We start from the raw sequence: 57,671 nt of genomic DNA, 5'->3' as shown, positions 1-57,671 counted from the left end.
GACCGCCTCCGGTGCCGGCGCACCGGGCACGGTGCGCGCAGACGTCACCATCAAGCTCGAGCCCACCGAGGGCGGCGGCACGATGCTCAGCTACGACGCCGACGCCGTGGTAGGCGGAATGGTCGGCGGGGTCGGTCAGCGCATGATCACCGGCGTCGCCAAGAAGATGGCCGGAGTGTTCTTCAACGGCCTCGACGGCGTCATCGCCAACGGGGTGCCGGAGGCCACTGCTGCTCCGGCGGAGGTAGCCGCTACCGACACCGGTGCCGGCCCCACCGCCCTTCCTGTCGCCGCCGCCGGACGCGCTGTCAATGCCGGTGCACCCGTTGCCGCGCAGTCCGTCCGCAGCACACTGCTGGCGGCCGCGGCCGGTGCCGGCTTTGCACTGGCCGGAGTCGTGTTGGGCGGACTGCTTACTCGCTCGTCCTGTAACCGGTAGCTCTGCACCGTCTCGGCTCACGACAAAGGCCGCTCATCCCCGTAAATCGGGGGGTGAGCGGCCTTTGTCGTTGCAATTACTGCCAATTCGGAGCTGCTGCACGGCGCGCGCAGCTCAAATGCCCGGCCGGAGTTTGGCACCTTGTGACAAAGATTGTGACGCGCATAACGGGTCGAATATGAGTACACGTCAGGTACCCGCCGATCCGATCAACGGACGCGTGGCCTACGAACCATATCGAGGAGGAAGCGTGGAACCACGAAAGATTCGGGTCGGCATCGACACCGGTGGCACATTCACCGACGTCGTGGCAGTGGACGAGGAGTCGGGAGCCATGGTGACCACCAAGACTCCGTCGACACCGAGTGATCCGGCCGAGGGATTCCTGACCGGCATCGACAAGGTACTGCGCCAGCTCGGCGTATCCGGCGATTCGCTCAGCGCTGTCAGCCACGGCACCACCGTCGCCACCAACAAGCTACTCGAGGGCAAGGTGGAGAACCTGGGGTTCATCACCACTGAGGGTTACGAGCACGTTCTCGAGATCGCGCGCCAGTCGGTACCCGACGGCTATGGCAACTCGTACTTCTGGGTCAAGCCCGATCGCATCGTCCCCGCGCATCGCGTCCGCACCATCCGTGGCCGGCTCTCGTTCGACGGCAAAGAGATTCGCCCGCTCAACGACGAGGACGTGCGCGCCGCTGCCGCATTCTTCAAGGCAGAGGGCGTCAAAACGCTGGGTGTGTGCCTGGTGCACTCCTACGCTAATCCCGATCACGAGCAGCGCGTTCGCGACATCCTGCTCGAGGAATACCCCGAGGCGACGGTCTCCATCTCCACCGAGGTATTGCGCGAGTACCGCGAATTCGAGCGCGCCATCACCACATTGGTCGACGCGGCCGTCAAGCCGAACATTCGCAGCTACGTCAACAACATCGCCAACCGGCTGCGGGAGTTCGCCACCGAATCCGGCGACGCGCGCGATGTGCCGTTCTACGTCATGAAGTCGAATGGCGGCGTCCTGTCCGCCAAAGAGGTTGTGCATCAGCCCATCACCACCGTGCTCTCCGGCCCAGCTGCGGGCGCTCTGGGTGCGGCCCTGGTGGCCAGCGCGGCCGGCGTCGAGCAGGTGTTGACGTGCGACGGCGGCGGCACCTCCACCGATGTGACCGTCGTGGTCCGCGGCGAGCCGGCACTGACCACCGAGGGGCGCGTCGGCAACTACCCGTCGAAGATCCCGATGATCGACGTCGTCACCGTGGGTGCAGGCGGCGGGTCGATCGCCTGGATGACGCCCGAGGGCACGCTGCGCGTCGGGCCGCATTCTGCCGGAGCCGATCCCGGCCCCATGTGTTACGGCAACGGTGGGTCCGCTCCCACCATCACCGATGCCCACGTTCTGCTCGGCCGCATTCCTCCGCACCTGCTCGGCGGCGAGATCCCGCTCGATACCGACCTGGCGCGCAAGGGCATCGAAGACCTCGCGCATCAGCTCTCGCTCGAAGTCGAGGCCTGTGGCACCGGCATCCTCGAGGTGTCGGCCTGGAACCAGGCCAATGCGCTGCGGCAGATCTCGGTCAAGCGTGGTCTCGACGTTCGCGACTTCACGCTCGTCACGTTCGGCGGCTCCGGCTCGCTGCTGGCCTGCCGCCTGGTGGACATCCTGGGTCTGAAAGATGTTCTGGTACCCCTCAACCCGGGCAACGTGTCGGCGTTCGGTTTGCTGACCGTCGACGTGCGCAACGACTACGTGCAGACGCATGTCAGCCGGCACGACCGTCTGCGCGTCGAGGATCTGGAATCGGAGCTGGCCGTGCTGGCCTCTCGGGCCGACGAGGCGCTCGCCGGTGAGGGCTTTGCGGCCGAGGATCGTCGCTACGCACGCTCGGCCGATCTGCGCTACTTCGGTCAGGCCTTCGAGGTTCGGGTGCCGATCGCCGACGGCGAGATTACTCAGGCCACCATCGATCAGGCCGCCGAAGCGTTTCACGAAGCACACCGCGAGCTGTACGACTACGACTTCCGCGGAGATCAGAGCCAGTTCGTCGAGTGGGTGAACCTGCGCGTCAGCGGCATCGGACCCATCAAGCGCCCGGTGCTGTCCGAGATCGCCGAGGGCAGCGGAGCCGAGAGTGCCCGCACCGGAACGCGTCAGGCCTACTTCGACGGCTGGCACGAAACCGCGATCTACAGCCGCGCCGATCTCGGTGCCGGTGACACGATCACCGGCCCGGCCGTCATCGAAGAATTCAGCTCCACCGTGCCGATCGATCCGGGCTTCTCCGCTCGCATCGACACGTTCGGCAACGTCCGCATCACCCGCACTCTCGACTCGAACGGAGCGAACTGATGACCGTCATCGACATGGTGAACAACAAGCCCTACCGGCTCTCTCCGGTCGACGCGCCTGCGCCTGATCCCGTGCTCGTCGAGATCGTGGCCGGCTACCTCGCGAGCGTCGAAATGGAGGTGGAGACGGCCATTTCGCGAACGTCGCGGTCACCGATGATTCGCGATGCCCACGATTTCCGCGCCGGAATCCACGACCGGAACCTACGCAAGCTGACGGGCCGCTCCTACTCCGCGCTGGTGCATCCGGTAGCTCGCGACTTCCCGCTCGAGACGATGAAGCCGGGTGACGTCTACTTCCACAACGACGTCTATCTCTCCGAGGGTGGCATCGGCCACCTCCCCGATCTCTGCGTCACGGTGCCGGTGTTCGCGACGAAGCCCGGCGACACCGAGCCGTCGGTCGTTGCCTTCGTGCAGGCTTTCGGCCATCACGACGACATCGGCGGCTGCTGCCCCGGCTCCATGCCGTCCGGTGCCACCACCGTGTACGAAGAGGGCCTGATGGTTCCGCCGATCAAGCTGTGGGATCAAGGCGTACCCAACCAGGCCGCGTTGACGATCATGACGCGCAACTCGCGCATGCCCGATGCGTTGGCCGCCGATCTCGACGCCGAATGCTCGGCGTGCCTCATGGGTGCTCGGCGAATGACGGAACTGTACGAGCGCTACGGCATCGATACCGTCGAGGCATGCTTCGACTCGATGATGGATGCCACCACCGAGATCTACCGCCGCGAGATCCTGAGCAAGATCCCCAAGGGCGAGTACACCTGGGAGGACTACGCCGAGCACGACGGCGTCGACGAGCCCATGTTGCACGTTCAGCGGATCACGCTGACCAAGACCGGTCCCGAGGACGAGCGCGGCGAGCGACTCATCCTCGACTTCACCGGAACCGGGCCGCAGGCCAAGGGCCCGATCAACCACTGTGGTGATTACGCCGACGGCAACTTCCTCGCCAAATGGCTTGCACCGGTGCTCCGTAACCTCGCGGACTCCCCCGAGCGTATGGCCGAGCTCGACGTCAACGAGGGCGTCATCCCGCTGATCGAGATGAAGTTCCCCGAAAAGGGAACGCTCATCACCCCGATCTTCCCGGCCCCGACCAACGCTCGGACGTTCGTCATCCTGCGTCTGCTCGGTGTGCTCGCCGGCGTCGTGGCAAAGGCTGTGGACGGCAACATGCCTGCCGATCAGGAGACCATCCGCTACACGGGCGTGTACGGCGACGACTTCGACGGCAACTCGTACCTCATGCGTGAGGTGCTCGGCGGCGGCTCCGGTGGACGGCATTACGCGGACGGTGAGGACACCATCCACGTCGTGCCCGATTCGCGGAACCTGCCCACCGAATTCACCGAGAGCCGCTTCCCGTTCATCGTGGAAAAGCTGGGCTTGGCCAAGGATTCGGGTGGTGCCGGACGTTACCGCGGCGGCCTCGGTTATGAGAAGCACATCCGGATGCTCAAGGATGCGCACTTCATGTCCATCGCCGACCGTTCGATTCTCGCGTGCTGGGGCGTCAAGGGCGGCAAGGCCGGCGGATCGTTCTCGGTGACGCTGAATCCGGGTCAGCCCAACGAGCGTGAGTTCGACGCGTTGACCGATGCCGAGCCGATTCTGGCGGGCGACACCATCCGTATCCGCACGACGGGCGGCGGCGGCTGGGGCGATCCCCTGGAACGTCCCATCGAATCGGTGGAGCAGGACGTGCTGTGGGGCAAAGTCTCTCGTGAGTTCGCGGCCAAGGACTACGGCGTCGTCATTGCCGAGGACACGGCGACCGCGGATGTGGAGGCTTCGGAGAAGCTGCGTGCAGAGATGCGCAATGCGCGCGGCCTCGATGAGCCGTTCTTCGATCGCGGACCGGGATACGAGCAGCTTTCCGGTGGTGCGAAGTTCGCCGAGTACGACTTCATCGATCGCTGAGATCACCTGATGACTCTCGACGTTTCCCGTGGCACTGACATCGCGATCGTCGGTGCCACGGGTAAGACCGGACGAGCCGTCGCAGCTGCACTCGACGGTGTGGCGGTGGTGCGGCGGCTAAGTCGTTCTGCGCCGGACTACCCGGTGGACCTGGAGACCGGTGCAGGCCTTGCCGAGGCTTTCACCGGATGCCGTGGGGTGTACTTCATTGCGCCCAACGTGAATCCGGATGAGCCGGCTCTACTCGTGCGGGCGCTCAACGCGGCGGCTTCGGCAGGGGTCGACCACGTCGTGTATCACTCGGTGGCCTGGCCGTATAGCCCGCGGATGCCGCACCACATGGACAAGGCACGCTGCGAGGAAGAGCTACGTGCTTTCAGTTCGGAGCGGGGCTTGCACTGGACCATCCTGCAGCCCTGCGCCTATGCACAGAACTTCGAGGCGGTTCTGGACGGGACTGCTGCCGATCTTGCTGTGCCCTACAGCCTGGACACCACGTTCTCGTTCATCAGCCTCGACGATGTGGCCGAGGTGGCAGCTCGAGTCCTCATCGAGGGGCCCGAGCTGCACCATGCGGCGACGTACGAGCTCGGTGGGCCGGAAGCGCTCAGTGTCCGAGATGTGGTTCGTCTGGTCGAGGTGGCCACCGGCCGTGTGGTCGCTTCCAGGTCCTCGAGTGTCGATGAATGGATGAAGCTGCACAACGACTCGATGTCCGCCGATGAGCAACATCGACTCGGGGCAATGTTCGAGTTTTACGACGACCGAGACTTTCTGGCCGGGAGTGCCGTCACCGCAACCCTGTTGGGCCGGGAGCCGACGCCGGTGCGTGCGTTGATCAGCTAGTCGATTCCCGCCGAGCAGGCCACTGCAACACCCTCACGGCCAGGTGATGCCCAGGACTGTCACTGTGCTCTCGGCACCGGAGGGGAGCGAGTACGTGCGTACGTCACGCACTCGACTCCCGTCCAACGCTGACCCCAAAGGTGAAGCGGTCGAGCAGGTTCGGTCGCTGCTCTCCGTCGCGTGTTCGGCCAGCACGAAGGTGTCCACGTCCTTCTCGTCACCATCGAACATGACGGTGACGGCAGATCCGGGGCCGGCCATATCGCGGTCGATGGTTATCGATGCTTCCGATTCTGCGATGCGGCATTGCGCGATGTACGGACGCAGAACTGCGCCCGCCGATTCGAGATGACTATTCGATGACCGCTGTTTCTCGATGCGACGACGGACAGGCTTTACCGAGCGCGATCAGAACGGCCGGTGGTCGAAAGAGGTGGCGCTGCAATCGGGTCCAGGACGGAGTCGAGGGACCGAGGATCGAACGAGGTGACGAAAGCGCGAACGCTACCGCACCTCTGCTCCATCGGGGATCACAGCGACACACCTTCTTTCGGTTCGAGCTCGTGCAGCCGACTGTAGCCGAAAGAAAATAATAAGCCAGTCGGTGATGAGGGCGGTGCTTCAGACGATGCCGAGAGCGATCATCGCGTCGGCGACTTTGATGAAACCGGCGATATTCGCGCCGTGGACGTAGTCGCCCGGCTTGCCGTACTCCTCGGCGGTCGCGATGGTTCGGTGATGGATTCCGTGCATGATCGCGGCGAGGCGTTCGTCGGTGTACTCGAAACTCCACGAGTCACGAGATGCGTTCTGCTGCATCTCTAGAGCGGAGGTGGCCACTCCTCCGGCATTGGCCGCCTTGCCAGGTGCGAACGCGACTGAGGCGTCGCGGAAGATCTGGACGGCGTCCGGTGTGGTCGGCATGTTGGCCCCTTCGGCCACCACCTTCACGCCGTTGGAGACGAGGACTTTCGCCGCGTCGGCATCGAGTTCGTTCTGCGTGGCCGACGGCATTGCTACCTGGCACGGCACATCCCAGATCGAGCCGTTCTCGATGAACGATGCTCCGTCGACGGTCTCGCCGTACGCGCTGATGCGTTCGCGTCGCACCTCTTTGATGTCTTTGAGCAGTGCGAGATCGATGCCGTTGGAGTCGACGATGTAGCCCGAGGAATCCGAGCATGCAATCACTGTGCCGCCGAGTTGATGCACCTTCTCGATCGCGTAGATGGCGACGTTGCCGGACCCGGATACGACGACGGTCTTGCCATCCAGTGAGGTGCCGAGCGTCTCGAGCATGTCTGCGACGAAATAGGCGACGCCGTAGCCGGTGGCTTCCCGGCGTACCTGCGAACCACCCCACGAGGTGCCTTTGCCGGTCAGCACGCCGGATTCGTAGGAGTTGGTCAGTCGCTTGTATTGCCCGAAGAGATAACCGATTTCGCGGCCACCGACGCCGATGTCGCCGGCGGGCACATCGGTGTACTCGCCGATGTGGCGGTGCAGCTCGGTCATGAAGGACTGGCAGAACCGCATGACCTCGGCCTCGGATCGGCCCTTGGGGTCGAAGTCGGAGCCGCCCTTGCCGCCGCCGATGGGGAGCCCGGTCAGTGCGTTCTTGAAGATCTGCTCGAAACCCAGGAACTTGACGATGCCCAGGTTGACGCTGGAGTGGAACCGCAATCCACCCTTGTACGGCCCCAGGGCGCTGTTGTACTGCACTCGGAAGCCACGGTTGACGTGCACTGCGCCGGCGTCGTCCACCCACGGAACACGGAAGATGATCTGACGCTCCGGCTCACACAAACGCTCGATCAACCCGGCGTCGGCGTAACCCGGACTGCGATCGACCACCACTCGAAGCGAGTCGAACACCTCGGTCACCGCTTGATGGAACTCGGGCTCTCCCGCGTTCCGCGCGCGAACTTGCTGGTAGATCGTCTCGATCTGGTCTCGCGTCGACACTCGTGCGTCTCCTATGTGAGGAATGTGAAATATGACCGTAACAATGACGGACGCGAGATGGGCACACAGGTTGGGGACTCACAGGACCGGATCCACGACGTTCCCGATCGAGTGGGGTCAGCTTCCGCAGCGCGATGTACGCGCGAATGCGGCCTGCGGGTCGAGCCCGGTCTGCATACGCCACGCCGTCAGAGCGAGTCCCAGACCGGCCAGGTGCGTCGGATCATCGAGCGAGGTGCCCAGGAGCGTGTCGAGTCGCGACAACCGGGCGTAGAGAGACTGTCGCCTGATGCCCAGTCCGATCGCAGTCTGGGCTTTACTACCGCCGTTCGCCACGAAGGCATCGAGGGTTCGCACGAGATCGGCAGAGTGTTCGGTGTCGAAAGCGATCACGTCACCGAGCTGTTCGGTGACGAACTCCGTGATCATGGCCGGTACGCACGCGCCCAGCAACCGTTGAACACCGATATCGCGAGCGCACAGAACACCGGTGCGAGTTCCGAAGCGCCGCGCGATCTGGACCACCTCACGCGCTCGGCCGATCGCATCGGAGATGTGAGACAACCCGAGGACCGGAGCCGACGCACCGATCGTGCGCAATGCCGAACCATGAGATCCGCCGCGGAGCAGAGCCTCGATCTCACTGAACGCGGAGCGAACTCGCGCAGGCGACGGCTGCACCCAGCCCTGCGCGAGCACGACGACGTGGTTCGCAGCCACCCCGACCAAACACCGCCCGAGGACGGACTCGACCGCCTCTCGAACCGGAATCAACAGCTCGCGCGCCGGAGTTCGTTGATCGACGTCGACGGCGGCCACCAGAACATGGTGGCCTTCGGTGGGTGCCCAACCGGCTGCGCCGAGGCGCTCGACGAGGTCACCGTGTGAGGTCGACGTGCCTCCCACGAGATCGGTGATCACGGCCTGTGCACGGGACTGTCGGGGGCCGAGGCCGGGATGTCGACCGAGTTCCAGAGCTACCGCGACGGCCGCGCAGTGACCGATGGCCGAGCGCCGTGGAGTGGTCCGTCCGGCCAGCACGAGCCGACCGAGCGAGCCCGCGGGTCCGCGCACGTCGAGGACCGTTTTTTCATCGGCCGATCGCGGCGCAGCGGTAGCGTTGTGTTCGACGACGCGGCCCTCCGCGTCGAGCAGATCGACGCCACAGCCGGCCAGCCGTGCGATCGCATCGAGTAGGGCAGTCATGCCCTGCCCCGCCACGACGAGGTCCATGAGCTGATGCCAGACCGGCTCGCCGGTGCGCTGCATTCCGAGCCGGCGCCTCATCATGAGGTCGTGGAAGTCCTCGACCATCCGCTCGAATGGGACGATCGTGTGCAGCGTCAGGAATGCCACCCCTCGGCGACGCGCGGCCTCGACCAATTCCGGCGGTGCCACGAGAAATGAGCGCCCGACTTCCATTGCGAGAGCGGCACATCCCGCGTCGGCCAGTTGGTCGACGTAGGCGGTCAGCTGCTGGGCCGATCGTCCCTGGAGGCCGAGTCCGGTGGTCAACAACAGCTCTCCGCCCGACAGCAAGCCGCCCATCTCGTAGACCTCGGACGAATGCACCCAGCGGACGACCACGGTGTCGGGTAAGCCCGTGAGTACCTCGACAGCAGCCGCTTCGAAAGACGGCAGCGCCAGAACGTTTCGCAGTGTCGGCAGCATTCGTTCATGCTCCGCCGGTGGGACACAGTGCTCCAGATCGACTATTGCTCGAGTGACACGTTGTCCCTTGGCAATCTGTGCGAGGCCTGGTCGACTGATGGCACGCATCACCCTCACCGTTTCGTAGACGCTTCAGGAGGACCCCGTGACCGATCCCGCGCACACCGACGAGTACTTCCTCGGACTTGCAATCGAGCAGGCACAGATCGGCTGGGAGGAGGGCGGCGTCCCGATCGGCGCGGCACTCGTGCACGACGGCGAAGTACTGGCGGTGGGACGGAACCGACGCGTGCAGATGGACAGCGCAATTCGTCATGGCGAAACCGACTGCATCGAGCGAGCGGGGCGACTACCGGCTTCGGTGTACCGCAAATCCGTCCTCTACACCACACTGTCCCCGTGCTTCATGTGTGCGGGAACCGCATTGCTGTACGAAATTCCGCGAATCGTCATCGGTGAGAACCAATCCTTCGAGATGTCGGAGAGTCTGTTGCGCGACCATGGGGTACAGCTCGACGTCGTCGACGACCCCGCCTGTCTGCAGCTCATGGAACGCATGTTGGAGGAGCGCCCAGGCCTGTGGCTCGAAGACATCGGCGAGGAGGCATGAGCAACCGAGCCGATCACGAGTCCACCGCACAAAAGGCCGACGAACCGGTAGACCTGGACTACCCCGTCACGCCCGTGCCCCGCAGTGCCCGCAGGCCGTTCTTCTCGTTGGCCATCGTTCTGCTGGGCTTCACCATCTTCACGCCGACAATGCTGGCCGGCGCTGCACTCGGCACGGCGTTCAGTTTCTGGACCCTCATCCTGGTGATCGTCGCCGGCTCAGCGATCTTAGGCGCGTACGTGGCCATGATGGGATTTGCCGGTGCACGTACAGGTTTGACGACCGTGCTCATGGCGCGTTACAGCTTCGGCACCGGCGGATCCAAGCTTGCGTCGTTGCTCCTCGGTGGTACGCAAATTGGTTGGTATGGCGTCATCATCGGCACCATCGGTGAGCTCACCTCGCAGGCGTTGGGCTGGGAGTCGTATGCCGCGCGGGCGGCCGTGATGATCGGCGCGAGCATCCTGATGTGCATCACTGCGTGCTACGGATACCGCGGAATGTATTGGGTCTCGGTCGTGTCGACGCCGTTGATTATCGCCCTGGCGTGTTGGGTGGTCTCCCGATCTCTCGACGAGGTCGGTGGGTTCTCCGGTCTGACGTCGATCGCACCCACGACGACCATGACGGTCACTCTCGCCATCACAACCGTCGTCGGCACCTTCGTCTCGGCGGGGACACAGGCGCCAAACTGGACTCGGTTCGCGCGATCCGGGTCGCAAGCGGCGTGGGCGTGCATCATCGGGTTCCTCGTCGGCAACGGAATGATGATTCTCTTCGGGGCGATCGGAGCAATCACCTTCGGTGAGGGCGATTTCGTTCTGGTTCTCTACAACCTGGGACTCGTCGGGTGGGGCCTGATCCTGCTGTTCGGCAACCTGTGGAAGAGCAACGCCGACACCGCATATGCCTTCGGCGTCGCCGGCGCAGAAATGTTTCGGCATCCCCGCAAGGCACCGTTCATCATCGGCGGCTGCGCAATCGGAACCCTGCTCGCGCTCGTCGGTGTGCACAACCATCTGGTCGATTATCTGAGTCTGCTCGGCACTTTCATTCCACCGTTGGGCGGTGTTCTCATCGGGGACTTCCTGTGCCGCTGGCGTCAGGGCATACCCGAAGGGCACACTCCCCCGCTGGTGCACTGTCGACATCTCGCGGTCTATGCCTTCACGGCGTTCCTTGCGTGGCTGTCCGGGGAACTCGACATCGGAATTCCGCCGTTGATCGGCATCGTGGTCGCCATCGCACTGACGGTGGTTCTGCATCGACGCGGCGCTGCGTCAGCAGATGGCTCCCTGGCCGCTTAGGGTTGTCGACACGACTGTCAACCCCGACGCCAGTGTCGGTCGAAAGAGGTGGCCGAAGCCGATAATCATCACCGGGCTGTTCTTCGCCGAGTACGCGCGGGTCAGCGAAGACATGCTCGACATTCTCGGCGGTGTATGGGACACCTGCACCGTCCCTCGCGACACCCGCATGCTCGAATGCCGTCTGGTCGCGTTACTGCAGACAGGACCGGACGACATAGGTAAGGACTTTCCCGCGACGCTCGAGGTGCTCGACGCGACGGGCGAACACATCGTGAATCAGCGGGGCCTGCAGATCCCCGGTGCCGGCTTCACCGGCGAAAATCGATTCTGGTTCCTGCCGATGCAGATGGTGTTCCGCGACGAAGGACGACACAACTTCATCCTCAGCGCCGGTGGGGCCACTGCCAGCGTGGGGCTTCACATCGCCTTCGGCTGACGTCAGCTGCTGATCGTCTCCCGCTTGGCACCACGCTCCACCACTCGTCGAGCGGTTCGGGCAACGGCCTCGTCGATCAGAAATCCCTTGCTGTCCACGGCAACACCCGAGGTGGCACGTTCCAGGTCGGCCAGCAGTTCCTCTGCTTCCCGTACCTGGTCTTCGGACGGCACGTACACCGTTCGCACCGGCGCGAGTTGCGCCGGATGAATACACGCACGCCCGACAAAACCTAGACCGGCCAGAGTGCGAGTATCGGCCTCGAACGCATCGGCATCGCGGAAAATTCGCGACACCGCAGCAGGCGGTGGATCGATCCCCGCCGCCACGCTGGCCGCGACCACCTGAGCACGCACGAACGACATCGACTCCGCAGAACCGTCGACGCCCAGATCGGCGGCGAGGTCCACCTCGCCGATCTGAAGGAACTTGACCCGAGGCGCTCGGGCAATCTCCAGGGCCGCGAACACTCCCGCGGCAGTCTCGATGAGAGGCGAGACCACCGCGTCACTGCCACTCAGTAGAGCGTCGGTCTGTTCGATCTCCCGAGCAGAGGAGACCTTCGGAAGCCAGATACCTGTCAGCTTCGGGTGCAGGACCACGCGAATATCGGCCTCCTGCAACGGTCCCGGATTCACTCGCACCCAGATCTGCACCTCACCCGGTTCGCAGGCAGCAACCCACTCGGCTACCGTCGCGCGGGCGCGATCCTTGTTCGCCGCGGTGACGGCATCCTCCAGATCCAGCACCACCGCATCCGTGCCCGACGCCAATGCTTTGTCGAAACGCTCCGGCACGTCCCCGGGGACGTAGAGGTACGTCAGAGCCGACCTCATCCGATGACGCCCGTGCCCGCGACGAGGGACTTAGCAATGACGGTGCGCATGATGTCGTTGGTGCCCTCACCGATGGCCATCAGCGGGGCGTCGCGGTAGAGGCGCTCGACGACGAATTCCGTGGAGTAGCCGTAGCCACCGTGGATACGCATGGCTTCGAGGCTGGCGGTGATGGCGGCTTCGGAGGCGAAGCACTTCGCCATGCCGGCTTCCATGTCCACGCGCTTGCCTGAATCTGCCTGTGATGCAGCCCAGTACGTCATCAGACGTGCGGCCTGCAGCTGGGTCGCGATGTCGGCGATCTTGAGCTGGATCGCCTGGAACTCGGCGATGGGCTGACCGAATGCGGTGCGCTGCTTCGCGTATTCGAGGGCGGCGTCGTAGGCGGCCTGTGCAATGCCGACGCTGCGACCCGCGATGTTCAGCCGGCCGATCTCGAGACCGGACAGTGCTTGCTGCAGACCACGACCCTCCACCCCACCGAGCACTGCGTCGACGGGAACACGTACGTCGGTGAACGTGATCTCACACGACTCGGTGCCCTTGTAGCCGAGCTTGCCCATGTCGCGCTGCACCTCGAAACCGTCGGTCGTGGTGTCGATCAACAGCAGCGACATTCCCTTGTGCGCGGGGGTCGTGGTGGTGTCGGTCTTGACTAGTACCGGAAGCACATTCGCGTGCCGGGCGTTGGTGATCCACGTCTTGGCACCGTTGACGACGTAGTGGTCGCCGTCCCGCTTCGCAGTGGTCTTGATGCCCTGCAGGTCAGTGCCGGCACCGGGCTCGGTCAGACCAACACCCGTTCGCCATTCACCCGACGCGAGCTTGGGCAGCAGAGTCTTCTTCTGCTCCTCGGTGCCGTGCTTGCCGATCATCCAGCACGAGAGGTTGTGGCTGCCGAGAATTCCGGCGACGCCCATCCAGCCGCGGGCCAGCTCCTCGTACACCAGGGTGAACGAGACCTTGTCGAGGTCGAGGCCGCCGTACTCCTCCGGCGTCGTGATGCCGAACAGGCCCATGGCCTTCATGTGTTCGACGATCTCGGTGGGGTACCGTCCCGTCTTCTCCCACTCGTTCGCGACGGGGATGATTTCCTTGTCGACAAAGGTGCGCAATGCTTTACGGAAGGCCGACTGCTGCTCGTCGTACGTGAAGTCCATGATGATGTCCTGTCGGTTGAAGTGTCAGGGTGCCGGCGCGATGGCTGCGGCGAGGTCGAGGATGGCGGTCAAGTCGGTTTCGTCGACCAACCCGAGGATTCGGTCGGCCAGCTCGGTAGCACGAGAGTCGTTGCCGCAGTTGGCGAGAAACTTCTCCAGCAGACGGTCGTCGCTCAGCGGGAACCCGGCGGATCCTTGGCTGCCGCCGACGGAGGCGTCGAGCACTCGTCCGTCGGTAAGCGTGAGCACCGCCCTGCCCGACGCGGCTGCCGCGGGAACCTCGGACGGTAGGTTCGTCACCCGTACCTTGCGGGCGGTGACGAGGACGTCCTCACGTGCGATGGATTCATCGGTGTACGTCGAGACGGTGATGGCACCGTCGTGCAGCAGAGCGGCCACGCTCCACGGCAGATCGAATTTGCCGTCGTAGGTACTGCGCGGTGACGCGACCCCGGTGTTGGGTCCGCAGACGAACGGACTCGAATCGGGGTGGACGAACACCTCGATGTCGGCAACATCGCTTGCTTGAACCGCACTGTCGCCGAGCGCCTTCGCCACTGCGTCGAGCGTGACGTGCATCAGCTGGCAACTCGGATACGGCTTGATGCCGATGCGGGTGGCTTCCCACCGGGTGCCGAGTCCCTCCGTCAGTGCCGCGAAATTCGTCGGCCGGTCGGTCAACGCAGCGTAGATTCCGCGTCGACCTTCCAGGACCGACGCTGGTCCGGTGGCTCCGGCGGCGGCGAGTCGAGCGGCCAGAACACCGTTCATGCTCGCCGATCCGGGATGCAGTGCCTTGGTGTCGGCGTCGGTATCGAGGAACTCGAGCAGACCCGAACTCGACGACCCGGCGATCCCCAGGGCGTTGACCAGTGTCTCGGTGTCGAACTTCGACAGATGTCCGGCGACGAGCGCGGCCGTCAACGGTCCTACCGCTGCCGTGGCATGCACACCCCGGGCATGAAACCCGTGCGGGCTGACTTCACCGAGGCGGCAGGCGGTTTCGAGCCCGAGAGCTGCAGCGGTCAGCACGTCCGCACCAGTAGCCGATACCTGCTGACCGACGGCGAATGCCGCAGGGAGAGATACAGCCGTCGCGTGCACCAGAGCACCCGCATGCGTGTCGTCGAAGTCCAGCGAGTGCAGCATCACCCCGGTCGCGAAGGCGGCTGCCGGCGCGGAGAGGCCACGGGTCCCGGTGAGGGCCCGCGCCTCCGGTGGGCCGCCGAGGGCGTCGGCTACTGTCCAGCCCGGTCGGCCGTAGCCGAGCCGTTGGGCCGCAACGGTATTACCGACGCCATCGAGCAGGTGCCGCGCGGCCGCGTGCCGGACGTCCTCGGACAGATCGGCGACGGTGACACCCGATGCCCACTCCGCCAGGATCGTCGAGGTCACGCCCGCACCTCGTCCTTCGCCGTACCGAAGGCGCCCTCCGCCTTCAGTTGTGCGACGCGTTCGTCGTCGTAGCCCAGTTGGTCGCGCACGATGTCGTCGAAGTGCTCGTTGCGCTGCGGCGCTCGGCGGTACTGCTTGGCCTCGGATCCGAAGTTCACCGGGGAGGCGACCTGACGCACGGTGTTGTACACCGGATGCTCGGTCTCGACCACGAGATTGCGTGCGAGCGTGTGCGGTTCGGTCAGTGCGTGCTCGACGTCGTTGATCGGGCCGGTAGGCACCCCGGCCGGGCCGAGCTTCGAGAGCCAGTGCTCGACGGTGTTCGTAGCGAACACCTCTTCCAGGATCGGCAGCAGCACGTCCTGGTTCTTCCCACGCAGCGAGAAGTTGGTGAACCGTGGATCGGCACCGAGATCCGGGCGGTCGATGGCGACGACGAGCCGGTCCCAGAACTTCTCTTTGGCACAACCGACGATGAGCCATCCGTCCGTTGCCTCGAAGGCCTGGAACGGAACCAGCGAGGGGTGCGCCGAGTTCTTCGTGCGGATCGGCTCGAATCCGGCGTTGAGATGCCACGTCGCGGGATACGTCAGTAGCGACATCGCCGTGTCGTACAGCGAGACGTCGCAGTCACCGCCGATGCCATCGCGCTTGGCCGCGTGCAATCCCGACAGCAGTGAGATCGCGGCGACGAATCCACCGGAGTAATCGACCAGCGACAGACCGGATTTGGTCGGCGGGCCGTCCGGGTCGCCGGTGACGCTCATCCAGCCGGCGAGACCTTGCAGAATGTAGTCGTAGCCGGGCTCTTTCGACCGCGGTCCGGTCATACCGAAGCCGGTGAGGCTGCAGCACACGATTGCGGGATTGAGATGCTTGAGCTGGTCGTAGGTGATGCCGATCTTCTCCGGCACGTCACCGCGGAGGTTGGAGTAGACGGCGTCGCTGGTACGAACGAGGTCCTCGAACACCGCTCGCCCACTGGGCGTCGAAAGATCAAGGGAGAGTGAACGTTTGTTGCGATTGAAGCTCTCGAAGAACAGCGAGTCTTCACCCTCGTTGTAGGGCGGGACGTAGCGGCCGACGTCGCCGCCGACGCTGGGGTCCTCGATCTTGATGACATCCGCGCCGAGGTCGGCCAGGTGCAAGCTACCGAACGGGCCTGCGCCGTACTGCTCGAGGGAGATGATGCGGACGTCTTCGAGTGGCCTCATGCGTCGGAATCTTTCGTCGTGGGGAGTTCGAGCGGGCCGTTCTGCGCTTCGGGGAAGTAGTTCTGCCCGATGCCACTGTCGCGGGTGGCGACCATGACCGAGCGCTTCCACGAAATGACCTCGACGCCATCCTGATTGAGGCCGCGGGTGATCATCGAGACGATGCCGGCGTAGGGGCGTGACTCGGACTTGCGCAGCCCGGTGCAGATGCTTTCGGCGTACAGGGTGTCGCCTGCATAGACCGGGTGGGACATCTTGATGTCGGTGAAGGCGAGGTTGGAGATCGCGTTCTGGCTCATGTCGATCACCGAAAGTCCCAGCACCACAGAGACTGTGAAGCCGGAGTTGACGATGACCTTCCCATCGGTGATGGGATTCTGCGACGCCAGATGCGCGTTGAAGTGGTTCTGGTTGGTGTTGAGCGACAGCAGCGTGATCCACGTGTTGTCGGTCTCCGAGATCGTCCGCCCGAAGGGATGTTGGTAGACGTCCCCCACGGCGTAGTCGTCGAAGAAGCGCCCCAGAACGGCCGGATGGATTGCCACCGTGTCTCCTCGTGTCGGTTTGGCGAGTGCCTTACCTAGACCATAAACATCAGATGTTTATGGCGTCAAGGGTTCGAGAAAACCGGTAATCAGCAATCTTCACGTGAATCGACTCGGTAAAGAGCAGATGTTTACGGGTTACGGAGTCGATCCATCTGTCGGTACGAGTCACCGAGGTGGTCGAGATGCTTACGCATCAGATCCATGGCGGCCATCGAGTCACCGGCCTCCACCACGTCGAGCAGTCCCCGATGGTCGCTGTCGACGCACTGCCAGAAGCCCTCGGGCGCATGGTCACGACCGAAGCGGCCCGACAGGACACGGAAGACGGGTGCGGTGATGAGCTCGAGCAGGGGGTTGTGCGCTGCGCGCAGCAAGACGAGGTGGAATTCCTGGTTCTTGGCGAAGGTCTCGGGTCCCTGCACTTGGTTGGGGTCGAAGATGGTCGCGTTGAGCTGCTCGAGATGCTCGTCGGTGCGGCGGAACGCCGCGATGCCCGCGGCCGGGACCTCCATCAGGTTGCGCACTTCCATGAGCTGGTCGACGGTGACGGTCTCCGCGGCGGCCATCAGGGCCACACCGGTTTCCAGATGCTCACTGATGTGTCCGACGCTGGGGACGGCGACGAAGCTTCCACCGGTCACTCCCCTGGTCGTCTCGATCAGGTTCTGGCTGGCCAGAGACCGGAGGGCTTCACGAATAGTGCTACGCCCGACGCCGAATTCGGCCGTGAGCTCGGCTTCGCCGGGTAGCCGCTCCCCTGGCTGCAGCTCACCGGAGAGGATGCGGCTCCGAAGATGGCCGGCGAGAACCGCATACGCGGGGACACTCTTGGCGGTCGCCTTGAGCGGAGCCGATTGGGCCACGTCTTCCCCCTGATGTCGCTCGACTGTTTCTACTGACCGGTCGGCTCGAGCTTAGCCTGGCCGCTGCCTCTAGACGCAGAGATCACGACGGACGATACATCCGCTTTTTAGCAAGAAAATGCGCATACCGGCCCTGATCCAGGCCAATATTTGGACAAAGCCGACGCAATACATCAGAGGTATTGCTTTTCCCGTCGATCATCAGCACTATGACTCATGTCACCTCAGCAGTGACCCCACGACTTCGTAGGACACGCGGAGCACGCCTTCCCGCTCCCCTCGGGCACCGACAGAACGGACGCAGCATGAAACGCATTGGAGTCGACGTCGGCGGCACGTTCACCGACCTCGTCCTGTGGGACGACGACGGCACGGTCGTCGTGCACAAGACCCCGTCCACCAACCACGACCCCTCGATCGGCACGATGGACGGCATCAAAGTTCTCGCCGAACGCGCAGGGATCGACCCGTCCGAAATCGACATGTTCTTCCATGGCACCACCGTGGCCACCAACATCGTGCTCGAACACAACGGCTGCGACGTTGGCATGATCACCACCGAGGGCTTCCGCGACCTGCTGCACATCGCGCGCAAGAAGCGTCCTCTCAATTACTCGAACTACCAGGATCTTCCGTGGCAGAAGTGGCAGCTCGTGCCGCGACGCAACCGTCGGGTGGTCCCCGAACGCATCGATGCCGCAGGAAATATTCTGACCCCGCTCGACGAAGATGCTGTACGCGAACAGGTTCGACTGCTGCGTGAGCGAGGCGTGCAGGCCATCGCCGTCGCATTCCTGCACGCGTACCGCAACCCCACGCACGAGCAGCGCGTGCGAGCCATCATCGAAGAAGAGTTTCCCGGCGTCTTCATCTCCCTGTCCAGCGAGGTGGCTCCGCAATACCGCGAGTACGAACGCTTTTCGACCGCAGCGCTCAACGCGTTCATCGGACCGAAGACCTCGAAGTACATCGAGAATCTGGCCGGTAAGGCCAAAGCTGCACAGGTCGGTGAGGACGTGCACCTGATGACCTCGGCCGGCGGGCTCGTCACCTCTCGCAGCGCCAGCGAAATCCCGGTCTCACTCTTGACCAGCGGTGTGGTCGCCGGCCTACTCGGTGGCTGCGCCATCGGCAAGGCGTCCGGGTACCCCAGCGTCATCACACTCGATGTCGGTGGCACCTCCGCGGATGTCGGCGTGGCCCCGGACGGCGCGCTGCGGATGAAGCATCTGCTCGACACCCGAATCGGTGACTACCACGCGATGGTGCCGATGGCCGAGGTCGACACCATCGGTGCCGGCGGCGGTTCCATCGCCGTGGTCGACGACGGGGGCATGTTCCGCGTCGGACCACGCAGTGCGGGTGCCGTTCCCGGTCCCGCCTGCTACGGACACGGCGGCACCGAACCGACCTCCACCGATGCCATGGTGATGATGGGATGGCTGCGCGAGAAGAGCTTCCTGTCCGGAACCATGGAGGTCAAGCCCGAGCTGGCGCGCGAAGCGATTCAGACTCACATCGCCGACAAGCTCGACACCCCGCTCGACGACGCCGCGATGGGCATCTTCAAGATCCTCGCCCATTCCATGACCGAGGCGATCAGCCTGCACTCGGTGCGCAAAGGCTATGACCCGCGCGACTTCTCACTGATCGCCGAGGGCGGTGCCGGTCCGCTGTTCGCCTGGCAGATCGCCGACCAGCTCGGCATCCCGCGCGTGATCGTGCCCGGTCACCCCGGCATCACCTCCGCCGTCGGCCTGCTCACCACCGACATCCGCTACGAGGAGCCGACGACGGTGTGGACGTCGTCTGCGGACCCGAACATCGAACTGCTGCAGGAGCAGGTCGAGCGTCTGTCCGCCCTCGCCGTCGCGCAGCTCGAGAAGGACGGCGTTGCAGCCGAGAACATTTCGCTCGAACGCAGCGTCGACTGCCGTTACGTCGGCCAGGGCTACGAACTCCGCGTCGCCGCGCCGGACGGCGACATCGACGACGTGTGGGTCAAAACCGTCGCGGAGGCATTCCACGAAGTGCACGGACGCACCTACTCTCAGCGGTTCGACGACAAGCCCGTGCAGCTGATCAACGTTCGCGTCACCGGCGTGGGTGCGGTCCCGCACGTGCAGATCGCCGACATCGCCGTGGGCTCCGCCGACTCCTCGGCCGCGATCAAGACGACCACCCAGGCGCTGTTCTGGCAGGACGAGACGTCCGCGCCGCAGTGGGTGGACACCCCGGTCTACGAGCGGTCGTTGTTGTTGGCGAACAACGAGATCGACGGTCCTGCGATCGTCGAGCAGTTCGATTCCACCACGATCATCGGCATGAACCAGCACGCCACCGTCGACGCCGTCGGCCACATCATCATCGAGAGGAACCCCGCATGAGCAAGGCGCTGATGCCCACCACCGGAGTGTCACTGGCGGGCGAATCCACTCGAACCTGGAACGACGTCGAGGTCGATCCCATCACGCTGCGCGTCATCGGCGGAGCTCTGCAGTCGATGGCCAAAGAGATGGCCCAGGTGCTCTACCGCATGGCGTACTCCTCGCTCATCCGAGAGTCCGAGGATCTCGGCGCGGGCATCTTCGACATCAACGGACGCGAACTGTGTGAATCGGATTCGACTCCGATGCACTGTGGTTCGATTCCCGCCTACATCAAGGGCGTCAACCGTCGCCTCGCCGGAACGTACAAGCCCGGAGACGTGGTGCTGCACAATCATCCGTACCACGGAGCGGCTCACTCCCCCGATTATGGCGTGATCATTCCGATCTTCTGGCAGGGCGAGCACATCGGCTTCGCCGGGTGTACCGGGCACGTGTCCGACGTCGGCGGCAACTTCCCCGGACTGTGCATGGACGTCGTCGACGTGTGGGCCGAGGGCAAGCTGATGGACTCGATGAAGATCTACGAGGCCGGGGTCCGCAACGACTACCTGATTCAGCACATCCTCGACAACGTCCGTACCCCGGAGCAGAACCGCGGCGACCTCGAAGCACTGATCGCGTGCTCGCGGATCGGGGAGAAGCGATTCACCGAGCTGCTCGAGAAGTACGGCCTCGACACCGTGATGAGCGCGGGCGAACGCTGGATGGACTACTCCGAATCCATGCTACGCAAAAAGATTCGCGAGATTCCCGACGGCAGCTACACCGCACCCATCGGCTACCTCGACGACGACGGCAAGAACCGCGGCGAACCACTGAAGGTGGCCGTGCGGGTGCAGGTCGAGGGCGAGGACATTCTCATCGACCTCACCGGCTCCAACAGCCAGGTGCCCACCGCATTCAACGTCCCGTTCGAGGGTTCGGTTCTCCCGGTTGCCGTCTCGGCCATTCGCACGATCCTCCTCGACGAGGATCTGACCGAGGAATTCGTTCCCCAGAACGACGGGTGCTTCCGCCCCGTCAAGGCCTATGCCCCCGAGGGCACGATCTTCAATCCGGACTTCCCCGCGTCGTGCTTCGCGCGGTTCTCTCAGGTGAACCGGGTGTTCGACTCGATCAACCTGGCTCTGGCCCCGGTTCTTCCGGACCATGCGATCGCGGGATCGTCTGCGGCTCTGTGCGCCATCGCCTATTCCGGTATCGCGCCGGACGGCGAATCCTATTGGGTCTACATCGAAATCAACGAGGGCTCCTACGGTGGCCGCAACGGCAAGGACGGCATGGACGCTGTCGACGCTCTGATGGCCAACACGCGCAACAACCCGATCGAGGAGCTCGAGCTCAACCACGCCATGCGTGCGTTGCGGTACGAGCTGCGCGACGAGGCTCCCGCACCAGGCAAGTGGCGCGGCGGTATCGGCAGTGTGCGTAAGTGGTTGATGGAGACCGATACGTTCCTCGGGTCCGAGGCCGACAACCGGTCGGATCCTCCAGCCGGAGCCCTCGGTGGACACAATGGTGTGTCCGGCTCGTTCACCAGGAACGCCGGGACCGACCGCGAGGAAGTGTTGTACTCCAAGGTCACTCAGGAGACGATTCGTTCCGGTGAGACGCTCGAGATCAAGCTCCCCTCGGGCGGCGGCTTCGGGAACCCGTTCGAGCGTGATCCCTTCCAGGTGCTCAGCGACGTCTGGGACGAGTACCTCACCGAGGACGATGCTCGACGCGACTACGGTGTGGTCGTGAACACCGATTCGTGGACGGTCGACGAGGACGCGACGGCCAAGCTGCGCGCCCGGAGCGCGGCCTGATCGAGGACGGGACCTTCGGCGGTGTCGTCCGGTGGATCGACGACCGGAACGACACCCCAGGGCCCCTGTCCGGCCTGCGCATCGGCGTCAAGGACAACATCGACGTGGCCGGCGTCGAGACCACCTGCGCGTCGGAGTTTCTCGAGCACAACGTCGCCGACGCTGATGCCGAGGTCGTCACCCGCCTACGTGACGCAGGCGGGTCGGTGGTCGCGAAACTGAACATGGCCGAGTTCGCCGTCGGCGTCACCTCGCAGAACTCGGCTGCAGGACCGTCGTACAACCCGTGGAATACCGCTCGGGTCCCCGGCGGATCGAGCGGCGGTTCGGGGATTGCCGTCGCCGCCGGATTGATCGACGCGTCCCTGGGCACCGACACCGGCGGGTCGGTGCGCCTCCCCGCCGCGTCGTGCGGAATCACCGGTCTCCGCCCGAGTTGGGGATCGATCAGCAACGACGGCGTGTTCCCGGTGAGCGAGCAATTCGACACCGTCGGCCCGATGGCGCGGTCGGTGGCCGAGGTGAAGGCTCTATTCGACGTCTTGTCCCCCACTCCATCCGAACCATCAGCCGTGACACGTATCGGTGTGCCCACCATGTTCCTCACCGCGGACGTGGATCCGGGCGTCGCGCAGACCGTCGCGGCTGCGGTGCGCACCTTCGCCGAACTGGGGTACGAGATCGTCCCCATCGAGCTGGGGCATGCCGCCGATGCTCAGGACATCGTCTACACGATTGTCTACAGCGACCTCGCTCGCCGCCATCGGCACCGGCTCGACACCGAGCCCTCCCGTTTCCAGCCCGCGACTTACGAACGAATAGCGCTGGGCCTGAGCCTTTCCGAGTCCGACCGTGCCCGTGCACTCACCGGCCGCGATCGGTTCCGTCAGGCCATGACCGCCACGTTCGAGAGTGTCGACGTGGTGTTGACCCCTGCCATGCCCGTCGATGTTCCCCCGAGGGACGGGGGCGACGACGTTGTTGCGCTCTCACGACGGATGGGACAATTCACGTACCCGTGGTCGTTGCACGACGGCCCGACGCTGGCTCTGCCGGTCGGGTTCCACCCGTCCTCGGGCATGCCGGTGGGAGCGCAACTCACCGCTGCGGCGCACCGTGAGGGCGCGTTGTTCGGCGTGGGCGAGCGCTATCAGTCGGTGACCGACTGGCATCGGGCGATACCACCGCATACATCTGATCTTTAACCCGCACCGTGCGGTCAATCGGCGGGCATTGTCCGTATTTACCTCACCTTGACGCTCAAAACATCTTATGTTTAAGTGGTTGGCAGCTGTTACGTACGTCTCACTACGGGTGGGCCTGCGACAGCCGACACTCCCACTTCGGCATCGTCACGCCGATCAGCAAGCGAGGACGCAGATGCATTTACGCCGAATCACCTCGATCATGACAGCAGTGGCGCTGTCCGGCGCGCTGGTGGCGTGCGGATCGGATCCCGACCCCGACGCGGACCCCGCCAATCCGGTCACGATCGACGTCACCGTCTCGGCAGCGGCCGAAATCTACAGCATCCCTTGGCTTGTCGCGCAGAAGCAGGGACTGTTCGAGAAGCATGGCGTAATCGTCGAGAACATCGTGCCGGGCAAGGGCGGCAGCGCGACCATGCGCACGCTGCTCGACGGCAACATCCCCATCGGTGAGGTCAGCTACCCGTCGATCGTGCAGGCGGACGCAGCCGGCTCCGAACTGCGCATCGTCGGCGGCGGCACGCAGGGGCCGTACCCGATGAACTTCTACGCACTCGCCTCGAATCCCAATATCAACTCCATCGAGGACGTCCGCCGTTGGGCCTACACCCGGCCCAACTCGGCGTCTGATGCTCTGACGCGTCTGCTTCCCTCCGTTGCGGGCGTCGACCCGAGCCGAATTGAGCGGGTTGCCTCCGGCGGAATCGGCGAGGGCTTCGCACTACTCGAAGCAGGCAACGTCGATATCGCGCTCGTTCCCTCCATCGTCGCCGAACAGCGGACGGAGGATTTCAAGCTGATTGTCAGCAGCCCCGACTACATGTCGCGGTTCCTGCAGTCGACGATCACCACGACCAAGGATTACGCCGCGAGTAATCCCGGCGTCGTGCGCGCCATCAATGCCGGTTACACCGAGGCGGTGGCGTCCATCAAGGCCGATCCTGTTGCAGCCGCGCAGATCTACGCGGACTACACCGGATTCGATGTGGAGTCGGCGACCGCGGTGGTCGAGCGCGCATCCTCGGTCGACACCTGGGGCGGCGGCTTCGACACCGCGTCGGTCGAATCCGCCCAGGACGGCGTGGAAGCGTCCGGGAGCGATCGAGTACCCAACTTCTGCACCCTGTTCGACCCGGACTTCCTCGCCGCGGGAGTAGAGAACGATGTTCCCGGCGACTGCGACTCCTGACAACAATTTCCCACCACCAGAAGGTAGCGACGTGACTCACGCAGCGACTCGACCCCGCCCCGACACCACCTCCGCCATCGCCGTCGCCTCGTCGGTCTCGCGGCACTTCGGTGATGTGACCGCCCTCCACGAGATCGACTTGTCCATCGGCCGAGGAGAATTCGTCTCCGTCGTCGGGCCCAGTGGCTGCGGCAAGTCCACCCTGCTCGAGGTGTTCGCCGGACTGCAGGATCACGATGGCGGCACCGTGCAGGTCGACGGGCACCCGCTCACCAGCCCTCGATCCAAGACTGCGGTCATCTTCCAGGAATCGGCGACGCTGCCTTGGCGGACTGTCCGCGACAACGTCGCGTTCGCTCTCGAAGTCCGGGGTGTCGGCAAGAAAGAGAGGCGCGCCCGCGCCGACGAGCTGCTGAACACTGTGGGGCTGAGCAAGTTCGGCGACCACTACCCCACGCAGTTGTCCGGCGGTATGCGCCAGCGTGTGGCGATCGCTCGCTGCCTGTCCATGGAGCCTGACCTCATTCTCGCGGATGAGCCGTTCGGTGCTCTCGATGAGCAGACGCGATTGGTGATGTCCTACGAGCTGCTCAAGATCGTCGAAAAGCTCACCTGTGGAGTCCTGTTCATCACCCACAGCATCCAGGAAGCTGTTCTGCTGTCCGATCGCGTACTGGTGATGAGCGCACGGCCCGGTCGATTCATAGACGAGATGGACATCGACCTGCCCCGTCCGCGCTCCGAGGACGTCCTCGCCAGCCCAGCGGCAACTGCATTGCACGAACGCATTTGGTCGAGTCTGCGCGACGAGGCCAAGAAGACGATGAGCATCGAACCATGAGTGCCCCCACGCGCGAGAGCACGCGCGCCTCTGTGGTCCCCGGATACATCCGGCCTGCACCCTCCACCCAACTCGGTCTCCCCGCATGGGGATGGACAGTGCTCATCCTCGTCGCGGCTCTGGTGGCCATCGACATCTCGGCACGATTCTTCGCTTCTCCGCTCGACATCGTTCCGGTGACCGACATGATCACGACGTCACTGAGCCTGCTGACCGACCCGGACTTCCTTGTCGACGAGTTGGGCCGGACGCTCGGCATCATCGTTCTGGCCTTCGTGCTCAGCTCCGTACTCGGTGTCGGCGCCGCGTACGTGCTGTGGCGGTACGAGCTGTGGGACAGAGCGTTTCAGCCCTACCTTAACGTGTACTACGCCGTCCCGACGTTCGCGCTGTACCCGATCATGGTGGTGCTGTTCGGTGCTGGCGTGGCTCCGATCGCCATCCTGTCCACCATCTTCGCCTTCGGTGTGGTGGCGCTGAATGCGCGCACCGGTTTCAACTCGGTCACTCCGATCGTCACCAAGCTCGGCACCACGCTGATGCTCACACGGTGGCAGTACTTCCGATCGGTGCTGCTTCCGTATGCGTTGCCGAGCATCGTGACCGGACTCAAACTGGGGCTCTCGTACGCCGTCATCTCGGTGTTGGCCAGTGAGTTCATCCTGTCGACTCAAGGCCTGGGCCACTTCATCTCGATTGCCTACGACGGGTTCGACATCGCCGACATGTACGCCGGCATCCTCATCGTAGCGCTGATCGCTCTGCTCTCGACCTCGCTGATCTCGTTCGCGCTCAACCGATTCGATTGGAGGCGCCGCTGATGAGCAGCACCTTGGACAGAGTTGCCACCACCCCGACCGCTCCCCCGAAAGCCGCCTCGTCCGCTAGCCGCACCAACGCCCGACGGTTCCTGCCGCCCGTGGTCGTCGCCGTTCTCGCGGTGCTGATCTGGTGGGTCTCGGCCGTTCTGGTCGACAGTCTCATCTTCCCGACGCCCGCCGAGGCCATGAATTCACTGACCCAGGACCTGGGCGACGCAGACTTCCGAGCCAACGTCTACGACTCGCTGCGCATCCTCGTGCTCGCGTTTCTGGCCAGTACCGTCGTGGGTTCATTGCTGGGCCTGACGCTGGGCCTGAGTCCGTTCTGGACTCAAACCATCGCCCCGATCGTGTACTCGATCAACAGCATTCCGAAGATCGTGCTGTATCCGATCTTTCTGTCGTTCCTCGGGATCGGCGCACTGAGCCGATTCGGATTCTCCTTCTACGCCGCGTTCATCCCGATGTTCCTCGTCGCCGTCGAGGCCACAGCATCGGTCCAGCGAATCCATCTCAAGATGGCGGCGTCACTGCAGGTGAGCTGGCCCAGGTTGATCCGTCAGATCGTCATTCCCGCCGTGCTTCCGGCATTGGCGACGGGTATGCGCATGACTTTCGGCTTAGCGTTCCTGGGACTGCTTCTCGCCGAGATGTTCTCGTCCTCCAGCGGCATCGGATACGAACTGCTCCGCAACGTCAGCCTGGTGCGCATGGAGAACATCATGGGCACGGTTGTCTTGATCCTGGTGATGGCACTGCCGCCGACTATTGCCCTGCAGTGGTTGGAGAGTCGCATCACCTCGAAATACGGCGGCCGGTGACGAGGTCCGTTCAGCGAGGACCGAACTGACGGTCACGAGGAGATTGTCGATTGAGGACAACCGTCCATAAAGAGACTGTCGCCTGATACCCAGACGGAGAGCAGCCTGGGCTTTGCTTCCGCCGTTCGCGACGAAGGCATCGAGAGTGCGCACCAGATCAGAGGAATGCTCGGTATCGAACGCGATCGCGGGTCCGAGCTGCTCGGTGATGACGCAGTGAGCATACCCGGTGCCAGGCAAGAACCGAGCAGGCGTTAAACACCGACGTCTCGCGCACACAGGACGCCCGCCCAAGTCCCGAAGCGCCGGGCAACCTGTACCACCTCGCGCGTCTGGCCGATCGAATCTGCGATCTCGGACAGCCCAAGGACCGGGGCAGAAACACCGATCGTGTGTAGCAACGAACCAGTGGATCCGGTCGCATCGACTCATTCGGTGCTCCTCAAGCGGTCGGAGTTTAACTGTTGTAAGTCGAACCCTCCCGGCTCAGGGCACCATTCTTCTGTTCTCACACGCTTTGACTAATTACCGGCGTGAAAGACCGATGCTAGTCCGTGCATTGGAATCGATAGCACATGAGAGCAGCCGACCTCCTGGTCGACTCGCTGCATGCGGATTGCCCTCAATCCTGGGAGCCTTGTCAGATCGGTCCTTGCATTCGAGCCTTCCACATGGTGTGCTCTCGACTAAACGCTGCTTCCGCATCGTGAATAAACTGTGCCCACTCTTGCTCAGTTCGTTCGGCGTCAATCGTCGATGCGAGCAAAGCTATCTCGTGACTGGTCACCGAGTACGCCTCCGACAATTGAGTGTATTTTTTGCCCTGCATCCACACAATAACTCCCGAGGAGAGCGCAGCCATCACACTCATTAAATCGATATCAATGTTGCCCCGAATCCGCAAGATGCCAAGAACGATAGCAACAGCCGAAACGCCAACTAAGATGCCTCGACTCCGCTTTGCCCGATCCTTGTTCCACTTTGATTTCTTTGAGTACCAGCCCAACTGATCATCGACACGCCATTGGCGATAGGCAGCTCTCCTAATCTCCATTGACGAGCAACGAAGTGATGCCATGCTCTCCGTTACACTGGCATTAGCGTGACTTGCACTTGGCACATCGAGACGTGGTAGTTGCTCAAGAATGCCGCCCATTAATTGCCGGAACCGCTCCTCAGATGCTGCATCGCCCAAGCGAAATGCTTCGCCGCCAGTAGCAAACTCCCAAGATGCCGCTTTGATTGACTCGCTCGCAGCGCGCGCCTCGTACCACTCTTTTTCCGCTTTGTCAGCAATCCCCGATACTTGCACGGCTATGATTCCCATGAAGACGAGGAGCGCCACGATCGGCCCAATTCCGCTAAGACTGCTAACTGGCAGGAGCGCGGTTCCAGCCGCGAGTGCTAGCGCGACGATCTGCCCACCAAGAACACGATAGAAAACCCTCTGCTGAACACCGGACCGCTCCTCGGCTGCGTCCAACAATGTCGGAAACGATAGGGTAGCGCCATTTGGTTCACTCATGGTCGAACTCGTGTCTTACTTGCGATTGGGGCAGATCGTTTGGCGAACGCTTCGTCGATCCACTTTTCTGGGTCCCCCACAAAAGTATCCCAAGGCACTAGTACGCAATACCTATCGTCCTCAGACCACGAGCATTTTTCGTTCGGAATGAAGTAGTTGTAGCCAAACTCGCGAATTGCGTTACAATCGCCAACGTCGACATTCCTGTGACTGTCGCCACACGTCCCACATTGATAGTCGCCCAGGTAAATAGATGAGGTCATTGATGGCAGGATTACACCTAGGATTCCGTTTTTTGTGTTTCCGGCACCGCTATACAGGGATCCTTGAAGCTCTTTCTTAATGTAGTACTGTTCGTCTGCTCCCAGAATTTCCGCGCTGTGGCGACCTATTAAAAAAATCGTCACTGTCGAACGGCTAAGATAGTCGGAACGTATCCGCTGCATGACATAGTCCTGATCGTCCGACAGTATAGCCTCGTTCAGTGACTTATCGATGTAGTCGAGGTCAGGCCAGGACTGAATTTCATCCTTGAATGCCTTATCCTCAGTTTTGAAAGAAATGAATACTGTATGACCCACCGCGAGCTCCTTACACATTGTTGACCGGCAGAAGCTGGTTTCCACTTCTCCGCATAAAGCTACAGGTTCGGTCCGACACGTCCGTGCGAACGCAACAACGCCCTCCTACAGAACTGAGTCGCCGTCGACCTTGTATCGCGCATGCTTAGCGCGCGTCTGCGGTCCTCCGGGGTGAAGGCCGACACCGAACACGCATCGACACCGGCCGAGCGCTTCCGATGTTGGTAATCCGCCACCGAATCGAAGGCAGCCGTCACACCGACCGACGTCGAGACGTACGTCATCGATTTGCCGCGCTGAAAACCCAGATCGGCACCGACCTCGACCGCGTCGATGTTCGATCCCAGGAACACGAAGTCCCAGCTGTACTCGGTCTCCTGCCGCTGGATCAGCTCTCGCACAGCCGAATTCGTCCACTCCTGACTCGCGTTCTCGTGACCGTCGGTCATCACAAGAACGGTCACCGAGCCGGGGCGCTCGTTTTCCGGTGTCGCGGCAAGGCCCGCGCCGACCTCGCTGACGAGCCGGCCGATCGCGTCGTACAACGCGGTGCCACCCCGCGGCTCGAGCACGAGCGGCTCGACGTCCTCGATGGGCGCGTTGTCGTAGACCAGCTCGTACCGGTCGTCGAACTGTGCGAGCGTGACCACGGTCCGACCGTCGGCCTCACGCTCCTTGGTGATGAACGAATCGAATCCGCCACGGGTGTCGTCGGCGATGGAATGCATCGAGCCGGACCGGTCGAGCAATGCGGCCACGAGAGAGAGCTTCGGGTTGGTCATGTTTTCCTTCCGTAGGACGCAGCCGGAGCTGCGTCGGATGAATTAGACTGAGAGAGAACGGAAGAGCGATCGGTGACGGCTACCGCAGCGCAACCGTCGTACCGCCCGAGAACGCCGAATCATGCAGCTCGATCTCGGCAGGCAAGGTTCCTACAGGGACGTCGAACACCACGGTTGTATCCAGCGCATTGCCCGGGTTGATCTGTTCGTAGCCGATGCTCTCGTCGAGGTATGCGGTCGCAAGGCTGTCGACGGAGTACTGCTTGCCGTCCGCGTCGAGCAACTTCTGCGAGGACGCGTCCAAGCTCTGCGCACGGTCGCCGATGTTGCGCACGGTCATCGTCACCTGGACGTACTCACCCTGCGCAGTCTGCGTCAGGTACTCCGAGCCGACGGTCGCGACGGGTGGCGCGACGGCCGTGACGATGAACTCGAACTTCCCATCACGCACTGGGACGCCGATTCCCGGCTGAGTCGGCTCGGCCGGGGCAGCAGGAGCCGCTGCTTCTGACGACGGGGATCCGGCCGGCGCGGGAGCTGTCGGGCTTTCCGACGAACCACCACCGATGAGCCGAATGAGGACACCCAGCACGACGATCGCCAGGATGACGGTCAGGATCTTGTGGCGGGCAAACCAACTCTTCTTCTGCTCGGGAGCGGGCGGGGCGTACTGCTGCTGGGGGTTCGGGTTGTGGTTGGTCATGACGAATTTCCTCTCGTTGGGCGATGCATCAACCACACCGCAGCCGGCCCTGCTCGCGCCTCGGCTGACCGGTCGGTGCGCCTCCTCCTTTCGGTCGCATCCGATCGGCAATGCGGGCCGATAGGACGATTCGCGGTGTCGGTGCTCGGCCGTACGCTTCTCCTCGTGAGCACCCACCGAACAGGCACCCTGCGCCGCAAAGCCTGGACAACGGCGGCGGTGGCCTTCAGCCTGTTCTGCTCGATGATGACCGCCGGCTTGGCAGGCTCCTCCGGAACGCCGGGGTGGAACCTGGGCCTCGGCGTCGCGCTCAACCTGATCGCCGGCGTCGCCTCGATCTGGCGACACGAACGGCCATGGGTGGTTCTGGGACTCGCGTTGGCCGGGCCACTGTTCTTCGCCACCGATGCGACGGCGGCGTTGATTGCCCTGTTTGCTGTCGGTGCGTTCGCGCGCACCAAGCCGCTCGTAATTGCTGCCGTCGCCGTGTACGTCGCGTGCGGGGTGTCGTTGACGTACGACGCGCATCGCAGTCGGTACTACTCCGTCCTGACCATCGGTTCGACGAAGGCCGAGGATGGGTCCATGCCGGTGGAATGGGACGTCCCGGCGTGGATTCCGTGGGTCGTCGCGGCAGTGCTCGTCGGGTTGGTCGTGGGTGGAGCAATACTGCGCCGCACGCGATCCGACCTGACGGAGGCTGTGGTCACGCGAGACAAGGTGACGGTGGAGTCCAACGCTCTTCGTGAGGAGATGCTGCTGAATGCGGAACGTGCCCGCATTGCTCGCGACATGCACGACACCCTCGCGGCCAGCCTCAGTCGCATCTCGCTGTTTGCAGGCGGAATGCAGGTCAATAGCGCCGATGGACCCGAGAAGGTAGCTCAAACTGCGTCGTTGATTCGGCAGACCGCGCACGATGCGCTCGACGAGCTCAAGCGCATCATCGGCGTATTGCGCGGATCGGCCGATGCCTCGAGCGGCGGCCGGCAAAGCGTCGAGGGCATCTCCGATCTGGTGCACTCGGCGCGGGACGCGGGCTTGCACACATCGCTGATGCTCGACGTGACGCCCGGTGAAATCGGCGCTGCGAGCAGTCATGTGGCGTATCGGGTGGTCCAGGAATCGCTCACCAATGCGCAGAAGCACGCCGCCGGTTCGACCATTCGGGTGGCGGTCTACGGGTCCGATCAGACGGGCGTGCGCGTAGATGTGCGCAATCAGCTGATGGGGCAACCGGCGTTTGCGCACGGGTCGGGTGCGGGGTTGGCGGGATTGGCCGAACAGGCCCGCGGAGTGGGCGGCACGTTCGCAGCGGGCGCGCAGCCCGGCGAGTTCGTGGTCTCGTGCTGGCTGCCGTGGTACTCCTGACGGGCAGTGTCGGAGTCGCGTTCTAAGCTCAGCGAACCATGACAGCGCCAGCCGTGATCACCGTTCTGATCGTCGACGACGACCCCTTCGTTCGACGTGGAGTGACGGACATCTTTGCGAAGACCCCGGACATTGCGGTGGTGGCCGACGTGGAGGACGGCGACCAGGTGCCTGCTGCGGTGACGGCGTTCCGGCCGCACGTGGTGCTGATGGATCTTCAGATGCGACGGGTCGGCGGACTGGATTCCACTCGCGAGTTGATGACGCTGGCTTATCCACCGAGGGTCATCGCGATGACGGCGATGGATGTGGACGATCTGGTGGTACGTGCCATCGAGGCGGGGGCACACAGCTTTCTGAGCAAGAGCGAGGCACCGGAGACGTTCCATCAGTCGGTTCGAGCAGTGGCATCCGGCAATACGTTGTTCAGTGAGGATTCGCTCCGGAAAATTGTGGCGACGTCGGTGTTGCCGGCGACCCGGACATCGGTGTCGATGGACGTGCTGAGCCCGCGCGAGCGAGATGTGTTGCGCATCTTGGCAACTGGTTCGACCAATGCGGACATCTCCTCCGAGCTGTACCTCAGTGAGACGACGGTGAAGACCCATATTTCCGGGATATTCATGAAACTCGGTGTGCGCAATCGAGTCGAGGCGGCACTGGCTGCCTTCAGAGCGGGAATGGTCACGTGAGCGTGGGCGTCCCGGAAACGTTGCACACGGATGGGGCCTTGCAACACCAACGCAGTGCATGACTGGCCGATGCGGGGCGCTCAGCCATGTCGTAGGCGTGCAGTAAGTTGTCGCAATGGGTAACGACAGCCAGATCGCGCCGACCTCGAAGTTTGAGCAGACTTTGCGGGCGTCGGCCCAAATGCCCGGGGTTCGGATCGATAGGAACGCCTTTCTCCGCAGCGAGCTTAAGAGGTTCTGTACCGACGACCAGATCCTTCGCGCGATCGCCACGACCCCCGCTGAAGCGGGCGTGCCGCTGAAGGTGATCGACCAGATTGCGAACAGTGTCATCAAATACGAGACGGGCAAAGTCACCACAGTGTCAGCTGCGGCGGGTATCCCTGGTGGGTTTGCTGCGTTCGGAACCGTCCCGGCCGACATCGCGCAGTACTACGGCCACCTCCTACGGGTCGTCCAGAAGCTTGTCTACATTTACAGCTGGCCTGACCTGTTTGACGATGCAGAGGACGCCATAGACACCGCGACCGAGAGCATGCTAACGCTGTTCATCGGCGTGATGTTCGGGGTGAACGCCGCACAAGCGGGCGTTGCACAAGTGTCGGCGTTAATCGCGAAGCAGGTTTCGAAGAAGTTGCCTCAGCAAGCTTTGACCAAGGGCTCGATCTACCCAATCGTCAAGAAGGTTGCGACGGTCCTCGGTGTTCAGATGACAAAACAAATCTTCGCAACAGGTGCAGCAAAGATCGTTCCCTTGATAGGTGCGGCCGTCTCAGGTGGTTTGACGTTCGCTACCTTTTACCCGATGTCGAAGCGGCTCCAGAAGCACTTGTCGACCCTGCCTTTGACCAAGCCAATCATTGTTCGCGACCCGCAGTAGATCGGACACGAAGTCCATTGCCGTCTAGCGGCAAGAAAGCACAAAGCGGGTATAGAATTTTAGGTTGTCTTTTTGCAATCCCATAAAAGCGCGTCCAACTACCACGCGTTCGCCTTGGTTGGAATGCTTCGTTTATTAGAGGGTTTATTAATCGCGAATCAAAGTTTTTAGTCGACAAGTAAGTTCAAATAACTGCACGGAATTAGTTGCAACGTATGAATCAATTAATTGCTCCACTGTCCACGACGTAAATCCGAGTCAACGGCAACTTCGCTTTCCATATTTGCGGCAAGGACGGGTAGACCTGTAGGACCATATCGACTAAATCCTCGCCGTTAACTAGGCGCAGATCATGTCGGTTACGTTCAAGTGCGACTGCGTCTTTCGAATACGTGCCCAAGGTGACAAACAATCCCAGTTCACCGTGAGACAAAGCGCCGATTAACTGCTGGACATCAGAGGATGCGGGCTTACCTAGCGAGTGCTTGCATTGCACCTTCAAAAGCGGCGGCTCTAAGCCGAGCGGGTCTCGGTGCGCAATGACATCGACGCCACCGTCGTTCGAATACTGCGTAAGACGAGCGCGGTAGCCTAGGCCGCGTAGGACATCGGCGACGAAGTGCTCAAACTCCTCATGGCTAAGATTTGCGTACAACGTTTTCGCAACGAAATCACGAGTGAACCGATCAATTTTATCCGCATTCGGCTCCTCTTCTGCCCATTCGACCGCCTCATCGACCGAACTGGGCACATCGGTCGAGGGCGAACCATCGCCATCTACGATGCCGGGCGTCATTCGACTCAGGAATTCGTGCGCATGAGTCTTCACACGGAACAGCGTGAGCGCTGAGCCGATCTCGTAGAGGGCCTTTTGGCTGAATTCGGCGCGTGCGATGCCTGTCTCGATCCACTCCACCGTTCTGCGATGTCGATGAATCGGAACCGCGGGAAAGTACTCGCTTGCACCGGTGATTCGCCCCAGACTAACAGTGCTATCCGACTTCTGAGGAGCAACGACGATGTCACCGACTGCCATCTCGAAGCCGAACCGAAGCAGCACGCCCGCCCATACGGGAACCGCACCGGGCTTCGCCAAAGGGTAAGCCGAGGCTATAGCAATCTTCAGGGCATCCCGATCAGGGCCGATCAGCGCCAGATCGCCGACCTCATCCCACCCGATGCTGACGAAACCTCCTTCGAGAAGGTTGAGCGACGACTCGTCGTTGTGAAGACCCCACACAGTTGTCATGTAGAAGATTCAACATCACCGACGAACGATTATGTCGCAGACCCAACCACCGCGGATCAACGATTGATACCGTCGGAGGAGATTCGCATCGCAAAGTAACAGCGCAGACCGACAGGTACCAGGAGTCACGTAGTGGAGTTGACCGACGCAGTCGACCAGGGTCTGCACGTCCGGGCCGACGACCGGACCCAGGCTCAAGCATCTCAATTCGCTGCGTTTCACCGCAGGTTTCCCCGTGAGGACTGGGCTGAGATGACTTTGGAGAAATACGCACTCGGACAACCACAGTCCAAACACAGCTACTCGTACGCGCTCGAGTGGGGCACGCCCACTCTCGGAAGCATCAGGGGCGGTAGCGCCAAGAAACACCGGATCTTCTTGCACAAGTCGGGCAGCTGGGTGTATCCGAAGGGATTCGCGTCGGTGAACGAAGCGTGGGACGCGCTACATGCGTCGTTTCTGGAACTGCTGGAGGCCGGTGACAATCGTCGCTGGCGGGACACGTCCGCAGTTGAGCAACTGCGAACAGTCAACACCGTGCGCTTGAAGACCCTGTATCTCTACTTCCCTGAGCACGTACTGCCGGTATTCAGCCCGCCGCATCTCAAGTACTTCGCGGAGCGGCTGCACATCGACCACAAAGGTGACGCCCTATCTCTCAACCAACGGGTCCTGGCAGCACTTCGTGAGACTGACGGAATGGAAGAGTCGAGTTCCCTCGATCTAGGGACATTTTTGTACGCATGGGCTCGCCCACCAGGTTGGCACACACCTAGCTCGTGGCGTGTGACGGTCGATGCAGCGCAGTGGGAATCAAACCTCGCAACCAACAGGGTGAGCGTCGGATGGGACGAGGTTGGAGATCTGTCCCTGTTCGAGACACAGAGCGAGCTGAAACAAGCCTTTCGCGAGTCATATTCGGGTACCGGCGCCAAACTGGGTCGCCTGGATCGGCAAGCAAAGCACCTATGGTGGTTTCGCGAGATGGCTGCGGGTGACCAGGTCGTCGCCACATCCGGGCCGTCCGACGTGTTGGCACTCGGAACCGTACAAGATTCTGAGTACGAGTGGGATTACGAAGCCGGCGACCACAAACACACGGTCGGAATCGAGTGGGACACGTCTGTAGCAACGTCAACGGATTCAGCTGACCAATCTTGGCTGGACGACACGATCAGTGCTCTGACCGCAAAGCAGTTCAAAGAGATTTTCAAGGCCCAACTGCCTGGCGTCGCCAGTCCAAATGGCGGTGATGTCGATGCCCATGACCCCCTCGACCACGATCAACTGAGGCAATTCGAGCAATGGCAACGAGTTCTCGAACGCAAGAAACAAGTGATCTTCTACGGCCCTCCCGGCACTGGCAAGACGTGGACCGCGAAGCGGTTTGCTCGTTGGTTGCTCGATGAGCAATTCGAGCGGACTGGGACGATCGACGCGGCACGCACCGAAAACCTCACGGGCGGCTTCCTAACTGATTCGGCATGGTGGATCATTGCCGACAGCTGGGACGATCTGTTCGCGGACGGTCGCTATATCGCGACGCTGCCATTCAAAGCTTCTGCCGGACCTAACGCGGGCGATGTTGCCCTTGTGTTCGATAGAAGGCAATCGAGGGTGTTCGGCCTCGCGCGGGTGGTCAACTTCTACGGAAAGAACAACAACGCGAAAACTGTAGCGCTGAAACCGATCATGCCCCTGCCTTGCGGCCCTCACATCTCGAAAATTCAAGCAGATACGGAATTGGCTGGATTGGACGTGAGGGATGGCCTTCGCATGAGTGCAATTAGGAAACTCGCCCCCGATGCGTTTCGACGCCTCCTGCACCTATCCGGCGCACAAGACGTGTACCTCGAACACAGGGCAGAGGATCTCGCGAACTACCTCACCGAAGTCACATTCCACGCGTCGTATGCGTATGAGGAGTTCATCGAGGGGTACCGGCCGGTCAGTTCCGCTGCCGAATCGATCTCGTTGCAGCTCAAAGACGGAGTGATTAAGCGGGTGGCAAGCACGGCGCATGCCGAACCCGACATGCCATTCGTCCTGCTGATCGATGAGATCAATCGGGCGAACGTTCCTCGGGTGTTCGGAGAGCTAATCACCGTAATAGAAGCTGACAAACGCGGATCATCAGTGGTGTTGCCCGCCAGCGGAGATTGTCTGATCGTCCCAGAGAACCTACTGATAATTGGGACGATGAACACATCTGATCGCAGTATTCGCAGTCTGGATGCGGCCCTCCGTCGAAGATTCGCATTCATCGAGCTGCTCCCAGATTCGTCGATTCTTGCGAACAGCAAGATCGGTGATCTGCCACTGGACCTGTTCCTTGACGAACTCAACAAAACAATCACCGAACTAGCTGGGAGAGAACGTCAGATTGGCCACTCGTTCTTTTTGGACGAGGGCGACCCTATCGATACCGTCGAGCAATTCGCCGAAGTCCTGCGTCTTGAGATCATCCCGCTCTTGCAGGAAATCGCGTTCGACGACTTCGCCAAACTCAAAGAGTATCTCGGTGGCGAGGTCGTGGACTCGATGCGACGCACTCTCCACGACATCGTCAGTGACGACGACAATCTCGTGGACGCAGTGACATCGTTCTACCTGGACAAACTTTGACGGTCCGGTTCGTCGATATCGTCGAACGGTCGACGGAGACACTGCCCTACGAGACGCCCCCGCCAAGCGTTCGCGCGCAACTGAATCGTGCACTTGACGGCCGGGTAAAACTGACCTGGCTCGCTGACGAACAGGTTCGCGTCGAGACCACTCAGTGGGTCGGCGTGGTTGGTTTACCGGACGGCAGAGTTCTGAGGATCGTCCCGAAGCTGGCCGGCGGCAGCCTGAATGTCATCGCTATGATTGGACTGGTCAGCGGATTAGACATCAGCGACCTTCGTTCGTTGTCGAGCGATTTGGAAACAAAGACGGGCGACAACGCGAGGACCTTGCTCGAGAATCTGCTGGTGTCGGCCGCACATGACATATTGGTCGGCGGACCGATGCAGAGCTATCGCGAGGCAAGCGAGGACTTAGGCTTCCTGCGTGGTCGACTCGACTTGACGCGTCAAGTGAGCACACACTTCAACCGGATTGACCGGCTAGCGTGCGAGTTCGATGAATTCGACCACGATATTATCGAAAACCACGTGATTGCGGCCGCGCTCCGGATAGTCGTGCAACGGACCGACGACAAAGGTCTAAAATTACGAGCGCATCTCTTGATGGAGGACTTCGAGGCGTTGGCACCCACGCCGATCGGACCTGCCGACGTTGCCCGTAAGTCTATCGTCTACCACCGTGGTAACGACCACTATCGCGCTGCGCACGTATGGTCGTTCGCGCTCCTCGGAGATGCTCGCCTTGACGATCTGTTCCACCGCGGCGGCGATCGCACCTCCGCATTTCTGATAAACATGGACCGATTGTTCGAGCGATTCGTTGGCTGGCTACTCGACGAAGCATTCCGGGATTCACATGCTGCCGTCCATCCGCAGCATCGAAAGAACACGATCCTGAGGTCGAACGGCAAGCAGTGGAAGTCGATTCGTCCGGACTACCTCGTAGAAGTTGGGCCAGAACGTGTAGCTGTAGACGCAAAATACAAGCGATACCAATCCAACAAAATCAGCGTCAGCGATGCCTACCAACTTCTTATCTACGCTCAAGCATTCCCCCGTGGTACTACACGACCGACATCGCTGCTCGTGTACCCGCACGACAACTCCGTGGAGCACGGCACGGTAGATCTGCAACCGGACGGTTCTACCATTGCCTCGATCGAAATTCTCGGTGTCCCGCTGAAGACCTTGCTCGACGAGCTTCGCAGCGAGTCTCGCTCCGTTCGCGACCGAGTGAGCTCCGAGATTCGCGGCATCCTCCCTTTCTTGGCTCGACTTGGCGTCTCTGACGGACCATTGAACGGCTTGCCTTCACGTCACTTGTGACCGCGTGCAAGTGACGCGGCAACATCTGGCCTCGCAAATACCAACACCAACCGACCCACCGTCTCCCCCGTCGCCCTTGCAAGCAGGTCCGCGTACACCGACAACTGAGTCCAGTAGGCTTCCAGCGTCTTCGACGTAACCCCCACATCCGTCTTGTAGTCCACGATCACCAGCGACCCGTCGTCCTCGCGATACACCAGGTCAGCGATTCCCTCGACCACAATGGTCTCGTTCGGCGACATACCTGCAAGCTGCATTTCCTGCCAATGCTCGCGCGCGGCGGCGCGCTGCACAGGCTCAGAGTTGAACACCGACTTCGCCAGAAGCCCGAACCGATCGAGATCGACCAAACCCGCCAAAGTGCCCGCGCTTCGGGCCTTCTCGTCGAACTCAAAGTCAAGGGCCGCATCGAGCGGCACCGTCTCCAACAGCGCATGCAAGGCGATACCCAGCGTCGTGCCACTCTCGACAGACCCGACCAGCGGCGCAACCACCTCGATCGAGCTCGCAGGAAAGACAATGTCTGCCAACCGGTACTCCGCCCACACTGCCTCGTGTACAGGCAGAACCGGGTGCGCAATTTGCGTCGCGGACACTGTCGACGGCCGCGCAGAAATCTCACTCACGCGTGCAGTCTCGGCCCGCCATTCGTCCCAGCTCTGCAACGCAACCGAACTCGAAGAGCCACTGTCCTCGACCCGTACTGGCTCGATCAGATCGGGAACCACGTTGGGAACGCCCGCGGTGCCCGCAGCCAGAGTCTTGCCCCAACTCCCCTTTGCTCCGACATAACCCGACACAGCAAGGAAACTCTCTGCCCGCGTACACGCCACGTAGAGGAGACGAACGCGTTCGGCTTCGGTGTGCGCCTTCTCAATAGTGGAAACGCTCTTGTAGTCGACGGATTGCACTGCAGCGCATACATTGAGATGCATCGTCCCGTCATCACCCCACACCACCGGATCGGACGTCGTTCGGAACCCACCGCTCATTCCCGCAACGATGACCATCGGAAACTGCAGTCCCTTCGCGGCATGCATGGTCATGATCCGGACAGCATTGACCCCGACCTCGGGCAACACCGCTTCGGTGACGCGCGCGTTCTCGTCCTGCTGGGTTTGTGCCCACGCAAGGTAATCCCTCAGATCGCCGCCGTCCTCGCCGTACCACGCGTGCGCCTGATCGATGACGAACCGCAGTCGACGCCACACGTCCCGATGCCGTGGCGAATCCATCGACACCTCGAAAACACGACGGTCTGCGGCCAAACGACTCAGCAGCGCACCAGGACTCAGCAACCCCAGCTCGAACCACACCGATTTCAGATACGAACGTCCCGCCGCGACCGGGGACTCTTCCAGCCCCGCGGGTGCGTCGGAGAAGAAGTCCCACCGCCCTCCCGCTGCCTTCCACCGCAGCAGATCATCGTCCCCGCAACCGAACAGCGGCGTGCGCAGTGCAGCAACAACAGTAGCTTCGTTCGCAGTATCTGCCAGAGCGCGGCAGGTCACGAGGAGATCATGGACCTCCTGCGTCGAATAGACCAACGATGATGCTTCGGAACGAAACTCGATACCGGCGTCGTCGAGAGATCGCTCGAGAAACGGGAGAACTGCGCGCGACGGGATGAGAATGCACATATCGCTGAGGGTCATTGGCCGATGGGTGTATTCACCGAACCCGCCGGCCTCCTTCTGCCACCCCTGGTCGAGCGCGGTCGCGATGATGCGCGCGACATCCCGCGATTCACGGGCGCGCAGCACTTCCGAGGGGGTCAACAAGTGCTCATCGTCGACGGTCTGACCGGAGTCTTCGAAGACAAAAGGTGTCGGACCCCAACCCGTTCCTGCCGACCAGTCCGGTCGGCCTGGTGCTGGATCGAGCGGCGTGTAGTCGGGCTGAACATAGCCGTTGGGGACGACCAAGGACGCGAACACCGAGTTCACCCATTTCAGAACGGGTTTCGTGGATCGGAAGTTCGTGGTGAGTCGAACCACGTCAGCGGTATTTGTGGCATCACGCGCCGCCATGTACGACGCGATGTCTGCGCGACGGAACCTGTAGATCGACTGCTTCGGATCCCCCACCGTGAACAACCGGCCCGACTCGTCCGGACCGTCGACTATCAACCGGGCAATCTCCAATTGCAGCGGGTCGGTGTCCTGGAACTCGTCCAGCATGATTCGCTGATAGGAGTTGTGGGCGATCCGACGAACGTCGGCATAAAGCAACACGTTTCGGGCGTAGACGAGCAGATCGTGGAACTCGAGCTCACCCCGTCGGCGACGCTCGGCGGCCTCGTCGACAATCACGCGGGAAAGATGATGCACGACGATCGCCAACGCAGACGCAACGTACCTCGTCCGCTCGGCAGCGGCGGCAGCGTTCAACTCGTCGATCGAGCCCTTGATCTCCTTGACCATTGCAGTGCCGCCGACCCAGTTCGGGCCCCTGCCGCCACTGCCTTTCGTCGGGCATTCCGCCGCGAGTGCGATCCAGGCTGTGGAGGACCGGGCGTCTGCCATAGCGACTCGCCACTCTGCGATCGAGGACAACCGCATAGCCAAATTGTCGGACGGGTCGGAGCAGTCCCTAACAGAATCGACAACCTCATCGGCGGCACGCAGAATAGAATCGATATCCGCAACGGCCATCGTTGGCGCAACGTCGTTGACGATCAATCGGTCCCAGCTCCGATCAAGCGCGTCGGCGAGAGTTCGTACCTGTTCCAGCGACGCTCCCGCACCCAGGATGATGCGCAGCGCGTTGGTCAGCCCACTGGGCGCGGCGTGTTCATCGGCGAAGAGCGCAGCCCGTATTCTCCGCCAGCGGCGCTCGAACGAGAGCTGCGACCCCATGGCATCCACGACGGCCACACGCGGCGGCACCCCTGCCTCCATCGGATGTTCGCTGACGATGCGTGCGGCAAACGAATGCAGCGTCCCGATCGCCGCTGTATCGATCTGCTCCATCGCCTTCTCGGCAGCATCACCGGAGAAGGACGCGAGATGTGTGCGGACTCGTTCGCGAAGTTCGGCCGCAGCCTTCTCGGTGAACGTGATGGCTGCGATGCGGTCGAGTTCTATCCCATCGACGAGTACGAGGTGACAGATGCGCTCGACGAGTGAGTGCGTCTTGCCGCTTCCTGCGCCGGCTTCGACGAACAGCGTTGCAGAGGTGTCGGTTGCGATGCGTGTTCGCTCGACGCGGTCGACCAAAAGGGTGTCTTGGTTTGCCATGTCAGTCTCCGTACTTCGCGCGGTAGTCGGCGAGCTCCGGCACATCTCGCAGACTCGACCACGCTCGTTCCAGTCCTGCTTTCCCGATGAGGTCGATCAGCGGGTTGGCCCAGAAGCTGTCCGGTGGACGCGGCGGAAAGTACCCGGCTCGAATCATTCTGTGCACCCGAAAGATATCTGCCTTCAGCACTTCGACTGCGGCATCGGTGAGCGGATAGCCGATAGTCTCATACTTCGCTTTGTGGTTGACGAACCAGTACCGCGTCGTGACCTCGTTGCCCAACGTCAGCGCCAGCAGTCCATACACTGGAAGCTGGAACTTGATGCCGCCGTCGGTCGGCTCGGATCCGGAGAGCTTCTTGTACGACGTCGCCTGACCGGACTTGTAGTCGGTGACCCGAATACGACCATCTGAGTGCCGATCGATCCGGTCGATCTTCCCGGCGAACGCTACTTTCTCGCCGACAAGATCGAGCACCACCACGTCGGGCTCGACGCCGAAGTTGCGTTCGACATGCAGTGGTGTCCATCCCCCTTCGCGGTCAGTTCGGTCGAGCTCGAACCACTCGACAAGATCGCGACGGATGATGCTGCTGTCCTTCTCCCACAGCTGCGGTAGCCATCCGGGAGCGTCGACGCGGGCGTCGGCCAGGACCTCTTCGGAGACCTCGATGAGGTGCTCGAGCGTTGCCTCGATGCCGTCGATCGTTCCTTGGACGTAGCGCTCGAGGGAAAGGTGAATCAGGTTGCCGCGTGTCAGCGGATCGAGCTGCGCGGCGTCGTCGGGATCGTCGAGTGTGTCGACGCCGAGGACTGTCTTGACGAAGAAGCGGTACGGGCTCGCCACCCAATCTTCGAGCCTGCTCGCCGACACCGGTTTATCGAAGAACGTCACGGCGTTCTCGATGTGGGACACGTTGCCGTTGAAGCGGGTGAACCGGCCGTGCAGTCTGTCGCTGCGAAGTTCCATCCCCGCATCGACGATCGAGTCGTCCAGAGCGCCCCGGCGGTCATCTGCTGCGTGCTCTACCAGTGCGCGCAGTCGCCATTCGGTCTCCGAGGCTGCACTGACGCCGATACGAGGATCGACGGTTTGTGTCGCGACGTCGAACGACTCGACCGTGACGATGGACTCGACGTTCGCAGTCTGCTTCTGCCAGTCGACGACGCCGATCTTGCTTCCGGACAGGGTATCGAGCGTGGGCATGAGCCACCGCGACGGCACCTTCTCCGCTCCCCCGCGCATACTCCCGCGAGGGAAGGACACGACGCGGTGCTTCTGTCCCGACGCCAGCGTGGCTAGGAACTGCGACTTCTGGTTCTGGATCTCGCCGGCGAGAGTGCGGCCAACGAGTGCGCTCGGCAGCAGCGGATCCTCGCGCCGTGTGGCGGGAAGAATGCCCTCGGCCGCGCCGACCACGATGCATACGTCGAAGTCTCGTCCTGCGCCGGCGACGATAGGGCCGACTGTGACGGCGGATGTCGTGGTTCCGATTGTCTCCGGCACAGCATCGATTCGCACGGAGATCGCGTTGACGATTCCCGACAATGTAGGCGGCGGTGCGATCCCGTCCAGCTCGCCCAGCTCGAGGCAGATCGTCGTCAAAGCACGTAAGTCATTGGTGGTCGGATCATCTGAGTGTTTCGACCGGCCGTTGAAGTAGCGCCCTAAGACGTCGATCACGCATCGCGATGCTTCAGACCATGTCGCGGCACTTGCGACCGCATTGAGATCATCGCGGAGGGTGATCACCAAGGAGTGCAACGCTGTGGCGACGTTGGCGTCCCGGTCCTCTGGGTCCAGCTCTGTGAGTCTTTCCCAATCGGAGCCGCCGACAATCTTTATCCTTGCGCGAGTCAGTCGCTCTACGCGCCGAAGTGGAAGAGCTGCGATAGGAGTTCCGTAGTACCAGGTCACGACGCGTTCGGACAGGATGGACAGCAGTTCGCGTCGAGGCATGGAGTCTGTGTCGATACTGAGTAGTCGACGTAGTGATCGTGCGGCCGGCCGATATCTCATGGCGTGGCACTGCTCGCCAGCGAACTCGATTCCTGCGCTGCCGAAGTGCTCATGGATCAAACGTAGGTAAGGATCGGAGTTCGCAAAGAACAGACAGATCCGGTGTCCCGGAACTCCCTCTGACAGATGCTGCCGGACAAGCCTGGTGATCGACCGAACCTCGTCGTCGGCGTCGGAAGCGTGAATCACCATGGTGCCGAGCGGTTCAACATCGCGTTCAATCAGCTGACCACGGTTCGTAAGAGCTTCGAGAAACTGCGACGCTCCGGCGTCCGCTGCTGTCGGGAGAAACACCACCACCTCACCCAGCTCATCGGTGCGCGATGTTGCGGCGGCGTATGCCTCGTGCGGAAGGTAGTGCGTATCGGTGTGCGCGGCGGTGGCGGCAGTGTGGACACGGAGCATGTCCCGCACGAGAGGAGTCGTGTCAGCGGGTGATGGACCAGCAATCGCACCGAGCGTGCGTGAGGCAGCGGCCAAGGCTTCGGCGGTGATGGGCTGATCCGCAACATCGACGAAGACTCCGGGCTCGTCGGCGAGCACCTTCTGCACGGACGCGGCAAGATATGGGAACGGCAGTGGGACGCGGGGTGCCAGTGCAGGGGCAGCCAGCGTGTCGACAGCCAGACCGAGTGTCAGGACTCGAGTGTTGGCAACCCCGCCGTGTCGGGCGAGGTACTGGAGAACGTCACGGATGGCACCTCGACTGGGCACGATCACCGTGACGAGTCGAAGTGGGCGACCCCCTTTCGCTTGAGTGACGGCGTCGGCGAGGCGGCCATACAGATGGTTTCCCACCCTTACATCATGTCCGACTGTCACGGTCCGCGTCCGCTGCTTGACCAAGGCAGCGCTGTCAACGTGGCTGCTCAAGCCAGATCCGCTGCTCGAAGCCACCTCGCTGTGACCGCTTGTCGGCAGCTACTGCGGTTAGAGCCGCGTCAGTCAAGCCATGGTGCCCTGCCGATGGGCGGACTACCTCAGGGACGTCGGCCAGCTACTGTACCGACTGCAGCGGCTTTCCGGCGGACACGCGGGCGAATCATATCGGTACAGCGACAGTTGGATGAGGGCAAATGGGCTTGACCACCTTCCTCGCCGCGGCAACCAAATCACGCCGTTTTCCAGGAGTGAGCTTCGCTCTCAGAACGCGATTGTCCTCGACAACCGAACATCGCCAACTGCGAACCGCGAAAGCTCTTTTTTATTGCCCGGAAGGAAAGGCCTCGACCCCACGCGAAATTCTCAAAATGCAGTTCGAGATCTGCGAAGTACTATTCCTCAAAGAGCCTCATGTGGGCACCGTCAGAACCTCGAATTCAAATGTCGGTGCGCTCGATCAGCCGCCGAAGCTCCCGATCGTATTGATAGCGCACGATTTCACCCGATGTGATCAGTTCGACTGCCTGGTCGATGACTGTGCGGGGCACGCAAAACCATTCTGACGGATCGTAATTGCGGCCCTTGCTATCAACTTGGGTCAAATTAAGGCGCACTTCGGCGAAGACACGGTGTAACAGGCCTTCCACCGCTGCCGCCCGCACGTTGTAGACACGGTAGGTCGCGACTATTACGACCGGTGCCATCAGGTACGTGGGAGATTTTTCCGCGTTCTTTATTCTTGTCTCAACCGGCCCACGTGAGAAGCCGATTTTGTGCAGGTCGTCGATTCCGGCGATGAGCGGATCGGCGCTCAGGGAGCGCAATACGTAAATGTATCCGCTGACTTCGTCGTCGGTGAGGATCTCCGGCTGGACACGAGGCGCGACGATCTGCCCGTCCTCGTCGCCCAGTCTTATTGCCAGAGACTGTCGGAGCATCCGCGATTCGGTGCCGTTCTCGAAAACGCAGCGCAGTCTCTCACGCTTGTAATCGCGGACGGTCGACTTCTTATACTCCGTTTCGCCGACCTCCGCGACGAACAGCATCACCCCGTTGAGAACGAAGAAGGCACCGGGGGCTATGTGTGTCACACCTGGGTACGGCATCAACTGGGCAATGCCGTCACGTAGCTCGGCGTGCTTCTGCGTGAACAGCGGTGCGAACTCTGCGAAGCCCGACGCTGGGCGACGCCGGGCGATGTTGTCGGGGGCGAAATATTGCCGGCGAACCGGAAGGCCCGACACGTCCAGAATGCCGGACTCGTCAGCGAGCAGGCCGAGTGGATCATCGTCGAGGAGTTCCTCGATTGAGCCCGGAGCCTCGGGTACCTGGAGCATTCCGAGCTCGTCGAGATGGGCGAGGGCGTCGGTCTTGGTGTCGTCGGCGAGAATGCCATCCAGGCGCGCGCCGAGCTTGCGTTCGGAGATCTCCCGCGTCGTAGGGCTCGGTAGCCGGCCATGCGTGCGATGGAACTCCACGATTTCGAGGAAAGCCCGTTCGAGTCGGTCGCTTGAGGTGACTTTCGCAGGCTTATCGGGCAGGTCGAGCAGGCCGTCGACATCGGTGTCGATCAACTGCTGGAATGGATCGACCTCTGGCACAGCGTCTTCGGCTCTGTCGTCGTCTAGCGCCATCAGGGGGTCTCGTTACCGGTTGTCGGTGTGGCGGCCGTCCGCTGCTGCTTGAGGCGTTGCAGAAAGAGCAGTGCCTCGGCGTAGCGTCTTTCGGTGGGCTCATCGGATCGCACGTCGGGACGCCTCCCGTGAACTGTGACCCATGTCTGGATCTTAGGGAACAGTGCGAGCGCCTCCTCTTCGCTGATTACGACTCGCGTCGAGGTGATTGCATCGGAGATAATCTTGAGTACTGACGGTGTCACCGACTTCGACATCACCTCGAACGCCCGCTGGAACGGGTTGATGGTATCTATCAGGTTTATGTTGACGTCGTCGATATTGACGAATGTGTCGGCCATCTTGATGAACCGTTTGTCACCGACCTGCTTGACCTCACCGTTTTTGATTACTGAGTCCACGACGACCTGCTGCCGAACCTCCTCGACCTGCTCTTCGGTGAGGTCTGGGTAGCGTTCTCGGATGATCTTGGGGATCAAGACTTTGTTCGTCGTTTCCGGGTCGACACTGCCGGCGGCGGCCTTCGCGAACGTCTCGTTCTGCAGAATGTTGGCCTTGAGGTCGTTCAGGTCGGTCTCCACGATCTGCTTGACGCGCTCGCTCGATGGCTCTTTGAATCCCTTGATCTTGATGGTCCCCGGTTCTGGAGCGTCGTCGTTTCCGCGTTTGGCCTTGAACGCGAAGTTGGGGGCCAAAACCTGTTCCATCAGCAGCGATGCGGTGATCGCCTTGAGCATGTTGTTCACCGAGACCGTTACCTCGCCGCGCTCGGCGTCCGGCTCGGCGAGCAGGTTGGTGAACTGCGCATGCGCCTTGCCGGGGCTGTCGCGGGTCACCCGGCCGATGATCTGGATGATTTCCGTCAGAGACGCCCGATATCCGACGGTCAGCGCATGCTCGGCGAATGGCCAGTCGAACCCCTCCTTGGCCATGCCGAGAGCGATGATGATGTCGACGCCGTCGCGCTCTTTCGCGGCCACCGACGTCAGATAGTGCAAGGTGTCGGCCCGTTTGTTCTGGTCGGTATCGTCGACCAGGTCAGCCACTCGCAACACCCGCCCGGTGTCTGCGCGACGGATTCGGATGATGCCGGTGCCGGGTTCAGTGTCGATCACCTCACCGATCGTGTCGATGATGAACCCGACTTCCTCGATCTTGTCCTTGGTCGACTCACCGGAGTTCACGTTCGGGATGTGCACGATTGTCTTCTTGTCCAGATCGAAGATGTCGGCGATTGCCTCGGTGTAGCGGCCCTGATAGAAGTGGTGCCCGATCCCCAGTGATTTCAGATAGCGGTAGCCGTTGAGCTGGTCGTAGTAGTTGAACGTCACCGGCGTGAACTGAGCCTCATCGGCGGCGGACAGCACCGGAACCGAATCGCCGCGGAAATACGAGCCGGTCATCGCAACGATATGCACATCCGAACCAGCCATTACGTCCTTGAGCAGCGCGCCCAAACGGCTGCCCTCTATATCGGCGGAGACGTGGTGGAACTCGTCGATCGCCAGCACCGTGCCGTTGAACTCTGCTGACGCCAGCCGTTCGAATGCGAAGCGCAGCGTCGCGTGAGTGCACACCAGGATCGAATCATCGGAGGCCAGGAAGTCTATGAACGCATCGACCTTGCCTGCCGACGATCCGGGCGTGCACAGATTCCGCTCGGGTTTGACCTCCCAATCCGCGAAGAACCCATCTGAGGTCAACTTCGTCGAGGAAAACGATGCACCGATGGAGCGTTCTGGAACCGCGACGATCACCTTCGTGCGGCCCTGGTTGAACAGCTTGTCCAAGCCGACGAACATCAACGCCCGCGACTTGCCGGACGCCGGTGGAGCCTTAATCAACAGATGCTGGGCGGTGCGCTTCGCGAATACCCGCTGCTGCATCTCTCGCATACCCAACGCGTCAGTGTTCACCGACGCCCCGGTCTGCGCGTAAGTCACATCAACGACGTTCACGGCACCACTCACTTCTTGCTCCTCATCGCGGGTTTCGCCTGCTCCTCGATTGTCATTGCCTCATACATAGCGAAGAGGTCCGACAATCGCTCCTCATCGGCTTCGTAACCGGTCTTGGAATAGATCGAATCCACCAGCGTGTCAACCTCTGCATGCGCTGACCGGAGATCATCAGGCATCTTGTCCGGGTCGTAGAGTTCAGCAAGAGTCCTCTCGCAGTGATACTCCCGGACGTCCAACACTCGCAGCGCTGCCAGCGTCAGCTTCTCCGTCACCGCGTCCAGCAACGGGGGCACCGGAAAATTGTTGTAAACGATGGTGCTGGAATACCGGTAGTCGGTCTTCATCTTGCCGCCAACAGCTCGTGTCCACACCATATGCATCCGTGACGTCAAAAGAGCGAACAGCCATGGCTCCGGCTCGTACACAGCAAACGCAAGGTTAGACACGACGGTGTTCGGGCCTAGATAGCCCATCGGGATGTACTCGCGGCGTTCAGATGAGACGCTAGGGATAATGATTGAATCCGTCGACTTGTAGCTGATTTGGACAAATCGATGAGGCTTAGCCGCGTAGGCGGCGGTGCTCGCAGCCTTGCTCTCCGCGCGATCGGCGCCGACTCGGGTGAGCCTGCCTGCGATCGAGCGGATCGACCGTGCTGCGGCCAGGGAGCCGTCATCGATCCACAGACAATAACGTTCACCATCATTGATTAGCTCGGACGAACCCATATACCGCTTGATCAGATCAGCGGATCGAGGATCCTCGCTGATCAGTTGGTCTCGCTCCGCCGGTGACAGAATCAGGCCGCCACCATCTCGCGGCATCGACCCAAAGACCATCGCTGGCCGTGGTGCGCCAAGCGGGGTATTTCGCCTATCGACAAAGACATTCGCGCCGTCGGCGAGATATCCGTTAATGTTTTTCGCGGTAATCTTCAGGTCGTCGGTGTATATATATTTTGGGCCAGTGCGAATAGCTCGTAACCCGATCACGGCGACAGTCACTCCGGCATTTCGCTTCGCGTTGTTCTCCCATTTGAACGAGGTGTAGGCGAATCCAATTTCGACCCCCTGGCCGAATATTGCCGGAAACATGAGTCCGACGTGCTCACCCTGGGCAACGGAGTTCGTAGTGACGAAAGCGAGTTCGGCGGCCGTTCCCGCGATATAGTCAGCACCCCTCATGAACCAGAGCGCGATGTAGTCGAGATTCTTCGAGTACGGACGATCCTTGAAAACAAACCCGTAATCTTCTTTTTGGGCCGGTTGTTGAGTCTTAGAGCCGGCGTATGGTGGGTTTCCAATTAAATAGATCTCGGACCGGGCGTCATTCGGACAAATGACATTCCAGTCGACGCGCGTGGCGTTGTCAGCGTGAATCTGACCGGTCTCCTTGAGCGGAATCAGTGGAATCTCGACTCCGAATTTTTCCTTGAACTCGCGGTTCATCTGGTGCTTGGCGATCCAGAGTGACAGGATCGCTACCTCGACGGCGAAGTCGTCGATTTCGATGCCGTAGAGGTTTTCGATGTCGATCTTCGATACCGCGTACAGGACTTGATGCTTGGCGCTTAGCTCGGCAAGGCGTTCAAGGATCGCGTGCTCCAGTCGGCGGAGCTCTTTGTAGGCGATGACCAGAAAGTTCCCCGAGCCGCATGCGGGGTCGAAAACCTTGATCTGGCCGATCCGCTCAAGCAATCTCTCCAGCTTGGTGACGTTGTCGAAACTTGAGTCGAACTGAACTTTGAGACCATCGAGGAACAGTGGTTCGATCGTCTTCAAAATGTTCGGTACCGATGTGTAGTGCTGACCAAGATCCGATCTCTTCCCCGGTGTGACGATGGCCTGGAACATAGATCCGAAGATGTCGGGGTTGATCTCGCTCCAGTCCAGCGCCCCGAGATCGAGCAGCAAGGCGCGGGAATGTTGGGTGAAGCCAGGAACCACATGCTGTGTCGAAACCTCGAACAAGCGACCGTTGACATACGGGAACGCCGACAGGTAGTGCGGCCTTTCACCGGCCGCCTCGGTGTCCAGCGCAGCAAACAGATCAGTGAGGAAGGCCGCGACATCCGAGCCGTCGGCCTGGGTGTGTGAGCCGACCGCCCTTGAGAACTGGTTATCGTCGAAGATTCCGGTGTCCTCGGCGAAGAAACAGAACAGCAGCCGAGTGAAGAACACGTTCAAGGCATGGCGGCCATGCGCCTGGTGGATCAGGTTCGGGTTGGCTGCGAGGAGCTCATCGAACAGCTTGCCCATCCGTTCCGCAGCCTTGACGTCAGCGTGTGCTTCGGAGGTGTACTGGGCCTTCTCCATGCCTGCCCAGGGCAGGAAAAATGTGAAGTGTTTAGCGATGTCTCGGATCGGGAAGACTTTGTTCTCCGCCGTCTTCATGTCTACGGCGACGAGTTCGTCGTAGTTGGTGACAATGACGAACCGTGTGTTGTAGCGCATTACCGCCGGTGAGGTCCGAAGCTCCTCGATGTCGGCCAGTGGTTCCCGGTTGGTCTCACGGAAGTACACGACGTTCTTTTGGGCGACCTCGCGATCGGGGTCGGTCGCTACGTTCCGCGATCCGTTGCGTAGGAGAGTGACGTTGCTTTTCGGCTTCCCGTAGGCCAGCAGCAGGTCGAAGATGAATTCGCGATCGTAGGATTCACGATTGCCGAGGTGAGCGACCCGCTCCTCGACCGCTTTGAAATTCAACCTCGCCATGCGTGCTCAACCCTTCTAGACGCCCGGCCGGACATGCGGCGAGCCAGTGCCTTTGATCATGTCATTCAAGTAAACACCCTAGTAAAGCGACCAGCGTCCCCGGAGTCCTAAAAGGATCAGGGCGATGGCAACGGCAATACCTACTCCTGCGTGAGATCGCCGAGAGGTAGATCACGGATCTGCATAGATCGTGCAACCACGCTGGGTGGCACGGCCAGCTCCGATAGGCACTCGAACGGGTCGAGGATGCTGAATGCAACCATCGAGGGCATCCAGAGCGCGCCGAGGGTCGGTTAATCCGTAAGCGCACAGACACGCTGAGATTGCGATAGAGGGTCGCTTTTGCGATTCCAAGCACTGCTGCGATCTCTGTTCTCGCTGTGCCGTCGTCTGGCATTGGGCGAATGTTGCGGGCCTCTTCGGCGTCGATCCTGGCCGGTTGCCCGCCGATGCGGCCGGGGGCCCGCGAACCGGCGAGGCCGGCCACGGCACGTTCTGTGACGAGGTCTCGCTCGAACCCGGCGAGTAAACCCGAGATATGGTGTGTCGCTGGCCGCCCATGATAGCGGTATCGAAACCTTCGGTCATGCTGCGCAGAGATGAGCCTTTGGCCTCGATGAGGTTGACGGTTTCGACGAGGCTGCTCAGTGACCGTCCTAGCCTCGATCTTTCTTCCTGCTGACTTGGTGGCCTAAGCGGGCCGGGATTGTGAATTTCGATGTCGCTCACCTCGATCGGGCAAGGCGTGTCGGCCTTGCCGATCGATTGGGCGCTCGGTTCCAATGCCCGAGAGGCTGACCTTCATGTTGGTGGGATCGTTTGCGGTGGCGTCAATGACCCTTGCACCATCGCCGACCTTTCCTCCGAGTCGACGGCAACAGACCATGCATTCTAAGGAACAGCATCTAGAGCGTCGACCACGGAGTCGGTGAGCCCGAAGCCGATCGAGCACGACACCTGCTGCCGGTGCAGTCAGGTCAGGAATGTGACGGTCACTCGCGCCAGCGCAGTCAGCACATTCCTTCCAGGTCGCTGCATGGCGGTGAATGGCGGTGAATAGCGACTGTGCCAATGCTTTCCGATCACGTCTATGTGGTCGACGGCGGAGTTCGAGCCTGCGTTTCCTGGACCTCGAAATGCTGCGGCGGGTTCTCCGGTACCGGCCTTGCCGTGATCAACGAAGGCCAGCAAGTGGTGGAATCCGATTCCGCGTTTGTAGGTCGGTGTTGCTTCTTCTTACTCCGAATGGGCGGTGAACGGGGTGGCAGCGAGGTCGATCACGATCGGGTTCTGCGCAGAAATCTCGTGACTGGGCGCGCGATCACCGGCGTGTGCCCACGCCGCAGCGCAAGCCTCCGCGCGGGCGTTGTCGATCCCTGCGAGCACACGCGGAACAAAACAGGCCAGGCCCGAGACCACTCGGGACACTGTCGGGTCCGATGCCACCTGCCCGACACACCCGCATATTCTTGCGGGGTAGCGATGTCGGCCAAGCAGTCACCGCCATGGTGCGACCTAGGCTCAGCTACCTGATACGCGAAAAACCACCAGCCGTTCACACTCGAAATGCGGAAACTCGCTCCACGGACCAGACACGTTTCGCCAGATCAAGGACTAGCTGTCGCCTCTCCGCTTGTTGATCGGCACCGAAGTCGTCGTACAAAAGAGCTCGACGAGACGGCCATTCAGCGCCTCTGCGAGTGCTGATGGTTGGAGTGCCGTTCAAGGCGGAAGACCTGAAGCGCTACACCAAACACGATGAAGCCGCGAGTCGTGCGCGTTCGGACCTTGTTCGGCGAACCGCGCCGGCTACCCGGGCTCGAATACCGCCGACGCCACACCGCAGTGACACCGAAAGCCCTCGTGCACATCACGAGAAAAAGACCGGGAAGAATATTCCGATCCGCACCGGTCGAGCCGCAGCGAGCCACCCTCGACTCACCCGGCGGAACAGTCCGGACCGCTCAGGTCAGCAGATCAGCCCAACGTCGAAACTCGACACGCCGGGTTGAAACGTCGCTAATACCATTAGCCTTCCTATAGTTTTAGCCGTGGCGACTGGGCCGCAACCTGTCTTGCGGCTGCGATCTACGCTAGGTGCGCTGCAGTCGGCGTTCGTCTCGGACCGAGAGATTGGCTTGCCATGGGCGCGTATGAATCAATCAAGGACCTTGCAGACAAACATTCGCTACAGCTCGGTTCTCAGATCGCGAAACGTGTGACTGAGATGGAGCAGGACGATAATTCTCACTATCTGCTGTACAAAGTCCTTGGAATTGCCGAAGAGGAGGGTCGGCTGATCGATGTGTACCAAAACAAGGGACGATTCTTGTACAAATATGCTGGGGCTTTTCTTGAGGACGCGGCCGCGCTCTGCATCAAGCTGAAGTACCCGGACGCGGTTAAGACTCGAATCGCTAACACACAGAGTTCGCGACCAAAGACCTTCGAAATAGACGCGCTAAACGGCCAAGATGCAATCGAGATCAAGTGGCGAGACGCGACTACCGATGGTGACCATATTGCAAAGGAGCACGCGCGGGTCTTGAACATTAAGGAAGCCGGGTATCACCCGATTCGCGTAATGTTTTACGCGCCGAACCGCGCGCAAGCAATCAAGATTCAACAGAAAATCAAAACTATTTATACCGAGATGGGTGGCGAGTGCCACTTCGCAGCGGACTCGTGGGCGTTCATCGAGCAGTACACCGGGATCGACCTTCTCGAAATTCTGGAGATGATAGGATCTGAAAAAACCGGAGGATAACCATGCTGCACGAAGGCGATAACCTGCAGATCCTGTCGAAATTGCCGACGGGGTCGGTTGACTTGATCTACCTTGACCCGCCTTTCTTTAGTCAACGTACGCATCGCCTGAGTTCAAAGGGTGCGAAGCAGAAGTTCGAGTTTGAGGACACTTGGGAATCGATCGGTGCCTACATCTCATTTCTTGAACTACGGCTAATCGAAATGAGACGCGTGCTGAAAGACACCGGCAGCATCTTCCTGCATTGCGATAAAGCAGCGTCTCACCACATAAGAGTGCTACTTGACAAAGTGTTCGGCATCGAAAACTTTCAAAGTGAAATAATCTGGAGCTACAAGAGATGGTCGAACTCCAAGAAAGGCCTCCTCAACAATCATCAAAACATCTACTTCTATAGTAAATCATCCGATTTCAAATTTATTCCCACCTTCGAGGCCTACTCCGCAACAACAAATATAGATCAGATCTTTCAAAAACGCGAACGCAACGCGGATGGCAAAGCGGCATACAAGCAGTCTGCATCCGGCGACCCCGAGCTAATGAAAGAAAAAAAGGGGGTACCACTGTCTGATGTCTGGTCAATTCCATTCTTAAATCCGAAAGCGAAGGAACGCACCGGGTATCCAACTCAAAAGCCAATCCTACTTTTGGAGCGCATCATCGAACTCACTACCGAACCCGGCGATATGGTATTGGATCCGTTCTGCGGTAGCGGAACAACGCTTATAGCTGCGAAACTGCTTGGCCGTTCCTATCTAGGTATAGATAAATCCAGCGATGCAATCACACTCACCCAGGCTAGGCTGGACGCTCCCGTAAAGACGCGGTCGGCTCTCATGGAGAAAGGAGTCAATTCTTACCGCTCTAAGTCAGGTTTGGAACGCAGTAGGATGGAAATGCTTGACATTCAACCAGTAGAGCGAAACAAAGGTATAGACGGATTCGCCAAAGTCGGTGGCCAAATCCGACCCATTCCAGTGCTCTTTCAGAAAGCGAATGAGTCTTTGCCAACTGCGGTGGGTAAAATAGTCAGAGCTAGTGCGAAAAACAAGTTTCGGATGGGTGTTGTAATAGGAACCGAAAACTCTGATGTTGAAATCCGAGAATATGACAGTCTCACTATTGCTACATGCGGAGTCAGCGATTATGCGGAAGCAGTAAAATCGCTCGACTCGTTACTGAAAGCGATTCCTAAAGATCTACAATCAGATGTTGAAATAATTGCGAAAGAACCAAAGTGTGACGTCACGCTATTCTAATTCGATTTCTATGCAGTCATACCGTAATTGGCGTGCGTCTTTTTACCAACCTTCCATCGACGCCAAGAATAATAGCTCCTTTCTCCAATCTGGGCTAAGGCAAATGCTCTCCAGGGGTATCCCCCGGGGTCAACCGAGACAGCGCTAACGAAGTCTCCGTATCCCATCGGTCGCGCCCGCCGCTTATCTACTATCACGCCCCTCATTCCAAAAAAGCGTACGGATGCTGACAATTCCGCAAAACCGGCTGTTCAAGAAAATGCTGTTCGACGCGCACCGCTGACGCCCCCATCCTTTCGGTCGTCAAGATGGGGTGTCAGACCACGTATCAAGTTCGTCAGTCAGCGAGATTTCAATGTCAGTCGAATCCAACACATCCTGACCTTCTAGCTCGAGGCGTTCACCATTCTCCGGGCCTGCCGGGCAGTTGCTCGCGACCAGAACCAAAACTGCGCGGTACATCGGGAATTAGGCAGAATCCCTGCATCCGCGCGACATCCCCAGGTCGGGCGGCGACGTCCAGCTCGTACTTTTCGCCGTTGCTGCGGATGCGTTTGAGAGTCGCCATCTGGCCAAATTGATGACGGTGGGTGTTTGAACAATAATGCCGAATACCGAATGCTGAAACGGGGCCGCTCGGTGACTTTTCCGTACCGATTATAATGAAAAATTACCAATGCGTAACGACACGGAACCACCTTGCCGGTAACGAAGTGCACCTGCCAAACGCCCTTGACAATGACCTTGCGCGCCAAGACGGACAGCCACTGCTAGCTCTGTATATCCATCATAGGGTCGATGAATGCCGCTACACCGGCACCGATCGGTTCGGTCGACATTTGCGCTCCAACAACACGGCCACCACTCCACACAAGTGCCGCACTTCGGTGACCGTCGGTGCGAGTTCATACGCGTGGTGATGGCAGGCATTGCTCAACCTGTCCCATGCCATCGCGGCAGCGTCGGCGTTCTCGGCTGTGTCGAGGGACCGCAAGATCACCAACCTCGATCGCATACTCGGCCGCTCGATGTCGACACCCAACCCCACACATCGCCCGATCACCAACTCCTCCAACGCCTGGCGAGCGAGGAACGCGGCCAGACGCGCCGAACCGCCTGCCGGACTAACACCTCCGTCGAGCAGCAATTCCGCGTTGCGGAGCGCAACTGCTGGCGACGTTGTCGTAGTCATTCGGCGAGGATCCCGTCGACCATTTTCTTCAAATCGTTCACCACTTCCCAGGTGATCGGTCGATCGGCACCGTTATGAGTACCGGCATTCGCGATATGGAGCGTTGGGAAACGTTCGGTGCGGAAGCCCAGCCACTGCGATAGGTCGCGTTCGGAATCCTGGTGCACGGCCAGCGCAATCTTGTTGCGCGTCTTGTGCACTGACGACCACCGCTCTTCGGTCGCCATCCGAGACTCCCCCGCCCGGTGTTGCTTTGCGTAGAACACCTGCTGCGCAGCCGATTCCAGAGCCAACCGGAACAAGCCCGGCGCAACTCGCCGCTTGACGTCCTCGGGCACATTCTCGTCCAACACCAATGCCCGCACATCGTTGCAATACCGGGTCGCTTGATTCTGCGTCTCGGAAACACTGATGTTGGAACCTGGTTCGCGCATCACTTCCACCAGTCGCGCGTCGACTGCGAGTTGCCTGATTGCAGTGGCCAATCGGTCGTCGTGTGAGAACACGATGACCTGCCTGGTCTTCGCAAGCGTCGACAGCACCTTGATGAAGCCATCGATCTTCGCCGGATCCATCGCCTGGATAGGGTCGTCCAGCACGATGAATCGAAACGGACTGTTCGGCGTAGTCGCTCTCGGTATGAACAGTGCTAATGCCAACGCATGCAGCTCGCCCTGACTCATCACCGATAGTGCCTCGGACTCCACGCCGTCGACCGAGCCGGTCATCACCACTCGCCTGCTGGTGTTGTGACCCACCAAGTTGATAGCACCGATGTCGACATTGCTTTCCTGGCGCAACTCCGCCCAAATGTCGCGCGCCTGCTCGGCAATCGGCGCAAGCCGCTGATCCCTCAATTGCTTGGCATGCGAGGCAATCCACTTCTTGGCGGTGTCGACGTTCTTGACGGCATCATCCGCCTCTCGCGCCGCGGATTCGAGAGTGGCCCACGCGGCCAGCCGTCCAGCAATCGGTGCCCACGTGTCCTCACGCTGAGCCGCCGCTTCCTCGGCCTCGGTGCGCAGCGCATCAGCAGACTCGATAACCGCCGGGAGCGTCGTAGCCAAGTGATCCGCCACACCGGAAGAACGCGACGGTTGCTCTCGCGCCGCGGCGACGGACTTTTGATACTCGGACAAGGAAGGCAGGTCGACGCCCTCCACTGCGGTGGCGTCGGCGATTCCGTTCCTCAGTTCGACTGCGGCGCGTTGCGCTTGGTCGAGTCGGCGGCGGCTGTTCTTGTAGGCGGCCAGTTTCTGGCTCTGCTCGGCAAGCTGCGCCCGCGAGTGCTCGGCCCACGCATCGTCGAGCGTCCCCGCCGCGCAGACCGGGCACTCGATAGTGCCCGTCTCGCTGTGCAGTCGCATTGCCGCATCGAGTAGGTCGTTGCGCTGCTCCACCACCGACAGTGCCTCATCAGCCGAATCCGCGGTATCGGCCGCAGCCGCCCAAAGCTCGGCCACCACCTCGTCGACACGCTGCTGCGTCGGTGCGCTCAACGCTGCGAGCCGCTTCAAGCCGATGAGTGCGGGCGATGCCGGTGCGTCGACTCCAGTGGCCAGCGCCAGCACCGCGTCGAGATCCGCAACCCGCTTCCTGACCAGGGCTGCAG

General features: G+C 61.3%; 43 protein-coding genes and 1 pseudogene (2 of these 44 only partly in view). 21 read left to right on the top strand and 23 right to left on the bottom strand.

Annotation, left to right across the window (positions count from 1 at the left end; all coding sequences use genetic code 11):
• From ACIGGF_RS14400 to ACIGGF_RS14385, 4 genes are all read left to right on the top strand, one after another.
• A protein-coding gene (locus ACIGGF_RS14400; protein ID WP_397521961.1) for a carbon monoxide dehydrogenase subunit G crosses the window boundary here: on the top strand, positions 1-439 show its 3' portion. 227 nt of this gene lie to the left of the window's left edge; the window shows 439 of its 666 coding nt (coding positions 228-666); its start codon lies beyond the left edge, outside the window; its stop codon occupies positions 437-439.
• Positions 440-689: 250 nt separating this feature from the next.
• Positions 690-2,789: a hydantoinase/oxoprolinase family protein gene (locus ACIGGF_RS14395; RefSeq protein ID WP_397521960.1), complete on the top strand. Its 2,100-nt coding sequence runs from the start codon at positions 690-692 to the stop codon at positions 2,787-2,789.
• Entirely contained in the window at positions 2,789-4,720 is a 1,932-nt protein-coding gene (locus ACIGGF_RS14390) for a hydantoinase B/oxoprolinase family protein (protein WP_371832597.1), read from the top strand. Before ACIGGF_RS14395 ends, ACIGGF_RS14390 begins: the two co-directional genes overlap by 1 nt.
• Positions 4,721-4,729: 9 nt before the next feature.
• Positions 4,730-5,566, top strand: a complete 837-nt coding sequence (locus ACIGGF_RS14385) for an SDR family oxidoreductase (protein WP_397521959.1) — start codon at positions 4,730-4,732, stop codon at positions 5,564-5,566.
• A 33-nt stretch (positions 5,567-5,599) separates the two neighbouring features.
• Here ACIGGF_RS14385 and ACIGGF_RS14380 read toward each other — a convergent pair whose 3' ends face one another.
• The 3 genes from ACIGGF_RS14380 to ACIGGF_RS14370 form a co-directional block, all read right to left on the bottom strand.
• Entirely contained in the window at positions 5,600-5,827 is a 228-nt protein-coding gene (locus ACIGGF_RS14380; RefSeq protein ID WP_397521958.1) for a GreA/GreB family elongation factor, read from the bottom strand.
• A gap of 360 nt (positions 5,828-6,187) precedes the next feature.
• Positions 6,188-7,531, bottom strand: coding sequence for an NADP-specific glutamate dehydrogenase (gdhA, locus tag ACIGGF_RS14375; protein ID WP_397521957.1), 1,344 nt, complete (start codon positions 7,529-7,531; stop codon positions 6,188-6,190).
• 117 nt (positions 7,532-7,648) lie between these two features.
• A complete protein-coding gene (locus ACIGGF_RS14370) occupies positions 7,649-9,202 on the bottom strand; it encodes a PucR family transcriptional regulator ligand-binding domain-containing protein (protein ID WP_397521956.1) in 1,554 nt (517 codons plus the stop codon).
• 145 nt (positions 9,203-9,347) lie between these two features.
• Between ACIGGF_RS14370 and ACIGGF_RS14365 the strand changes: the two genes are divergently transcribed.
• Genes ACIGGF_RS14365 through ACIGGF_RS14355 form a run of 3 tightly spaced genes read left to right on the top strand, consistent with a single transcriptional unit; the run spans position 9,348 to position 11,558 of the window.
• Positions 9,348-9,812, top strand: coding sequence for a nucleoside deaminase (locus tag ACIGGF_RS14365; protein WP_397521955.1), 465 nt, complete (start codon positions 9,348-9,350; stop codon positions 9,810-9,812).
• Positions 9,809-11,119 (top strand): cytosine permease, encoded by a 1,311-nt coding sequence (gene codB / locus ACIGGF_RS14360; RefSeq protein ID WP_397521954.1) that lies wholly within the window; start codon positions 9,809-9,811, stop codon positions 11,117-11,119. The genes ACIGGF_RS14365 and codB overlap by 4 nt, the downstream gene beginning before the upstream one ends.
• Complete coding sequence (locus ACIGGF_RS14355; protein WP_397521953.1) at positions 11,100-11,558, top strand: hypothetical protein; 459 nt, start codon at positions 11,100-11,102, stop codon at positions 11,556-11,558. Before codB ends, ACIGGF_RS14355 begins: the two co-directional genes overlap by 20 nt.
• 2 nt (positions 11,559-11,560) lie before the next feature.
• Here the strand turns inward: ACIGGF_RS14355 and ACIGGF_RS14350 are convergent, their stop codons facing one another.
• The 6 genes from ACIGGF_RS14350 to ACIGGF_RS14325 form a co-directional block, all read right to left on the bottom strand.
• A complete protein-coding gene (locus ACIGGF_RS14350) occupies positions 11,561-12,394 on the bottom strand; it encodes an HpcH/HpaI aldolase/citrate lyase family protein (protein WP_397521952.1) in 834 nt (277 codons plus the stop codon).
• Entirely contained in the window at positions 12,391-13,554 is a 1,164-nt protein-coding gene (locus tag ACIGGF_RS14345) for an acyl-CoA dehydrogenase family protein (protein ID WP_397521951.1), read from the bottom strand. Before ACIGGF_RS14345 ends, ACIGGF_RS14350 begins: the two co-directional genes overlap by 4 nt.
• A gap of 24 nt (positions 13,555-13,578) precedes the next feature.
• On the bottom strand, positions 13,579-14,949 hold the full coding sequence (locus ACIGGF_RS14340) for an MmgE/PrpD family protein (RefSeq protein WP_397521950.1): 1,371 nt from the start codon (positions 14,947-14,949) through the stop codon (positions 13,579-13,581).
• Entirely contained in the window at positions 14,946-16,163 is a 1,218-nt protein-coding gene (locus tag ACIGGF_RS14335; protein WP_219520115.1) for a CaiB/BaiF CoA-transferase family protein, read from the bottom strand. Before ACIGGF_RS14335 ends, ACIGGF_RS14340 begins: the two co-directional genes overlap by 4 nt.
• Positions 16,160-16,708 (bottom strand): MaoC family dehydratase, encoded by a 549-nt coding sequence (locus ACIGGF_RS14330; protein ID WP_032393090.1) that lies wholly within the window; start codon positions 16,706-16,708, stop codon positions 16,160-16,162. Before ACIGGF_RS14330 ends, ACIGGF_RS14335 begins: the two co-directional genes overlap by 4 nt.
• Before the next feature lie 131 nt (positions 16,709-16,839).
• Positions 16,840-17,574, bottom strand: coding sequence for a FadR/GntR family transcriptional regulator (locus ACIGGF_RS14325; protein ID WP_032364336.1), 735 nt, complete (start codon positions 17,572-17,574; stop codon positions 16,840-16,842).
• Between the two features lie 305 nt (positions 17,575-17,879).
• Between ACIGGF_RS14325 and ACIGGF_RS14320 the strand changes: the two genes are divergently transcribed.
• The 7 genes from ACIGGF_RS14320 (at position 17,880) to ACIGGF_RS14290 (ending at position 26,655) form a co-directional block, all read left to right on the top strand.
• Positions 17,880-19,961 (top strand): hydantoinase/oxoprolinase family protein, encoded by a 2,082-nt coding sequence (locus ACIGGF_RS14320; RefSeq protein WP_397521949.1) that lies wholly within the window; start codon positions 17,880-17,882, stop codon positions 19,959-19,961.
• Positions 19,958-21,775: a hydantoinase B/oxoprolinase family protein gene (locus ACIGGF_RS14315; RefSeq protein WP_397521948.1), complete on the top strand. Its 1,818-nt coding sequence runs from the start codon at positions 19,958-19,960 to the stop codon at positions 21,773-21,775. The genes ACIGGF_RS14320 and ACIGGF_RS14315 overlap by 4 nt, the downstream gene beginning before the upstream one ends.
• Positions 21,721-22,980, top strand: a complete 1,260-nt coding sequence (locus tag ACIGGF_RS14310) for an amidase (RefSeq protein WP_397521947.1) — start codon at positions 21,721-21,723, stop codon at positions 22,978-22,980. Before ACIGGF_RS14315 ends, ACIGGF_RS14310 begins: the two co-directional genes overlap by 55 nt.
• 175 nt (positions 22,981-23,155) lie before the next feature.
• Complete coding sequence (locus tag ACIGGF_RS14305; protein ID WP_397521946.1) at positions 23,156-24,172, top strand: ABC transporter substrate-binding protein; 1,017 nt, start codon at positions 23,156-23,158, stop codon at positions 24,170-24,172.
• Between the two features lie 76 nt (positions 24,173-24,248).
• Positions 24,249-25,013, top strand: a complete 765-nt coding sequence (locus ACIGGF_RS14300) for an ABC transporter ATP-binding protein (RefSeq protein WP_397521994.1) — start codon at positions 24,249-24,251, stop codon at positions 25,011-25,013.
• Positions 25,010-25,834: an ABC transporter permease gene (locus ACIGGF_RS14295; protein ID WP_397521945.1), complete on the top strand. Its 825-nt coding sequence runs from the start codon at positions 25,010-25,012 to the stop codon at positions 25,832-25,834. The genes ACIGGF_RS14300 and ACIGGF_RS14295 overlap by 4 nt, the downstream gene beginning before the upstream one ends.
• Positions 25,834-26,655 (top strand): ABC transporter permease, encoded by an 822-nt coding sequence (locus ACIGGF_RS14290; protein ID WP_397521944.1) that lies wholly within the window; start codon positions 25,834-25,836, stop codon positions 26,653-26,655. Before ACIGGF_RS14295 ends, ACIGGF_RS14290 begins: the two co-directional genes overlap by 1 nt.
• A 48-nt stretch (positions 26,656-26,703) precedes the next feature.
• Here ACIGGF_RS14290 and ACIGGF_RS14285 read toward each other — a convergent pair.
• The 5 genes and pseudogenes from ACIGGF_RS14285 to ACIGGF_RS14265 form a co-directional block, all read right to left on the bottom strand.
• Positions 26,704-27,087 (bottom strand): annotated as a pseudogene (locus tag ACIGGF_RS14285) (helix-turn-helix domain-containing protein); the annotation flags it as partial.
• A 208-nt stretch (positions 27,088-27,295) separates the two neighbouring features.
• Complete coding sequence (locus ACIGGF_RS14280; RefSeq protein ID WP_397521943.1) at positions 27,296-28,180, bottom strand: DUF4231 domain-containing protein; 885 nt, start codon at positions 28,178-28,180, stop codon at positions 27,296-27,298.
• Positions 28,177-28,761 (bottom strand): TIR domain-containing protein, encoded by a 585-nt coding sequence (locus tag ACIGGF_RS14275; protein WP_397521942.1) that lies wholly within the window; start codon positions 28,759-28,761, stop codon positions 28,177-28,179. Before ACIGGF_RS14275 ends, ACIGGF_RS14280 begins: the two co-directional genes overlap by 4 nt.
• Positions 28,762-28,820: 59 nt before the next feature.
• Positions 28,821-29,543 (bottom strand): VWA domain-containing protein, encoded by a 723-nt coding sequence (locus ACIGGF_RS14270; protein ID WP_397521941.1) that lies wholly within the window; start codon positions 29,541-29,543, stop codon positions 28,821-28,823.
• Positions 29,544-29,622: 79 nt separating this feature from the next.
• On the bottom strand, positions 29,623-30,246 hold the full coding sequence (locus ACIGGF_RS14265) for a DUF4352 domain-containing protein (protein WP_397521940.1): 624 nt from the start codon (positions 30,244-30,246) through the stop codon (positions 29,623-29,625).
• A gap of 135 nt (positions 30,247-30,381) precedes the next feature.
• On the opposite strand from ACIGGF_RS14265, the gene ACIGGF_RS14260 reads away from it, so the two are divergent.
• The 3 genes from ACIGGF_RS14260 to ACIGGF_RS14250 all read left to right on the top strand — a co-directional run bounded on the left by ACIGGF_RS14260 (position 30,382) and on the right by ACIGGF_RS14250 (position 33,189).
• Positions 30,382-31,617, top strand: coding sequence for a sensor histidine kinase (locus tag ACIGGF_RS14260; protein ID WP_397521939.1), 1,236 nt, complete (start codon positions 30,382-30,384; stop codon positions 31,615-31,617).
• Between the two features lie 38 nt (positions 31,618-31,655).
• Positions 31,656-32,309: a response regulator gene (locus ACIGGF_RS14255; protein ID WP_397521938.1), complete on the top strand. Its 654-nt coding sequence runs from the start codon at positions 31,656-31,658 to the stop codon at positions 32,307-32,309.
• 115 nt (positions 32,310-32,424) lie between these two features.
• A complete protein-coding gene (locus ACIGGF_RS14250) occupies positions 32,425-33,189 on the top strand; it encodes a hypothetical protein (RefSeq protein ID WP_397521937.1) in 765 nt (254 codons plus the stop codon).
• A 220-nt stretch (positions 33,190-33,409) separates the two neighbouring features.
• Here ACIGGF_RS14250 and ACIGGF_RS14245 read toward each other — a convergent pair whose 3' ends face one another.
• Positions 33,410-34,438, bottom strand: a complete 1,029-nt coding sequence (locus tag ACIGGF_RS14245; protein ID WP_397521936.1) for a restriction endonuclease — start codon at positions 34,436-34,438, stop codon at positions 33,410-33,412.
• Positions 34,439-34,570: 132 nt separating this feature from the next.
• Here ACIGGF_RS14245 and ACIGGF_RS14240 point away from each other — a divergent pair, with 132 nt between their 5' ends.
• Together ACIGGF_RS14240 and ACIGGF_RS14235 are read left to right on the top strand one after the other, a co-directional pair.
• Positions 34,571-37,063 carry an AAA family ATPase gene (locus ACIGGF_RS14240; RefSeq protein ID WP_397521935.1) on the top strand — a complete coding sequence of 831 codons (2,493 nt, stop codon included), beginning with the start codon at positions 34,571-34,573 and terminating at the stop codon, positions 37,061-37,063.
• Positions 37,060-38,391, top strand: coding sequence for an McrC family protein (locus ACIGGF_RS14235; protein WP_397521934.1), 1,332 nt, complete (start codon positions 37,060-37,062; stop codon positions 38,389-38,391). Before ACIGGF_RS14240 ends, ACIGGF_RS14235 begins: the two co-directional genes overlap by 4 nt.
• On the opposite strand, the gene ACIGGF_RS14230 is transcribed toward ACIGGF_RS14235, so the two are convergent.
• The 6 genes from ACIGGF_RS14230 to ACIGGF_RS14205 form a co-directional block, all read right to left on the bottom strand.
• Entirely contained in the window at positions 38,382-41,630 is a 3,249-nt protein-coding gene (locus tag ACIGGF_RS14230) for a UvrD-helicase domain-containing protein (protein WP_397521933.1), read from the bottom strand. The genes ACIGGF_RS14235 and ACIGGF_RS14230 overlap by 10 nt on opposite strands.
• A gap of 1 nt (position 41,631) precedes the next feature.
• The gene (locus ACIGGF_RS14225; RefSeq protein ID WP_397521932.1) at positions 41,632-44,370 is read right to left on the bottom strand and encodes a PD-(D/E)XK nuclease family protein; all 2,739 of its coding nucleotides are present in this window, start codon (positions 44,368-44,370) and stop codon (positions 41,632-41,634) included.
• Positions 44,371-44,969: 599 nt separating this feature from the next.
• Positions 44,970-46,166, bottom strand: a complete 1,197-nt coding sequence (locus ACIGGF_RS14220; protein WP_397521931.1) for a GIY-YIG nuclease family protein — start codon at positions 46,164-46,166, stop codon at positions 44,970-44,972.
• A complete protein-coding gene (locus ACIGGF_RS14215; protein ID WP_397521930.1) occupies positions 46,166-48,136 on the bottom strand; it encodes a DEAD/DEAH box helicase in 1,971 nt (656 codons plus the stop codon). The genes ACIGGF_RS14220 and ACIGGF_RS14215 overlap by 1 nt, the downstream gene beginning before the upstream one ends.
• Complete coding sequence (locus ACIGGF_RS14210) at positions 48,133-50,841, bottom strand: DNA methyltransferase (RefSeq protein WP_397521929.1); 2,709 nt, start codon at positions 50,839-50,841, stop codon at positions 48,133-48,135. The genes ACIGGF_RS14215 and ACIGGF_RS14210 overlap by 4 nt, the downstream gene beginning before the upstream one ends.
• Before the next feature lie 1,236 nt (positions 50,842-52,077).
• Positions 52,078-52,227: a hypothetical protein gene (locus ACIGGF_RS14205; RefSeq protein WP_397521928.1), complete on the bottom strand. Its 150-nt coding sequence runs from the start codon at positions 52,225-52,227 to the stop codon at positions 52,078-52,080.
• A gap of 757 nt (positions 52,228-52,984) precedes the next feature.
• Here ACIGGF_RS14205 and ACIGGF_RS14200 point away from each other — a divergent pair.
• Positions 52,985-53,608 (top strand): ApaLI family restriction endonuclease, encoded by a 624-nt coding sequence (locus ACIGGF_RS14200; RefSeq protein ID WP_397521927.1) that lies wholly within the window; start codon positions 52,985-52,987, stop codon positions 53,606-53,608.
• A 2-nt stretch (positions 53,609-53,610) separates the two neighbouring features.
• Positions 53,611-54,867, top strand: a complete 1,257-nt coding sequence (locus ACIGGF_RS14195; RefSeq protein WP_397521926.1) for a DNA-methyltransferase — start codon at positions 53,611-53,613, stop codon at positions 54,865-54,867.
• 808 nt (positions 54,868-55,675) lie between these two features.
• Here ACIGGF_RS14195 and ACIGGF_RS14190 read toward each other — a convergent pair.
• Positions 55,676-56,059: a hypothetical protein gene (locus ACIGGF_RS14190; RefSeq protein WP_397521925.1), complete on the bottom strand. Its 384-nt coding sequence runs from the start codon at positions 56,057-56,059 to the stop codon at positions 55,676-55,678.
• Positions 56,056-57,671, bottom strand: the 3' portion of a protein-coding gene (locus ACIGGF_RS14185) for an AAA family ATPase (RefSeq protein ID WP_397521924.1). 835 nt of this gene lie beyond the right edge of the window; 1,616 of the gene's 2,451 nt are visible here — the last part of the coding sequence; its start codon lies off the right edge, out of view — the gene reads right to left on this strand; the stop codon is at positions 56,056-56,058. Before ACIGGF_RS14185 ends, ACIGGF_RS14190 begins: the two co-directional genes overlap by 4 nt.

Origin of the sequence: Rhodococcus sp. NPDC078407, assembly GCF_044542515.1 — a bacterium.
In the GTDB taxonomy this organism is placed as follows: Bacteria; Actinomycetota; Actinomycetes; order Mycobacteriales; family Mycobacteriaceae; genus Rhodococcoides.
This window is presented reverse-complemented; position numbering and strand designations above follow the sequence as displayed.

What these genes read in the sequence shown, in the direction of transcription:
- ACIGGF_RS14390 (WP_371832597.1), top strand. Translation starts at nt 2,789, where the DNA reads ATGACCGTCATCGACATGGTGAACAACAAGCCCTACCGGCTCTCTCCG.
- ACIGGF_RS14385 (WP_397521959.1), top strand. Translation starts at nt 4,730, where the DNA reads ATGACTCTCGACGTTTCCCGTGGCACTGACATCGCGATCGTCGGTGCC.
- ACIGGF_RS14380 (WP_397521958.1), bottom strand. Translation starts at nt 5,827, where the DNA reads ATGGCCGGCCCCGGATCTGCCGTCACCGTCATGTTCGATGGTGACGAG.
- ACIGGF_RS14370 (WP_397521956.1), bottom strand. Translation starts at nt 9,202, where the DNA reads ATGCTGCCGACACTGCGAAACGTTCTGGCGCTGCCGTCTTTCGAAGCG.
- codB (WP_397521954.1), top strand. Translation starts at nt 9,809, where the DNA reads ATGAGCAACCGAGCCGATCACGAGTCCACCGCACAAAAGGCCGACGAA.
- ACIGGF_RS14355 (WP_397521953.1), top strand. Translation starts at nt 11,100, where the DNA reads ATGGCTCCCTGGCCGCTTAGGGTTGTCGACACGACTGTCAACCCCGAC.
- ACIGGF_RS14350 (WP_397521952.1), bottom strand. Translation starts at nt 12,394, where the DNA reads ATGAGGTCGGCTCTGACGTACCTCTACGTCCCCGGGGACGTGCCGGAG.
- ACIGGF_RS14345 (WP_397521951.1), bottom strand. Translation starts at nt 13,554, where the DNA reads ATGGACTTCACGTACGACGAGCAGCAGTCGGCCTTCCGTAAAGCATTG.
- ACIGGF_RS14335 (WP_219520115.1), bottom strand. Translation starts at nt 16,163, where the DNA reads ATGAGGCCACTCGAAGACGTCCGCATCATCTCCCTCGAGCAGTACGGC.
- ACIGGF_RS14320 (WP_397521949.1), top strand. Translation starts at nt 17,880, where the DNA reads ATGAAACGCATTGGAGTCGACGTCGGCGGCACGTTCACCGACCTCGTC.
- ACIGGF_RS14315 (WP_397521948.1), top strand. Translation starts at nt 19,958, where the DNA reads ATGAGCAAGGCGCTGATGCCCACCACCGGAGTGTCACTGGCGGGCGAA.
- ACIGGF_RS14305 (WP_397521946.1), top strand. Translation starts at nt 23,156, where the DNA reads ATGCATTTACGCCGAATCACCTCGATCATGACAGCAGTGGCGCTGTCC.
- ACIGGF_RS14295 (WP_397521945.1), top strand. Translation starts at nt 25,010, where the DNA reads ATGAGTGCCCCCACGCGCGAGAGCACGCGCGCCTCTGTGGTCCCCGGA.
- ACIGGF_RS14290 (WP_397521944.1), top strand. Translation starts at nt 25,834, where the DNA reads ATGAGCAGCACCTTGGACAGAGTTGCCACCACCCCGACCGCTCCCCCG.
- ACIGGF_RS14280 (WP_397521943.1), bottom strand. Translation starts at nt 28,180, where the DNA reads ATGAGTGAACCAAATGGCGCTACCCTATCGTTTCCGACATTGTTGGAC.
- ACIGGF_RS14270 (WP_397521941.1), bottom strand. Translation starts at nt 29,543, where the DNA reads ATGACCAACCCGAAGCTCTCTCTCGTGGCCGCATTGCTCGACCGGTCC.
- ACIGGF_RS14265 (WP_397521940.1), bottom strand. Translation starts at nt 30,246, where the DNA reads ATGACCAACCACAACCCGAACCCCCAGCAGCAGTACGCCCCGCCCGCT.
- ACIGGF_RS14255 (WP_397521938.1), top strand. Translation starts at nt 31,656, where the DNA reads ATGACAGCGCCAGCCGTGATCACCGTTCTGATCGTCGACGACGACCCC.
- ACIGGF_RS14250 (WP_397521937.1), top strand. Translation starts at nt 32,425, where the DNA reads ATGGGTAACGACAGCCAGATCGCGCCGACCTCGAAGTTTGAGCAGACT.
- ACIGGF_RS14245 (WP_397521936.1), bottom strand. Translation starts at nt 34,438, where the DNA reads ATGACAACTGTGTGGGGTCTTCACAACGACGAGTCGTCGCTCAACCTT.
- ACIGGF_RS14230 (WP_397521933.1), bottom strand. Translation starts at nt 41,630, where the DNA reads ATGGCAAACCAAGACACCCTTTTGGTCGACCGCGTCGAGCGAACACGC.
- ACIGGF_RS14220 (WP_397521931.1), bottom strand. Translation starts at nt 46,166, where the DNA reads ATGGCGCTAGACGACGACAGAGCCGAAGACGCTGTGCCAGAGGTCGAT.
- ACIGGF_RS14210 (WP_397521929.1), bottom strand. Translation starts at nt 50,841, where the DNA reads ATGGCGAGGTTGAATTTCAAAGCGGTCGAGGAGCGGGTCGCTCACCTC.
- ACIGGF_RS14200 (WP_397521927.1), top strand. Translation starts at nt 52,985, where the DNA reads ATGGGCGCGTATGAATCAATCAAGGACCTTGCAGACAAACATTCGCTA.
- ACIGGF_RS14195 (WP_397521926.1), top strand. Translation starts at nt 53,611, where the DNA reads ATGCTGCACGAAGGCGATAACCTGCAGATCCTGTCGAAATTGCCGACG.
- ACIGGF_RS14190 (WP_397521925.1), bottom strand. Translation starts at nt 56,059, where the DNA reads ATGACTACGACAACGTCGCCAGCAGTTGCGCTCCGCAACGCGGAATTG.